At 44.4% G+C, this 57671-nt stretch carries 66 protein-coding genes and 1 pseudogene (2 of these 67 running past the window's edge); 41 read left to right on the top strand and 26 right to left on the bottom strand.

Annotated features, from left to right (window positions below; translation table 25 throughout):
• Together WC777_04570 and WC777_04565 are read left to right on the top strand one after the other, a co-directional pair.
• Positions 1–75 carry the 3' end of a bifunctional oligoribonuclease/PAP phosphatase NrnA gene (locus WC777_04570; GenBank protein ID MFA6024458.1) on the top strand. Its footprint begins 891 nt before the window's first position, so the window shows 75 of its 966 coding nt (coding positions 892–966); the start codon falls outside the window, past its left edge; the stop codon is at positions 73–75.
• Positions 76–80: 5 nt separating this feature from the next.
• A complete protein-coding gene (locus tag WC777_04565) occupies positions 81–629 on the top strand; it encodes an alpha/beta fold hydrolase (protein ID MFA6024457.1) in 549 nt (182 codons plus the stop codon).
• Here WC777_04565 and WC777_04560 read toward each other — a convergent pair.
• The gene (locus WC777_04560) at positions 618–1007 is read right to left on the bottom strand and encodes a hypothetical protein (GenBank protein MFA6024456.1); all 390 of its coding nucleotides are present in this window, start codon (positions 1005–1007) and stop codon (positions 618–620) included. The genes WC777_04565 and WC777_04560 overlap by 12 nt on opposite strands.
• Before the next feature lie 110 nt (positions 1008–1117).
• On the opposite strand from WC777_04560, the gene WC777_04555 reads away from it, so the two are divergent.
• Positions 1118–2197 carry a hypothetical protein gene (locus WC777_04555; protein ID MFA6024455.1) on the top strand — a complete coding sequence of 360 codons (1080 nt, stop codon included), beginning with the start codon at positions 1118–1120 and terminating at the stop codon, positions 2195–2197.
• Here WC777_04555 and WC777_04550 read toward each other — a convergent pair.
• Both WC777_04550 and WC777_04545 read right to left on the bottom strand, forming a co-directional pair.
• Entirely contained in the window at positions 2194–2556 is a 363-nt protein-coding gene (locus WC777_04550; GenBank protein MFA6024454.1) for a hypothetical protein, read from the bottom strand. The two genes, WC777_04555 and WC777_04550, sit on opposite strands and share 4 nt — an antisense overlap.
• A gap of 473 nt (positions 2557–3029) precedes the next feature.
• Positions 3030–3614, bottom strand: coding sequence for a Fe-Mn family superoxide dismutase (locus tag WC777_04545; protein ID MFA6024453.1), 585 nt, complete (start codon positions 3612–3614; stop codon positions 3030–3032).
• Positions 3615–3690: 76 nt separating this feature from the next.
• On the opposite strand from WC777_04545, the gene bcp reads away from it, so the two are divergent.
• The 3 genes from bcp to WC777_04530 are packed head-to-tail and all read left to right on the top strand — an operon-like array spanning position 3691 to position 6119.
• Positions 3691–4155 (top strand): thioredoxin-dependent thiol peroxidase, encoded by a 465-nt coding sequence (bcp, locus tag WC777_04540; protein MFA6024452.1) that lies wholly within the window; start codon positions 3691–3693, stop codon positions 4153–4155.
• A gap of 44 nt (positions 4156–4199) precedes the next feature.
• A complete protein-coding gene (locus tag WC777_04535; GenBank protein MFA6024451.1) occupies positions 4200–4598 on the top strand; it encodes a DUF2203 family protein in 399 nt (132 codons plus the stop codon).
• Between the two features lie 57 nt (positions 4599–4655).
• The gene (locus WC777_04530; GenBank protein ID MFA6024450.1) at positions 4656–6119 is read left to right on the top strand and encodes a leucyl aminopeptidase family protein; all 1464 of its coding nucleotides are present in this window, start codon (positions 4656–4658) and stop codon (positions 6117–6119) included.
• A gap of 1 nt (position 6120) precedes the next feature.
• Here the strand turns inward: WC777_04530 and WC777_04525 are convergent, their stop codons facing one another.
• The 3 genes from WC777_04525 to WC777_04515 are packed head-to-tail and all read right to left on the bottom strand — an operon-like array spanning position 6121 to position 8639.
• The gene (locus tag WC777_04525; protein ID MFA6024449.1) at positions 6121–7284 is read right to left on the bottom strand and encodes an AI-2E family transporter; all 1164 of its coding nucleotides are present in this window, start codon (positions 7282–7284) and stop codon (positions 6121–6123) included.
• Between the two features lie 31 nt (positions 7285–7315).
• Positions 7316–8161: a sugar nucleotide-binding protein gene (locus WC777_04520; protein ID MFA6024448.1), complete on the bottom strand. Its 846-nt coding sequence runs from the start codon at positions 8159–8161 to the stop codon at positions 7316–7318.
• A gap of 58 nt (positions 8162–8219) precedes the next feature.
• Positions 8220–8639 carry a hypothetical protein gene (locus WC777_04515; GenBank protein ID MFA6024447.1) on the bottom strand — a complete coding sequence of 140 codons (420 nt, stop codon included), beginning with the start codon at positions 8637–8639 and terminating at the stop codon, positions 8220–8222.
• A gap of 128 nt (positions 8640–8767) precedes the next feature.
• On the opposite strand from WC777_04515, the gene WC777_04510 reads away from it, so the two are divergent.
• The gene (locus WC777_04510; GenBank protein MFA6024446.1) at positions 8768–10501 is read left to right on the top strand and encodes a hypothetical protein; all 1734 of its coding nucleotides are present in this window, start codon (positions 8768–8770) and stop codon (positions 10499–10501) included.
• Between the two features lie 13 nt (positions 10502–10514).
• On the opposite strand, the gene WC777_04505 is transcribed toward WC777_04510, so the two are convergent.
• From WC777_04505 to WC777_04490, 4 genes are read right to left on the bottom strand one after another with little or no spacing between them, the layout of a single operon-like run.
• Positions 10515–11954: an S-layer homology domain-containing protein gene (locus tag WC777_04505; protein MFA6024445.1), complete on the bottom strand. Its 1440-nt coding sequence runs from the start codon at positions 11952–11954 to the stop codon at positions 10515–10517.
• Positions 11955–11971: 17 nt separating this feature from the next.
• A complete protein-coding gene (locus WC777_04500) occupies positions 11972–12844 on the bottom strand; it encodes a zinc ABC transporter substrate-binding protein (protein ID MFA6024444.1) in 873 nt (290 codons plus the stop codon).
• Positions 12845–12851: 7 nt separating this feature from the next.
• Entirely contained in the window at positions 12852–14441 is a 1590-nt protein-coding gene (locus tag WC777_04495) for a SulP family inorganic anion transporter (GenBank protein MFA6024443.1), read from the bottom strand.
• Positions 14442–14492: 51 nt separating this feature from the next.
• Positions 14493–14969 carry a GerMN domain-containing protein gene (locus WC777_04490; protein ID MFA6024442.1) on the bottom strand — a complete coding sequence of 159 codons (477 nt, stop codon included), beginning with the start codon at positions 14967–14969 and terminating at the stop codon, positions 14493–14495.
• A gap of 280 nt (positions 14970–15249) precedes the next feature.
• On the opposite strand from WC777_04490, the gene WC777_04485 reads away from it, so the two are divergent.
• Genes WC777_04485 through WC777_04460 form a run of 6 tightly spaced genes read left to right on the top strand, consistent with a single transcriptional unit; the run spans position 15250 to position 21170 of the window.
• A complete protein-coding gene (locus WC777_04485) occupies positions 15250–17187 on the top strand; it encodes an HlyD family efflux transporter periplasmic adaptor subunit (GenBank protein ID MFA6024441.1) in 1938 nt (645 codons plus the stop codon).
• A 9-nt stretch (positions 17188–17196) separates the two neighbouring features.
• A complete protein-coding gene (locus WC777_04480) occupies positions 17197–17904 on the top strand; it encodes an ABC transporter ATP-binding protein (protein MFA6024440.1) in 708 nt (235 codons plus the stop codon).
• Complete coding sequence (locus tag WC777_04475) at positions 17886–19103, top strand: ABC transporter permease (protein ID MFA6024439.1); 1218 nt, start codon at positions 17886–17888, stop codon at positions 19101–19103. The genes WC777_04480 and WC777_04475 overlap by 19 nt, the downstream gene beginning before the upstream one ends.
• A gap of 31 nt (positions 19104–19134) precedes the next feature.
• Positions 19135–19374 (top strand): hypothetical protein, encoded by a 240-nt coding sequence (locus WC777_04470; protein MFA6024438.1) that lies wholly within the window; start codon positions 19135–19137, stop codon positions 19372–19374.
• An 18-nt stretch (positions 19375–19392) separates the two neighbouring features.
• Positions 19393–20316, top strand: a complete 924-nt coding sequence (locus WC777_04465; protein MFA6024437.1) for a response regulator transcription factor — start codon at positions 19393–19395, stop codon at positions 20314–20316.
• A gap of 8 nt (positions 20317–20324) precedes the next feature.
• Positions 20325–21170, top strand: coding sequence for an ATP-binding protein (locus tag WC777_04460; protein ID MFA6024436.1), 846 nt, complete (start codon positions 20325–20327; stop codon positions 21168–21170).
• Here the strand turns inward: WC777_04460 and WC777_04455 are convergent.
• Positions 21165–21599 carry a cupin domain-containing protein gene (locus WC777_04455; GenBank protein ID MFA6024435.1) on the bottom strand — a complete coding sequence of 145 codons (435 nt, stop codon included), beginning with the start codon at positions 21597–21599 and terminating at the stop codon, positions 21165–21167. The genes WC777_04460 and WC777_04455 overlap by 6 nt on opposite strands.
• Before the next feature lie 182 nt (positions 21600–21781).
• Between WC777_04455 and WC777_04450 the strand changes: the two genes are divergently transcribed.
• Positions 21782–21934: a lmo0937 family membrane protein gene (locus WC777_04450; protein MFA6024434.1), complete on the top strand. Its 153-nt coding sequence runs from the start codon at positions 21782–21784 to the stop codon at positions 21932–21934.
• 7 nt (positions 21935–21941) lie between these two features.
• On the opposite strand, the gene WC777_04445 is transcribed toward WC777_04450, so the two are convergent.
• From WC777_04445 to WC777_04415, 7 genes are all read right to left on the bottom strand, one after another.
• On the bottom strand, positions 21942–22373 hold the full coding sequence (locus WC777_04445) for a hypothetical protein (protein MFA6024433.1): 432 nt from the start codon (positions 22371–22373) through the stop codon (positions 21942–21944).
• Between the two features lie 71 nt (positions 22374–22444).
• On the bottom strand, positions 22445–22750 hold the full coding sequence (locus WC777_04440) for a hypothetical protein (GenBank protein MFA6024432.1): 306 nt from the start codon (positions 22748–22750) through the stop codon (positions 22445–22447).
• 436 nt (positions 22751–23186) lie between these two features.
• Positions 23187–23819 (bottom strand): YggS family pyridoxal phosphate-dependent enzyme, encoded by a 633-nt coding sequence (locus tag WC777_04435; protein ID MFA6024431.1) that lies wholly within the window; start codon positions 23817–23819, stop codon positions 23187–23189.
• A 29-nt stretch (positions 23820–23848) separates the two neighbouring features.
• Positions 23849–24418 carry a dihydrofolate reductase family protein gene (locus WC777_04430; GenBank protein ID MFA6024430.1) on the bottom strand — a complete coding sequence of 190 codons (570 nt, stop codon included), beginning with the start codon at positions 24416–24418 and terminating at the stop codon, positions 23849–23851.
• Positions 24419–24468: 50 nt separating this feature from the next.
• Positions 24469–25536 carry a sigma-70 family RNA polymerase sigma factor gene (locus WC777_04425; GenBank protein MFA6024429.1) on the bottom strand — a complete coding sequence of 356 codons (1068 nt, stop codon included), beginning with the start codon at positions 25534–25536 and terminating at the stop codon, positions 24469–24471.
• 297 nt (positions 25537–25833) lie between these two features.
• Positions 25834–26631: an S-layer homology domain-containing protein gene (locus WC777_04420; protein MFA6024428.1), complete on the bottom strand. Its 798-nt coding sequence runs from the start codon at positions 26629–26631 to the stop codon at positions 25834–25836.
• 250 nt (positions 26632–26881) lie between these two features.
• Complete coding sequence (locus WC777_04415) at positions 26882–27493, bottom strand: protease inhibitor I42 family protein (GenBank protein MFA6024427.1); 612 nt, start codon at positions 27491–27493, stop codon at positions 26882–26884.
• Positions 27494–28058: 565 nt separating this feature from the next.
• On the opposite strand from WC777_04415, the gene WC777_04410 reads away from it, so the two are divergent.
• On the top strand, positions 28059–29681 hold the full coding sequence (locus tag WC777_04410; protein ID MFA6024426.1) for an S-layer homology domain-containing protein: 1623 nt from the start codon (positions 28059–28061) through the stop codon (positions 29679–29681).
• A gap of 231 nt (positions 29682–29912) precedes the next feature.
• Here WC777_04410 and WC777_04405 read toward each other — a convergent pair whose 3' ends face one another.
• From WC777_04405 to WC777_04395, 3 genes are all read right to left on the bottom strand, one after another.
• Complete coding sequence (locus WC777_04405) at positions 29913–30380, bottom strand: hypothetical protein (GenBank protein MFA6024425.1); 468 nt, start codon at positions 30378–30380, stop codon at positions 29913–29915.
• A 72-nt stretch (positions 30381–30452) separates the two neighbouring features.
• Entirely contained in the window at positions 30453–30893 is a 441-nt protein-coding gene (locus WC777_04400; GenBank protein MFA6024424.1) for a hypothetical protein, read from the bottom strand.
• An 83-nt stretch (positions 30894–30976) separates the two neighbouring features.
• Positions 30977–31774: a hypothetical protein gene (locus WC777_04395; protein ID MFA6024423.1), complete on the bottom strand. Its 798-nt coding sequence runs from the start codon at positions 31772–31774 to the stop codon at positions 30977–30979.
• A gap of 165 nt (positions 31775–31939) precedes the next feature.
• Here WC777_04395 and WC777_04390 point away from each other — a divergent pair, with 165 nt between their 5' ends.
• Entirely contained in the window at positions 31940–32734 is a 795-nt protein-coding gene (locus WC777_04390) for a hypothetical protein (protein MFA6024422.1), read from the top strand.
• Here the strand turns inward: WC777_04390 and WC777_04385 are convergent.
• From WC777_04385 to WC777_04375, 3 genes are all read right to left on the bottom strand, one after another.
• Positions 32696–34384 (bottom strand): FAD-dependent oxidoreductase, encoded by a 1689-nt coding sequence (locus WC777_04385; GenBank protein MFA6024421.1) that lies wholly within the window; start codon positions 34382–34384, stop codon positions 32696–32698. The genes WC777_04390 and WC777_04385 overlap by 39 nt on opposite strands.
• 471 nt (positions 34385–34855) lie before the next feature.
• On the bottom strand, positions 34856–34987 hold the full coding sequence (locus WC777_04380) for a hypothetical protein (protein MFA6024420.1): 132 nt from the start codon (positions 34985–34987) through the stop codon (positions 34856–34858).
• A 135-nt stretch (positions 34988–35122) separates the two neighbouring features.
• Positions 35123–36202: a hypothetical protein gene (locus WC777_04375; protein MFA6024419.1), complete on the bottom strand. Its 1080-nt coding sequence runs from the start codon at positions 36200–36202 to the stop codon at positions 35123–35125.
• 257 nt (positions 36203–36459) lie between these two features.
• On the opposite strand from WC777_04375, the gene WC777_04370 reads away from it, so the two are divergent.
• The 21 genes from WC777_04370 to WC777_04270 all read left to right on the top strand — a co-directional run bounded on the left by WC777_04370 (position 36460) and on the right by WC777_04270 (position 52772).
• Positions 36460–36774: a metalloregulator ArsR/SmtB family transcription factor gene (locus WC777_04370; protein ID MFA6024418.1), complete on the top strand. Its 315-nt coding sequence runs from the start codon at positions 36460–36462 to the stop codon at positions 36772–36774.
• Between the two features lie 5 nt (positions 36775–36779).
• Entirely contained in the window at positions 36780–37574 is a 795-nt protein-coding gene (locus WC777_04365) for a cation transporter (protein ID MFA6024417.1), read from the top strand.
• 10 nt (positions 37575–37584) lie between these two features.
• Positions 37585–38178 carry a class I SAM-dependent methyltransferase gene (locus WC777_04360; GenBank protein MFA6024416.1) on the top strand — a complete coding sequence of 198 codons (594 nt, stop codon included), beginning with the start codon at positions 37585–37587 and terminating at the stop codon, positions 38176–38178.
• Positions 38179–38320: 142 nt separating this feature from the next.
• A complete protein-coding gene (locus tag WC777_04355; GenBank protein ID MFA6024415.1) occupies positions 38321–38761 on the top strand; it encodes a cation transporter in 441 nt (146 codons plus the stop codon).
• Positions 38762–39139: 378 nt separating this feature from the next.
• Complete coding sequence (locus WC777_04350; GenBank protein ID MFA6024414.1) at positions 39140–39898, top strand: DsbA family protein; 759 nt, start codon at positions 39140–39142, stop codon at positions 39896–39898.
• Positions 39859–40281, top strand: coding sequence for a hypothetical protein (locus tag WC777_04345; protein ID MFA6024413.1), 423 nt, complete (start codon positions 39859–39861; stop codon positions 40279–40281). The genes WC777_04350 and WC777_04345 overlap by 40 nt, the downstream gene beginning before the upstream one ends.
• A complete protein-coding gene (locus tag WC777_04340; GenBank protein MFA6024412.1) occupies positions 40274–40663 on the top strand; it encodes a DUF302 domain-containing protein in 390 nt (129 codons plus the stop codon). Before WC777_04345 ends, WC777_04340 begins: the two co-directional genes overlap by 8 nt.
• Before the next feature lie 10 nt (positions 40664–40673).
• Positions 40674–41144, top strand: coding sequence for a hypothetical protein (locus tag WC777_04335; protein MFA6024411.1), 471 nt, complete (start codon positions 40674–40676; stop codon positions 41142–41144).
• A gap of 505 nt (positions 41145–41649) precedes the next feature.
• A complete protein-coding gene (locus tag WC777_04330) occupies positions 41650–41922 on the top strand; it encodes a metal-sensing transcriptional repressor (protein MFA6024410.1) in 273 nt (90 codons plus the stop codon).
• Between the two features lie 9 nt (positions 41923–41931).
• Positions 41932–44085: a heavy metal translocating P-type ATPase gene (locus WC777_04325; protein MFA6024409.1), complete on the top strand. Its 2154-nt coding sequence runs from the start codon at positions 41932–41934 to the stop codon at positions 44083–44085.
• 333 nt (positions 44086–44418) lie between these two features.
• A complete protein-coding gene (locus tag WC777_04320) occupies positions 44419–46296 on the top strand; it encodes a hypothetical protein (protein ID MFA6024408.1) in 1878 nt (625 codons plus the stop codon).
• 14 nt (positions 46297–46310) lie between these two features.
• On the top strand, positions 46311–47867 hold the full coding sequence (locus tag WC777_04315) for a multicopper oxidase family protein (protein MFA6024407.1): 1557 nt from the start codon (positions 46311–46313) through the stop codon (positions 47865–47867).
• 19 nt (positions 47868–47886) lie between these two features.
• Positions 47887–48150 carry a hypothetical protein gene (locus WC777_04310; protein MFA6024406.1) on the top strand — a complete coding sequence of 88 codons (264 nt, stop codon included), beginning with the start codon at positions 47887–47889 and terminating at the stop codon, positions 48148–48150.
• An 11-nt stretch (positions 48151–48161) separates the two neighbouring features.
• Positions 48162–48935, top strand: a complete 774-nt coding sequence (locus tag WC777_04305; protein MFA6024405.1) for a DUF5692 family protein — start codon at positions 48162–48164, stop codon at positions 48933–48935.
• A gap of 78 nt (positions 48936–49013) precedes the next feature.
• Positions 49014–49196 carry a YHS domain-containing protein gene (locus tag WC777_04300; GenBank protein MFA6024404.1) on the top strand — a complete coding sequence of 61 codons (183 nt, stop codon included), beginning with the start codon at positions 49014–49016 and terminating at the stop codon, positions 49194–49196.
• Between the two features lie 18 nt (positions 49197–49214).
• Positions 49215–49436, top strand: a complete 222-nt coding sequence (locus WC777_04295) for a hypothetical protein (protein ID MFA6024403.1) — start codon at positions 49215–49217, stop codon at positions 49434–49436.
• 19 nt (positions 49437–49455) lie between these two features.
• The gene (locus WC777_04290) at positions 49456–49635 is read left to right on the top strand and encodes a DUF2933 domain-containing protein (GenBank protein ID MFA6024402.1); all 180 of its coding nucleotides are present in this window, start codon (positions 49456–49458) and stop codon (positions 49633–49635) included.
• 208 nt (positions 49636–49843) lie between these two features.
• Positions 49844–50113, top strand: coding sequence for a hypothetical protein (locus tag WC777_04285; GenBank protein ID MFA6024401.1), 270 nt, complete (start codon positions 49844–49846; stop codon positions 50111–50113).
• The gene (locus WC777_04280; GenBank protein ID MFA6024400.1) at positions 50092–50523 is read left to right on the top strand and encodes a hypothetical protein; all 432 of its coding nucleotides are present in this window, start codon (positions 50092–50094) and stop codon (positions 50521–50523) included. The genes WC777_04285 and WC777_04280 overlap by 22 nt, the downstream gene beginning before the upstream one ends.
• A 240-nt stretch (positions 50524–50763) precedes the next feature.
• The gene (locus WC777_04275) at positions 50764–51288 is read left to right on the top strand and encodes a hypothetical protein (GenBank protein MFA6024399.1); all 525 of its coding nucleotides are present in this window, start codon (positions 50764–50766) and stop codon (positions 51286–51288) included.
• 47 nt (positions 51289–51335) lie between these two features.
• Positions 51336–52772 carry a Na+/H+ antiporter NhaC family protein gene (locus tag WC777_04270; GenBank protein ID MFA6024398.1) on the top strand — a complete coding sequence of 479 codons (1437 nt, stop codon included), beginning with the start codon at positions 51336–51338 and terminating at the stop codon, positions 52770–52772.
• Between the two features lie 28 nt (positions 52773–52800).
• Here the strand turns inward: WC777_04270 and WC777_04265 are convergent, their stop codons facing one another.
• Both WC777_04265 and WC777_04260 read right to left on the bottom strand, forming a co-directional pair.
• Positions 52801–53388, bottom strand: a complete 588-nt coding sequence (locus WC777_04265) for a hypothetical protein (GenBank protein ID MFA6024397.1) — start codon at positions 53386–53388, stop codon at positions 52801–52803.
• A 12-nt stretch (positions 53389–53400) separates the two neighbouring features.
• On the bottom strand, positions 53401–53535 hold the full coding sequence (locus WC777_04260) for a hypothetical protein (GenBank protein MFA6024396.1): 135 nt from the start codon (positions 53533–53535) through the stop codon (positions 53401–53403).
• Between the two features lie 47 nt (positions 53536–53582).
• Between WC777_04260 and WC777_04255 the strand changes: the two genes are divergently transcribed.
• The 4 genes and pseudogenes from WC777_04255 to WC777_04240 all read left to right on the top strand — a co-directional run.
• Positions 53583–54650: an endonuclease NucS domain-containing protein gene (locus WC777_04255; GenBank protein MFA6024395.1), complete on the top strand. Its 1068-nt coding sequence runs from the start codon at positions 53583–53585 to the stop codon at positions 54648–54650.
• A gap of 51 nt (positions 54651–54701) precedes the next feature.
• Positions 54702–56138 (top strand): annotated as a pseudogene (locus tag WC777_04250) (DNA modification methylase).
• A gap of 28 nt (positions 56139–56166) precedes the next feature.
• Positions 56167–56988 carry a site-specific DNA-methyltransferase gene (locus tag WC777_04245; GenBank protein ID MFA6024394.1) on the top strand — a complete coding sequence of 274 codons (822 nt, stop codon included), beginning with the start codon at positions 56167–56169 and terminating at the stop codon, positions 56986–56988.
• Positions 56989–57351: 363 nt separating this feature from the next.
• Positions 57352–57671: the beginning of a hypothetical protein gene (locus WC777_04240; protein ID MFA6024393.1), read on the top strand. Its footprint extends 1162 nt past the window's final position; the window shows 320 of its 1482 coding nt (coding positions 1–320); it begins with the start codon at positions 57352–57354; its stop codon lies off the right edge, out of view.

Genomic DNA, 57671 nt, shown 5'->3' with positions numbered 1-57671 from the left:
GGCGGCCACAAAAAAGCCTCCGGCTTCACCATCCCCGGTCGTTTGGTAGAAAAAAGAACTTGGAGTATAACTTAAGATATATGTCCACCATCTTCATCATTCACGGCGTGGGAGGCAGTCCCAAGGAAAACTGGTTCCCTTGGCTGCAAAGTGAACTCGAAAAACGGGGGCATAAAGTGATTGTGCCTCAATTCCCAACCCCGGAAGGACAAACACTTGAGAACTGGCTCACAAAACTGAAAGAATACGAAGCAGATCTCACTTCAGAGACAATAGTGGTGGGCCATAGCTTAGGCGGCTCCTTTATTTTAAATGTACTCGAGCGCTATCCGGTAAAAGCAGCTTATCTAGTGGCTTGTGTGTTTGGAGTCTTAGGAAATGCCTTCGATGAAGGGATGAAAAGTTTTGCTCAGCGCAACTTCGATTGGCAAACCATCCGCGCAAACTGCCCCCGTTTCGAAATCTTCCACAGCAACAACGACCCTTATATCCCACTCGCAAAAGCGCAGGAACTCAGCCTCCTCCTGAGCACCCCCATCACTCTTATAAAAGGCGCCGGACATTTCAACGCCGCCAGCGGTTACACAAAATTTGAAGCTTTACTGAAAGCGATGGACCTAAAAAAGTAAATTATCCTCCTCCAAACGAGTTCGAAGGTTGTCAGAAAAACTTTGAATAGCAACATCACTTCCATCTGCTTCATAAAATTCATGAATACAGATATTCCGTGCCAACATGAGTAAAAGTTGGACCACAACAATCCCCGCCGCCTCTCTTGTGCGAGAAAGAACGGCTTTAGCCTGAGGAAGTTCTCTTCCCACTCGAGCCAACCCTATTGCCTCCTCTATCTCATCCAGTGTAGGCCCCCACAAAGTACTCATTTGACGAACAGTACCGGGTGTCTCCGCCAAAGCCGTTCGAACCGCTTGAACAAGCGCCTCTAGCTCATTAAGCCTTTCTTCACGAGAAATTTCTAAGAAGTCCGAAGACTCTAATCCTAACGCCATAATAAGTAAGAATGAAGGGATATAACCCACTGCACTATAACAAAAGTATTTGCAATTGACAAGTAAACAAAAAATGATATAGTTCGCTCGCAACACGCATCGTCTACATTATGTCCACATATCCAAAAACCTTAGGTGCCAGTGCATTAGATAGAGATCTTGAGACCGAGCTGAGAGAAGAAGCCTTACGCCAACAGAGCTTGCGCGTACTGGAAAGTGGCCTCTGGAAGGATCCTGCTTTAAATGAGGCTGGGACTCATTTTCACACCTTCTTAAGAGCATATCTGGGTCTTCAGGCACCCATTCCGGGTGTAGAAGGCCCCATTTTCCCCGAACTGGGGATGGTTTTGAGAGCACAAGGAGAGGTGAGATCATCCATCGTAGATGCAATGGAACCTTCTGACCTAAAATGGAAATTGGCTTGGGAACATGAAGGAAAGACAGACTTCACAATCTCCAAAGTAACATTTCCACCTACTGCAGGAACCCCACTAAGTATAGAGGCAACAACAGGGGGGCAAACCACCAACCTAAGAACTTCGCTTGTTGATAGCGCCAGAAACGATAGAATCCCATTCTGGTCAAATTTGCAAATGGGTCTAGTCCCAACGGCTGCTCATTTCCCAGTACATGCCGAACTCATGCAAAGACTTTTAGGAAACGAAAAAGATGGCATCTACAGCGAAGGCACCTTCGCAAGTTGGAAACGCATGCTGCACAACCTGAAAAGATGGACTGGCGAACCGGAACTTCTGCATTCTGATATCGAAAGAGTGGCGGATGCAGTAAATGCCATTAAGCGTGATCTTGGGCTTGAGATGGATGCAACTTATAGGGCTATAACCCAAGCATGTTTTAGGAGACAAGACTCCTTCGATAGAACTCGTTTTGGCCTCCCCAACGATACGGATAATCATGACCGTGAATTAGAGAGAGCCAGGGGTCGTCAAACTGCAATAGAGGTGCTTTCTCGTTTTGGTATTGAGCTAACGCACACTGAATCAGAAGAGGCTGCGTGGGAGAAGTTGAGACAAGCTTATGACAAATTATGGCCTGGACAAGGTACAGCTAGAGAAAGACCACTTCCAGAGGATCTACTCCTGAGCCTTGCCCGACAATGCAAGGAAGCAGGCCTCTCTGCCAATTCTACTTTTGCCGAGTTGGAGGCAGTAAAAAAGGGAAAGCGTTAAACTCACAAAGTAAACATCGGCTGGAAGCCAAATTGATCCTCCGAATTGGGTTGAACAAATAAAAAAACGGAAGCCGGGCAAAGAGGGGCGAAGTCCCAAGCTGTAAGGTGGTAGTCCAAGATCTGTACGGCCTTTAAAACTCTATTGGAGAACTCCACGGCCTGCCGAACATCTCCTTGCATAAATTGAATCTTACCATTTGCAATGGCATCACGAATGGTATCAATGACCTCGAGTGCTTCGCTTCTGCTGGGTGAGCTGAAAACAAGAGACCGATTGCTACAAAAACTACCCACTGCATCCCCCCATGCATCGGGATCAGTAGAGTCTGGGAAATAAATATGAGGCTGCATAATCATGAGAAAAAGGATGAACGATGTAAATATAAATAACGCGTCTTCCAACGCTGAATGGTGTTGGGACTCGTTTTGCAAAGTTTAGCCACGCGACGAATGGGCAAACCCTCTCGTAATTTTTGAACTGCAAAATCCACGGATTCTTGAGGAAACTGCAATCGATAATGCAAAGACCCTGTACGAAATCCCCAAGTTTTCCCACAAACCGTACAGCGAAAGCGTTGGCATTTTTTACTATGAATGACAACGGTGCCCAAACATTCTTTAGGGCATTTCTGGTTTTTTATAGAAAAGGTAGGCATAAAAAAAGGCTTCCGGAGAAGCCTGAGGGTTATGAGTTTTTCACAAAATCCTAGAGGCTTCTGGAGGGAAGTTCTAGAATGAGAGTTCGAGCTGAAACAACAGAGTGATTCATGCCCCCATTATACAAGCCTCCCCCAGGCACGCAAACATTTGTACCTATAAAGAGTGCTGACTTACACCTCTCCAAACCTCTCCCCCACCTTGTCCCAATCGATGAGTTTCACAAAGGAATTGAGGTAGCTGGCTTTGTCGATGCCGTAATCGATCATGAACGCGTGTTCCCAGCAGTCCAGGGCCATGAGCGGCACTTGGTGAACAGGATAGTTCATGTGGTGTTCGTACATGATGTAGTGGTGAAGTTTCTTATCCACTTTGCTGAAGGTGAGGAGCACCCAACCCGGAGTGGAACCGGCCGCGGCGCGCATATCCTTTTCCCAATCAGCCAGAGAACCAAAAGATCCCTCAAGCGCAACCTTTAAAGCAGCAGATGCTTCAGTCGGAGCACCTTTCATATTTTCGAAATACATCTCGTGGAGATAAGTCCCGTTAAAAGCCACCGCTTCGCGCCGCTTGAGCTCGCTGTATTCTCCAAAGGAGTAGTTGGCCAAACTCTTATCCACGGTCATCAACTTTTCTTCGATCTCATTGATCTTTTTGACATACCCTTCATAGAGTTTGAAATGAGCAGCGAGCTGCGCATCGGAAAGGCCGGGGAGATTGCCAAGTAAGGCTGAAAAATCTTTTGCACTGTGTGCCATTTTTGAGGTGTTAAGAGAAATACGGTTCCATATTAACACAGAAGCTGATAAGATTTAAACACTTCACCAAAAATCCATGGCTCTCACTGTTGGCGACTCCGTGCCAGGCGACCGCCTCCCCTCTTCTTCAGGGAAAGAGGTGGCTCTTACCGACTACAAAGGTAAAAAAATCGTGCTTTATTTTTACCCAAAAGACGACACCCCCGGCTGTACCGCCGAAGCCTGTGATTTTCGGGATAACTTAAAAAATTATGAAGACTTGAATGCCGTGATTATTGGCGTGAGCAAAGATCCCCTCAAATCTCATGATAAATTTATTGAAAAATACAAATTGCCCTTTGAATTGCTCTCCGATGAAGAAGGTAAACTCCTTGAGGCCTTTGGCGTATGGAAAGAGAAAAGCATGTACGGAAAAACATTTTTGGGCGTGGAGCGCAGCTCCTTTTTGATCGACGAAGAAGGCAAGATTGTAAAAGAATGGCGCAAGGTCAGCGTAAGCAATCATGTGGCAGAAATTTTGGAAGAATTGAAATCCATGTAACTTTTCTTGAAACCAACCGTTCTATTCATCAGTAACACCATTGCATGGGAAAAACCTTTACACTGGAGGAAGCCAATCGATCTCTGGTTTTTGTGGCTCAAGTTCTGAGAGAAGTGCAAAAAAACTGGGATGAGCTTATGACTTCTCAGGGAGCTGAAGACAAACTTTCGGAAGCCGTGATTCAAGGTAAGATCAATCGCCTAAAAGCGTGCAACGAAGAACTCGATCAAGTGGGTTGCATCATGAGAGATCCCATCGAGGGCCTTTTGGATTTCCCGAGTTTCTACAAAGATCGTCCCGTATTTCTATCGTGGAAACTGGGGGAAGAACAAGTGGAGTTTTGGCATGAGCTCAACGAAAATCCACGGCACCGCCGCAGCGCAAACGAAGAGTTCGTGGCCTGGAATTCCAGCATTCCTCTTCCGGATCTCAATTTGGCCTAAACAAGTTCATAAATCCATTGTAAGCTGGGGTTAAGTTTTATTAACCCTCTCTTCGCCATGAAACTCGCTCTCGCCGCCACTCCGCCCGCCGCCGATCTGCTCGTCCTGATTTTAGGAAAGAGCGAATCCCCTTCCAAAGCCATGAAGTCCATCCTTGGACCCGACATGAGCAAACAGGTGGAAGCCCGCATCAAGGCGAAAGACTTTGAGGGAGAAGAGGGGCAATCGTTGTCCCTGTTTTGGGATGAAGGAAAGTGGAAACGAGTGGTTTTGCTGGGCCGAGGAGAACAAGAAAAATGGGTTCCTCAAAGTATGGAATTTTTGGGTGCAAAGTGCATGGACCTTTGCAAGGCCGCAAAAGCCAAAACCGCCAGCATTTTTGTGCAAGAAAAAGATCTTCAGGATTTTGCCAACGGAGCTGCATTGGGCGTCTATGAATTCAAAAAGTACAAGACTGAGGATAAAAAAGCCGTGGAACTCAAAGAGGTTCACTTGGTGAGTTCGGTCAATGCCAACACAAAAAAAATTATAAAAAGAGCCGAAATTTTTATGCGAGTGAGTGAAGAAACACGCGACCTCATCAACACCTGCGCGGGCAATCAAAATCCGCAAGACATTGCCGACGAGGCCGTTCGAGTGGCCAAGAAGTACAAGATGTCGGTCACCGTTTTTGACGATAAAAAACTACAAAAAATGGGCTGCGGCGCTCTGTACGCCGTGGGACAAGGCGCAAAAGTGGGTTCCCGTTTGGTCATTTTGGAACACCGCTACAAGAGCAAAGCCAAGCAACCCAACTTGGCCCTGATCGGGAAAGGAATCACTTTTGATACGGGGGGGCTCAACTTAAAACCATCCGGACATATTGAAGACATGAAGCTCGACATGTGTGGAGCCGTTACTGTGCTTGGAACGCTGCAAGCCATCGCAGATGCTCAAATTCCCGGCTATTTCGTGGGAGTCATGGCGTGTGCGGAAAATGCTTTATCGGATCGCTCGGTACACCCGGGAGATGTCGTGACCGCTTACAACGGGAAAACCATCGAAATCAACAATACCGATGCCGAAGGCCGCATGGTGCTTTCGGACGCACTCTCCTACACCATTAAACACTTCAAGCCTCAATGCATGGTGGACTTGGCTACGCTCACCGGTGCCGTCACCGTAGCTCTGGGCTACCACATCACCGGAGTCATGGGGAACAACCAGGCTTTCATTGATGAATACATGGACTGCAGCCAAAAAATGGGCGAACGCTCTTGGCCCCTCCCCCTGGACGAAGATTTTGTAAAAGCATGCAAAGGGAAATTCTCCGATCTCATCAACGCCACAGATGGAGTACGAGCCGGAAGCATTATGGGTGGCGCCTTTTTAAAACACTTCACGGACGACAAAATTCCATGGATTCATTTGGATATCGCCGGAAGCGGCTGGGTGGAAAGACCCACCCCCACAAGCAAATATGGAGCCACCGCTGTGGGGATACGAACTCTAGTTGAACTGGCGGAAAGACATTCCGGCTAAGCTACCGCAAGAATCAAGCCCTCAAAACATCTCGATATTCGAGCTGATAGATGTGAATAATGGTGACCGTAAGACTGAGGATGAGCGGCCCAAAAATGATCCCCTTAAGCCCGAACACAAAGATGCCTCCCAAAACCGCCAAGAAGGTGGGTAAAGGATGCATTTTGGTGCGATTTCCGATGAAAATGGGGCGCACAATATTATCCACCAAGGAAACCAATCCCACTCCCCACGCCAGAATAAAGATTCCCCAAACCATCTCCCCCTGCAAAAGTAAACCGATTCCCAAGGGGAACCAGACAATGGAAGCCCCTATATAAGGGATCAAAGAGGTAAACGCCATCACCGATCCCCAAAAAATAACATTATCAATCCCGGCAATGGCAAAACCAATGGCCGCCACTGCTCCCTGCATAAAGGCCGTCGCAAAATTCCCCATCACAATAGCGTAGGTGGTGTCCTTGAGCTTGTTCTCAATTTCATTTTCATACTTCGTGGGAAGCGGACTCATGTTCTTTAAAAAATGCGCAATCACCTCTCCATCCCGAAACAAGAAAAAAGTCGTGAGCAAAAGAATGAAGAAAGACACAATCAAGTTCGCTACACTTTTAGCAATGGTTGCGCCTTGGGCAACAATGAAGTTGGTGACATTGGAACCAAAGTCCTGAATAACTCCAAGCACATCCAATTGACCTTCAAAAAGATCTCCAAAACCATAACGCACCGAAAGTTTTTGCCATAAATCTCCAAGCAAGGGGACATCGGAAAAGGCACCGGTCCATTGAACCGCAGAAAAATCCATTTGCATCAGCTTGGTGTCCAAAAGATTGTACGCATCCACCGCTTGTTGAACTAGAAAAAATCCAAATAAAGAAAGTGGAGTCAAAACAATGAACACCACCAAAACGGTGGTCACAAAAGCAGAGAGTCCGGCGTGCTTTTTAAATTTCTTTAAAAACCATTTGTACATCGGGTAAAAAATCACAGCAATCAAGCTGGCGTAAATGAGGACATTGAAAAATGGAGAAATGATCCAGAAAAAGAGCGCAAGCACCGCTACAATGGCCAAAATAAAAAAGTACCGTGCAAAATCATGCAAAACCAAAGTCTTGATGGCTTCGTGCGGAAGAACAGCTTTAACGCGAGTGGGCTTGGCTTTTGGCATGGAAGAATTCAGTGAATTCAATAAACTCACTTTATCATGATGCGCCCCCCTTCTCCAAGTTTTTTTTGTACTCCACCAAAGACTCTCGAACCGCCTGTTCCACCGGCCTCAAATGAATCCCGGCATCCTCCAACTTTTGTGCCGATAAGCCACAGTTGGATCTCCGCGCTTTGGTGATTTTCTCCATTTCCTCAAGAGAAAATAATTCATAACGATAATTCGGATCCACCAACTCAATATACATATCCAAAATAGTTTTGTGGTCGATGGTTCCCGGATTCGTCACATTGTAAACTCCGGTTGCCTTTTGGTGAATCAAAGCATCTGCCGCCTTCATAAAATCCTCAAGGACACTAATGGAGTTGGGCACGGAAATCACTTTTGGGTATCGTGTGATTTTGGTGACGAAATTTCGCTCACCGGGAATGCTGTCAAAGGGCATGCGAAGTCGGAGTTGCAAAACCGGAAAATCCTTGAGCATCTGTTCACTCCACGCTTTGGTACGGGAATAGTAACTTCCATCAAAATTCGGGTCATCTTCTTCGGAATAGCCCTGCCCTCCCTTATAGCCTTCATACACGCACCCACTCCCAATATGAACCATGTACAGCCCCAATTCCTCACAAGCACGGGCCAACAGAACCGGAACCACAACATTGGAAAACAGCGTCTCCATTTTATGATCCTCACACCAATCCACATTGGGTTTACCCGTCTTCCCCGCACAATTCACCACCACTTGTGGCCTCGCTCTCTCGAGCTCGGCCCTGAGTGAAGACATGTCCTCCACCCTCAAATTCGAGATCTCCGCTTCTTCTCCAAAGTGATCTTTAAATTTGTTGGCAATGTACCCCTTTCCAAAAATAAGCATTTTCATACATCGGCACTATAGTGCCAGAATGCATCCATGAAAAGTCCAATCTGAAAAACCCATCCTACAAAGGGTGAACCGCTTGATCTCCCAGACCTTGAAAGTATTTTTCATAATCTTCGTAAGTATCAAAATACATTTCAGGGCACTCTTCGCACACGGGAGCGGGAGCCGCATTGCTCCGAAGTCCACGATGAGTCCGCACCACAAACGAATCCGCCGTCTTGTGCACCAAATCTCCATCCACATAATCAAGAATCTCTTGTACGAGATAATCTTCACTTTTAAGCTCCCCTTTATCGGAAATATAAGCATCTCGTTTGCTAATAAGCCACTTGTGCGTGGCCCAAGTCCCATCGGGGAATTGGCCCAAAACCAAAAAACTGTGCCCTTCCCGTCCAATGTCACGCACCGAAAAAAGCACAAAATCCTCCCGAGGCCTCAGCTCCAAATGGAAGAAGTGACCATTTTCAGCTTTAAGCATAAGGATGGGGTTAGAAACGGCCCTACTATACGCCTTTTTTAAGTTTTTGGAAAGCCCCCTTCCAGCAGACAATTGGTCTGGCTTTTTAGGCGAAAAAAACGCATTATGATCCCACCTAAAAAGCTCATATGAAAACTATACCCTTCTCTTGGATAAAACCCGGCCTGATTCTCCTTATTTTAAGCTTCACTCTCCTTTCCGCCTGTGCTTCAAAAGACGCAACAACCGAGAAAGAGACAACGCCGGACGACAGCGAGCTGAGAGAAGCCGCCGAAAATTTTGTACTGCCCGAGGGCCCAAGCCTACAAAATGCTCCAAGCATGACGAAAGCCCCCATTTACTTCTTCCTTTTTACACACACCGAAGACCACATCAATCATGCATACTCCGAAGATCGCTATTTCCGTGTTGGAGAAATGATTGAAAGCCTGGCAAGAGAAAATCCGGAAACTCCGATCAACTGGACCATTGAATTCCAGGGGGCGGATGCCGCCACTGTGGCCAGCCGAAACGCGCAAACCGGAGTTATGGATTACCTCCTCGACCTAAACGAGCAAGGCTTGGTGAACTTTGGATACCACGCCCACCACGACCCCACTTACTTGAACCGTCCACAAAAAAATCTCTCTGCCGACCCTTCTTGGGATGAAGTTTACGATGCCCTACATGAGTGGATCACTTGTACCAAAGATCCGCTAAAAGGAGGTTGCACCAGTCCAAGCGGAGGAGGACTTCAAGCTATTCTGAATAATTTTGGTGAAGTGGAAATCGTGACGGGACTTGGCATTGGAGAAGGCATGCAGATTGAACGCTCAGCCGGAAGCCAGGCGGTGCTGGCGGAAATCCCGGATCGTTTACTGGCCTTTGGCGCACCCGATCACGGAGGAACGCTGGGCAAGAAAGGAGCGGAAAATAATTTTGCCACCCTGAGGGATGAACTCATGAGCTTACTCTCCCCCACCAACGAAACCAGCAGTGGAACTTTTTGGATGGACAACTCGATTCGAATCAACGATGGAGCCGTGGCCGACGGGATGGACTCTCTGAATTTGATGGAAGGAGCTAGTTCCGCCGTGCAAGCCATCCAAGGCTTGGACCGTTCCAAACCTCATGTCATCAATGCGGGAATCGCCTCCAAATACATTTACACCAAACAAGGCACCAGTCCCACCATTTGGGCCTATAAAAATCAACAAAACCCGGAGCTTCCCAGCCAATGGCTCAACAGTGCCACGACCATAGAGCAAAATTATAGAAGCACCGAAGAAGCCCTCACCACCATGACTGAAGAATTTATGCCTGAAAACCCGGGGAGTCAGTGGGTGAGCCCGGATGAAGTGGTGGATTTATTCACCTCGGCCGACTACTGGGAAGTGGATGAAGAAGAGATGAAGAACATTGCCTTATGGATTTTGAACGAGTGGGGCCAAGAACCTCCTCCTTACGCCTACGACGGAGAAGATTTCTACTCCCTCACCGATTCCTTTGCCTTGCTCTTGAATGAGCTGCAAGGGGGAGATCAAGAAGAAACCCTGGTTTCCAAGTACTATGGCCCTTGGAGTCTCCTTACGGCTCAAAGTGCAGCCGTAACCGTGGACAGTGCCGATTTGGAAGAATGGATGGAAGAATGGGATTTTGAGAACAAACAAATGTCCGAATCTTTCACCGTGGGTAAAGAAAAGTTGAGTCCGGCACAAATGCTCTATGCCTTGGCAATGCTCTTTGTGAATCCTTATGCCGAGTCCATTGAAGTGCCTGCCACAAACAACGCTCCAGAAACCTACGGTCTCCTAGAAGAAATGGGCTGCACCGATTGTTTGGACAGCGCTTGGTCCCTCAAACCCGCACGATTCCAGGACTAAGGCGATTCCAGGACTAAAGCGCTTGCGCCATCTCTCCAAGTGCTCGAATGGCGGCTTCCAACTCCGGTTGATCAAAGTACTCGCTCCCAATAGAACCGTCACTCCAGAGTTCTTCGGCATCGTACTCCCACATTAAAAACATGAGTACATCGGGGACCTCCAAAAGCACCTGACCATATTCAAGAATTTCCTCGGCAGACATGGCATAACGCCCCTCTTTCCAACCCGCCTGCCCGCTGGATCCATCCCCGCCATCCGCAATATTGAGTCCATTGATGATGCCCAGGCCCAAGGACTCCGCCATCGCAGCCTCTTCCTCCGCATAGTCCTCCACAGGACCATTACTGCTTTTGTATTGATTCACAATCGCATCCAAATAATCATAATCCCCTTCCGCAGGAACCGGAATTTCCGTGGCCCGTACGCGCACAAAGGTCATCAACCCGGGCAGCAGAGCCTCACTGTACTGCGCCATTTCATCCAAATCCGCCGCATCCGGATCACGCCCTTCAAAATTGGCGATGTCATCCAGGAGCATATGACCCACCAAAACACCACTGTCGATGTAGCTTTGCACACCGGAATCCTCCCACGCGCTGAGCTCGGTCTTCCATTTTTCCAAATCAAAATCTCCATTTGTAGTGTACGCGCTATGGTCGCCCGTCATGCGCAGCGTGACCGTCATCCCCCCGTCTTCAATCATGGGAAGAAAGCTTTGCGTGGTCCAGGTAGGATTGGAGGAAGACACTTGAAGCAGCGTAGTCTTAAAACGAGTTTGAATATCCTCCAAACCTTCCGGTGAATGATACCCATTGAGACCCCAAAATCCGAATGGGATGGAAGCACCGGGAGTCTCCTCCACCGTCTCTTCCACCGTCTCCTCCACCGTCTCCTGTGGCAGCTCCTCAGGCAACAAAGCCCTATAAACATTTTCGGCAACTTCTCCACGCGTTCGCTCTTCCGCCGGATTGAAGTTTTCACTCGTCTCCTCCAAAAGATCCAACTCCAAAGCCAAGGAAAGATACGGCACATACCACTCCTCACCGTCCTCCTCGGACAAGTCGTCCTCCAAGCCCGCCGCATGAATCAAAATTTTGGCGGCCTCCGCTTTGTTCACGGGTGTCTCCGGTCTAAACAAGCCATCCGGATACCCCTCCACCCAGCCTTCCTCAGTTGCAAAACAAACAAAGGGTGCGTACCAATCACTCCGAACATCCGGATAACAATTCTGAGCCTCATCCTCAAGCTCACCTTCAAAACTCAAAACCAAGACCTTGAGCAGTTCTGCTCGATTGATGGAGGCCTCCGGCCTAAAACTCAAATCACTGTAGCCCTCCAAAACCCCAAGCTCCGCCAGAAACTCAATGGCCTCATGGTTGGGGTGCGACTGAGGAACATCACTAAACCCGGTCGCCTGAACAAGAAGAAGCACAGCTGCAAGAACTTTCATCATATTCTCAATTTTATTTACTAATCACACTCCAACGCCAAACGAAGATTCTGGAGGTTTTGCTCCATAACACTGAAATAATCCTCCCCTTGCGCCACTTCTTCCGAAGTGAGGCCTTCCAAGGGGTTGAGCACAAGTGTGGCCACTCCAGCCTCTTCCGCAAGGGCTTCTGCTGTTTCAGGAGAAGCCAAGGTTTCTAGAAAAACGAATCCGAGGTCTTTCTCCAAAATCAAATCGCGTAAAGCTGCCATTTCATTCAAAGAGGGTTCGTCATGAGGAGACAAGCCGGAAATGGATTCCACGATAAAATGATAGCGCTCTCCCAAACGGGCAAAAGCATTGTGGGAGACCAAAATGGTGTTCTTTTTACAAGAAGAAAGTCCGCTCGTAAACGCGTCATGAAGTGCAAGCAGCTTGGTCTCAAGAATGGTGGCATTGCTCAAAATCTGCTCTTCATGCTCCGGAGAAACCTCCACCAATTGCATGGCCAAATTCGAGACCATTGCGCTCATGAGGATGGGATCCAACCAAGTATGAGGATCCAAGTTCGCGTCCGCAATTCCAGCCGTGGCCGAAAAAAGAACAACTCCATTCTCGTTAAGATCCGATTCCAATCCCTCCATCCACGGCTCAAACCCACTGCCCTGATACACCAATAAATCCGCGTCATAAAGGATCCGCAGAGTTTGCGGAGTGGGCTCGTAATCATGCGGTTCCACCCCCACCGGCACCACCGTATTCACGGTCACCCCCTCACCCACAAGTGCTTGGGTAAAATAAGCAAGCGGATAAAAACTGGCGCTCACTTTAAGGCTGTCCGCGTCCTCCTGCCCATCTTGAACAGGGGAAGAACAGGCCACCAGAAGAACAAATAGGAAAATTATTTTTTTCATAAGCAAATTATACCCCAAGATGCTTCAAGGCGAATACCGTTTTATCAAAAACCAAGCCCTCTTTTTTCAAACGGCTATAAGTTTTGGAAACTTCTTCAAGCAAATGTTCAACCGTGGGATGCAAACTGGTGAGAAGCACTTTTTGCCCACGGCTTTCCAGCAGCTCTATGATTTCATCCAAGGCTTCCACTCCATCTAAATCCATAAAATAAACCTCTCTCAATCTTAATATGATGCTTTTTTTGGATGAAAGCCCCGTTTCAAACCGTGCAATATGCGCCCGCCCATTGAGATAACAGAGCTTCCCTTTAAAGGAATACAGTGAAATCTCGGAATCTTCTTTAATCTCCTTGAGTTTTCCGTCGGAGACTTCAGCAAGTTCAAAAGCTCCACGGGAAAGCCTCTCCACAAACAAAATCAAAACCAGCGCCGTGCCGAGCAAAATACCAACAATGGGATCTTCATAAACGGTAACGCCCGCCACCAAAAGCGAAACAAAAAAACTACTGCGTTCATGCTTAAAGAAGCGTCCAAAATGTTCCATTTCCACCATATTGATGGCCGTGTACACAAGAATAGAGGCAATCACCGCCATAGGAATATAAGAGAAATAGGCAAACAAAAAGAAGGAGATGAGCCCAACCGCGATGCTGCTGATGGTGGCAGAGATCTTATGATCGGCCCCCGTCTTGATGTTCAAAGAAGTCCGTGCCAAAGCCGCAGTAGCGGGGATGCCCCCCATCGCACCGGAGGCCAAGTTTGCCAAACCGAGCGCCAACATTTCCTTTCGCTCTTTATGTTTGGTACGAGTCATTCCGTCCGCAATTTTGGCGGAAAGCATGGTCTCCAAAATAGCAATCAGGGCGATGGTGACAGACGCCGTGAGTAAAGGTGCGGAAAAGTGAATTTGAGGAATTTGAAAAAGTGAAAAAGACAAAGTGCCAAAGTGCGTCCCCAAAGTATCCAAAGCAAAAGGTATTTTTTCCGTTTGCCCCAGATACCCCAAAAGAATACCCAGCGGAGAAAGAAGAATAGCCCCAGGAATGCGCGGCAAGAATCTCCTAAGAAGAAAAAGTGTGAGCAGGAAGGCCAAGAAAACAAGAAAGGATAATATGGAAGTTTGAGAAAGATGAGCAAACGACTCCACAAGGTTTTCAAAGAAACGGTCATGAGCAGGAAGATCTTTAAGTCCCAAAGCAAAGTTGACTTGATTTCCGGCAATAATAAAGGCCACCCCCAGAGTAAATCCATGAATTACACTGGAGGGAACGAAGATGAGATACCGTTCCAATTTCAAAAAATAGGCACCCAAAATCAAGACCCCGCTCACAAGAGCCAAAGAACTCACTTGATCCACTCCATGACTCAAAACAAAGGCCGCAATAAGTCCGGAAAGAGCACCGGTGGGTCCCACAATATTGTAATGGCTTCCGGCAAAAAAGGAGGCGATCAATCCCGCCCAAATGGCGGTGATAATTCCCGCCATCGGCCCAACTCCGGAGGCCACCGCGAGGGAAATGGAAAGCGGAATAGACACCAAAGAAACCGTTAGTCCCGATTTCCAGTTGTTTTTAAGGTTAGAAAGCATGGAATTCATAAAAAGTAAGAATAAAAAACAAAGGCACTCTACTCTTCACTTTTAAAAAATCTAGGGCTGAAACAACCACTCCGGCGAGAACTTCACCTCTTTGACGGCCGAAAACTGTTTCGCAGTGGCCTCAATTTGCTTCCATAAGATACCAACACGGCAAGAGCCGCCACTGGTTTTATTCTTGGGATCTTCAAAAGTGAGGGTCAAGACCCCTTCCTCCAAATCAAGCTGAGTTAAGCTTAAGCCTTCCAACGGAAACTCAGTAGTGATGCCGGTGTTTTTTTCTTCTGGGGTCAATTCACCCTTAAGTAAAAGTTCAAGGGCATCCCTTAGCGGGGACTCACTGGGTTCGAGCATCCGTTCCACAGGAACAAGTCCGGCCTCACTGCACTGTATATTTCCGGCGCTGTCCAAATCTTTGTCGGCATTATAATAAAAAAGCTGCACCGTTTGTGCCTCATTCTCAGACCGAATCCAAAATACACCACCAATCCCAATACCTAAAACAACCAGTAGAATAAGCGCGAGAATCATAAATGTCTGTTTCACAGTGAAACTCTACCCCTTTTTGTCGTGAGACACAACTCCGCCTTGACGCAGAAAAGAAACCCGTTAAAAGAGATGCCTCTCATGACCTCCTTTCAATTTACTCTTTGGAACAGCCGTCAGCCCCAAAGTTCAAGTGAGCGCCCACTAGTCCGTTGGCTGGCCTCGCTTGAAAGCTTAACAAGTTTTTAACATCTTTTTCATAAGTCCTACGCATTTTTGGTTTAAAAAAGAGTAAACCATGCCGTTATCTCTTTTACCTCATGCAATGAAAGCAAAAATTCTCACACTATTAAAGGCTTGGAGTGGTCGTATCCTTTTAGCAGTCGTTCTCCTTTCGGTAGGAGCCTATTTTCTGTTGAGAGGCGGAGAAACCACCGAGGACTACCTCCTGCTGGGAACTGTTGAACAAGGCGACATCACCCTTTCCATTTCAGAATCGGGCCAAGTGAGCGATGCGGAAGAGATTGAGCTCACCCCTGAGGCCTCAGCCAAAGTGACCGGCACCTTCGTGGATGAAGGAACTTTCGTTACGGCGGGTCAGCTGCTTTTGAGTCTGGACTCCGCAGAGGCCTCCTTTGAGGTAGAGGATGCACAGATCAGTCTGGCTCAAGCTCAGCAGGATCTTGAGGAACTGGGCGCGCCGGGGGATGAAATCGACATAAAAAGAGGAGAGAATGATGTGACTGAAGCGGAAAACTCCATCACTCAGCTCACAGCCACTTACGAAACCAATACCGCTGATCTTCTTGAACAAATTGAAGACTATCAAAAAGACATCACCGATATTCAAGAAACCGACTTACCTTCCGCTTTCAATTCTGCCTACAACGAAGTGACTAATGTTTTTGTTGATCTTCCTGAAGCCTATGGAGAGATCAAAGACATCCTTCAAGGAAGCATCCAAGGTCAGAAAGGTCTCTCGTACTATTCAGATCAAATAGGATCGGAGGGCGAACAGCAACAAGCAAAAGTTGAGAGCGCATTTTCTGAAGCACAATCGTACTACAACGATGCCTTAGCTCTCTATGAATCCAGCGACCGAGAAGACAGTGAATCTTTAAAAGAGCTTATCGATAGCACCTACGAAGCCCTCTCCTCCCTTTCCGATACGCTCAAGGAGTTGGATGTGTTTTTATCCATGGTGTACGAGGAAGAGCCTACCGATGCTTATATGCTCGCTCACCGAGAAACCGTTGCTGAAAACATCGCCACCATCAACCCCTACCTTTCCTCCATTTATACTGAAGTGGAAGGCATTGATGACCTCTATGAGTCCATTGAAGACACCAACGATCTCATCGCGGAGGCCCAGCAGGATATCCTTGATTTGGAAGAGGACTATACTCTTGATTTGGTGGGCTTGAACCTCACTTTGGAAGAAAAACAATTGGATCTTGAAGATTTACAAAATTCAGACACGGATGAACTCGACTACAGGGCCCAAGAACTCGTGGTGAGACAAAGAGAAAACACTTTAGCGAAGGCTCAAGAAGCCTACGGCGATTACTTTCTCTACGCAGCGGTGGATGGATACATTGCTACATGGGATGTGAGCGAGGGAGACTCTGTTTCATCCTCAACGGTTGTGGGCACCTTGATCGATAACAATAAACAAGTGGTGGTTTCACTCAACGAGTTGGACATTTTGGATATTGAACTGGGCCAAACCGCAAAAGTCTCGTTTGATGCCATCCCAGATTTTGAAGCCGAAGGAGTCGTGGTAAAAAAAGATATTTCAGGAACGGTCACTTCTGGGGTGGTGACTTATGAGGTCACCCTTTCTGTCCAATCGGACGATGAGCGCATTCTCACAGGCATGTCGGCGGCCGTAGATATTGTTTTGCTCTCTAAACCGGGGGTCACCTTGGTTTCCAAAGTTGCCATTAAAGAAGACCGAGACGGAAAATATGTGGAGCTCGTTAAGAATGCAGACTCACTCGAAATGCAGCCGTTCTACACCCCAGACGCCGTCGAAACAGAAAAGGTCTACCTTGAAGTGGGCGATGAAGATGAGGTGAACGCCGAAGTGCTTTCCGGAGTGGAAGTGGGAGACCGAATTGTCCTCAGCACCATCAGCTTGAGCAGTGAAGAAGAGAATGCTTCCACTGGCTTTGCACTTCCCGGTGGCGGTGGAGGCGCCGGCAGTGGCGAATTCACGCCACCCAGTGGAGCTAATTTTGAAGGGGGTCCACCTAGTTTCTAAGCACAAATCATGGATAAGAAGAAAATTGTCATTAAATGTTCTAAGCTAAAAAAAACCTATGAGACGGGTCTGCTTTCCGTTGAAGTCTTGAAAGGAATAGATATTGAAGTTCATGAAGGAGAATTCGTAGCCATCATGGGGCCTTCGGGTTCAGGAAAGTCCACCCTCATGAATATTATTGGATGCTTGGACAAACCCACCTCGGGCAAATATGAGCTCAGCGGAGAAGATGTTTCCGAAATGGATTCAAAACAGTTGGCCGGAGTGCGTGGAGATAAAATTGGATTCATCTTTCAATCCTTCAATCTTTTATCTGTGAGCGTAACCGAGAATGTTGGCTTGCCTTTGATTTATTCCCAAAAAGTCCCCATTTCCCAAAGACAAGAGTTGGTGGAAAAGGCCTTACGGTCCGCTGCACTGGAGGAAGAGCGGTGGCACCACAAGCCCAATGAACTCTCGGGAGGACAGAAACAACGAGTCGCCATTGCACGAGCGCTGGTGAATGAGCCCGACATTGTCCTGGCAGACGAACCCACGGGAGCCCTGGATTCTAAAACCGGAGCATTTATCCTGGAAACCTTCCGTCGCATCAACAAAGAGGAAGGACGCACCATTGTGATGATCACTCACGAACTCGATGTGGCTGAGCACGCCGACCGCATCATCCATTTAAAAGACGGCTTAATCAGCGATAAAGCATGAAATTTTACGACTTAAAACATCAGACTTGGGCAAGCATCTCCCAAAATAAAGGGCGGTCCAGTTTAACCATACTCGGCATTGTCATCGGAATTGCTTCCGTGATCATCATGCTGAGTATTGGACAAGGCGCTCAATCGTCCGTAGAAGATTCCATTGCATCCATTGGAACGGATATTTTAACGGTTTCACCCGGTGAAAGCAGCGACAGTTCCGGTTTGAGTCAGGGCCAAGGCTCGGGAGATACGCTCACTCTGGATGATGTAGAATTTTTGCGTGAGAAGCTACCTTTTTTGGAGGGCGTGGCTCCGGTGAGTACCGAGCGAGTACAAGCGGTGATTTCTGGGGGAACCAACACGAGCGTCAGTATTTATGGGGTCGACACTTCATACTTAAATGTGAAGGAACTGGAAATGTTGCAGGGAGAGTTTTTCTCAGAGGAGTCGGTGGACACAAAAGAAAAGACCGTCGTTCTGGGCTACACCGTTTTTGAAGATTTATATGGGACGGTGACCACGAATGTCGTTGGCCAAACCGTTTCAATCAACGAAATTGATTTTGTGATTGCGGGTGTGGTGGACGAGCTTGGATCGAGGCAGGACGATAATTTAATCTACGCGCCCATATCCACCGTGCAGCATTACATGGCGGGCTCCGACTCGGTCTCTTCTATTACAATCAAAGTAGGAGACGACGATCTTGTAACGGTGACTCAAGAAGCCGCAACCCTCATGATGCGGGCCTCGCATGGCATCACCAATCCGGACGAGGATGATTTTTCTGTGGATGAAACGGGGTCCTTTCTTGAAGCGGCCTCGGAAATCACACAAATTTTCACGATTCTATTGGCTTCGGTTGCAGGAATTTCACTCCTTGTGGGAGGCATTGGAATCATGAACATGATGCTCACCACCGTAAAGGAACGCACGAAAGAAATTGGGATTCGTAAATCCATGGGCGCGACCGAATTTGAAATCAATATCCAATTCCTAGCCGAATCCTTTGTGCTAACCCTGATTGGAGGAATTTTAGGAGTCCTCATCGGAGTAACCGCATCAACCATCGTAAGTGAGCTCGGCATCATAACAACTAAAATCAGCATCAGCTCCATTCTTCTTTCCGTAGGAGTGTCCAGTGTGATTGGAATCGTTTTTGGATACTATCCCGCGAAACAAGCGGCGCAGCTTGACCCCATCGAGGCCCTTCGTTACGAATAAATTCATAATTTTATTTTTTAACCCCATCATTATGAATTACAAAATTTCAACCGGCATCTTTGCCACCACGACCCTGGTTTTTGCCATCGCTTTTGGCGTTTCGTTGACCATGCTTCAAAAACAACCCAACATGGGCCCCGGTGGCTTTCCGGGGGGTGAATTTGAGATGCCACCATTGGGTGAAGGTGGATTCCCCGGTCAGCAACTCTGCGAATGTCCGGAGGAGAATGCCGAGAATGATGAGAATGACGAGACTCAAGAAGCCCTGTAGTATTCTTATCGAATAAATATGCATCAAGCCACTCTACTCATCGTTGAGGACGATGAAAACATTGCCGCTCTCATTAAACTCTATGCTGAAAAAGCAGGGTTTCGGGCAATCGTAGCCTTAGAGGGCCAAACGGGCTTGGAGTATGCGGAGCAAATGGATCTAGACTGCATCATTCTGGACCTCATGCTGCCAAATATTTCGGGCGTGGACATACTCAAGCAAGTGCGTAAAACCAAAGACACGCCCGTCATTATTTTAACGGCAAAGGAAGAAGAAGTGGAAATGCTCCTCGGCCTTGAGCTGGGTGCGGATGATTACATCACAAAACCTTTTAAACCCAGCGTTTTGATGGCACGGGTGAAGGCCGTGCTCCGTCGTAGCCAAGCCAGTCCAAGCAAGGAGAAGCTCGAGGTCATTCAAGCAGGTGCCTTAACGATTGATTGCACAAAGCACCGCGCCTCACTTGAGGACAGAGAGCTTGAATTTTCACCTATTGAAATGCGTTTAATTGCTCTGCTGGCCTCCCATCCCGGGCAGGTTTTTAACCGAGATCAGCTCATGGAAAAAATATATGAAGGAAAAGGGAAATTTGTCTTTGATCGAACCGTGGATGTTCACATTGGGAACATCCGTAAAAAACTTGGCGATGACCCCAAGCAGCCTCGTTTCATCCAATCTGTCTTTGGGGTGGGATATAAATTTAAAGAACAATGAAATTTAAAATTCAAGCCAAGCTGCTCTTGGGTTCCATATTGATCCTTCTTATCACCGTCATTTTGGTGGCGGTCACAGGAAGAATCTGGTTCCAGCATGAATTCCAGCAATTTTTACTGGAAAATGAAATCTCGTTGGATGCACTCAGCCCCCCTCCAGGGGACCGGCCAGCCTTGGGCGGCTTTGAGCGAATCTTCCTTTTGTTCACAATTGTGGGTGCGGTTCTAGCCACCATCATGAGCTTCATTTTTGCTCGGTATCTGGTGAACCCACTGGAGCGGGTGATTCAGGCGACTCAATCCATCGCTAAAGGAAACTATAAATCGCGCGTCACAAGCAGTAGAAAAGATGAAGTCGGAGACCTTTGTCTTGCCGTGAACGAGATGGCAGGCGAACTGGAAAAAATGGAGCAAATCCGGCGAGATTTGGTTTCCAATGTGGCGCATGAACTCGCTACCCCACTCACCAACATCGGAGGTTATTTAAGAGCCATCAATGACGGCACCATTGAATACGGAGATGAAATGAAAGAAACCCTGCTGCTTTTGGAATCCGAAACCGACCGCCTTTCTAATTTAGTTGGAGATGTCCGAGCGCTGTATTTGGTGGACAGTCCTAAAAAGAATTTAGAATTGGAGGACACGGATTTAAACAAACTCATCAGGGAGGTCGTTAAAAATATGAGGCCCGAATTTGAATCCAAAGCGTTGAACCTCAAAATGAACCTTGAGGAGGATTTACCAAGCATGAAAGTCGATCGAGAAAAGTTCATTCAAGTGGTGATGAATCTGCTTGCGAATGCCATTGCCTACACTGCAAACGGCGGGCATATTGCAGTATCCACGGGAAGGAAGAACAACGAAGATTGCCTCTCAGTAAAAGACGATGGAATAGGAATTTCTGAAGAAGATCTCCCTTATATTTTTGAACGATTCTACCGAGTGGATAAATCTCGTTCCAGAAAAACAGGCGGAACCGGTGTTGGCCTCACCATCGTAAAAGACCTTGTTGAGGCCCATGGTGGCCGAATAGAAGTAAAGAGTGAACCGGGAAAAGGTTCAGAGTTTTTTATTTATTTATAAAACAAGGGCTGTCCGCTCAAGACTTTGCCCTCATTCCGTTGTCACCCCATCAAACTCTTCACGGTCGCTTTTTGCCTCCGCTTTCGTTGAGTGAATGGTGCCCTCTTTGTGATGCGCCGGAGAGTAGATGGTATACATCTTAAGCGTATCGTGAGACGAAGTATTAATAATGTTATGCTTGGCTCCTGCGGGGATGATGACGACCGAACCGCTGCCAACACTATATTCGTTTCCATCAATCAATACTTTTCCCGTACCACTTTCGAATCGAAAGAATTGGTCATTTCCAGCATGGACCTCTTCACCAATTTCTTCAGAGGCTTGCAAACACATCAATACAAGTTGGGAATGCTTACCGGTATAAAGGACCTGCCGAAATTTTTCATTGCCAAGGGTAAGGCCCTCAATGTCGCCGTGATAACCTTTCATAGTTTTGGGGTTAAGCACCAATAGGTTATTCCTACCAAAGAAGGAACACAATGTTACGCCTAAGGCGCACTGGGTGTGAATCAACCTAGTTATGGCAAGGGATATTAATAGACAAGCGTTGCCTTTAGGCACACACTGAACGATGCCCTACTGCAGGGTTACCTATTTTTACCCCCTTTTTTATGGGCATCCTCGATATTATCCTCATTGTGGTGGTCGTCGCTTGGCTGGCAGGGTTCTCCCTCAACATAGCCGGCTCACTGATCCACCTCCTCTTGGTGCTGGCGCTCATCATCTTAGTCGCACGACTACTGGGTGTAGGCCGCCGCACTTAAGACCTCACTATTCAATCACGATGTTTACCGAATCCTTGGCTTTAAGCTTGGGGCTTTCTTCGTATTGATCACAACCCTCTCCAGTGGTGCAAATAAGATCATCATACAATCGTGCGGTCAGTGTATATTTCCCTGGCTCTATTTCTGCCACAATATCCCCCCGTAAGACCCCTTCCACCGCCCACGCACACTGATTTTTCGTGAAATCTTCCCTATCCAGACATACAATTTCTCCACCAGCTTCCCCTTCCAGAGTTAAAACCAAAAAATCATTAGCATCCCAATTTTTCGCATCCCAACTAATAACCTGGTTAGAGCCTATTCCCCATACCTCGTTTCCAGTTGGCGAACTAATAAGAACGGATGCCTTATCCGGAGTAGAGCTACAAGCCACCAGAAAAAATAAAAGGAGGGTAACGGAGGGATTGAATTTTTTCATAAGAGGTTTATTCCGTTTAAAGTATTGGCTGCTGTCTCAGCTTACCTATTCTTGCCGTGAGACGCTAAGACCTATTTTTTTATAATATAGGTTAGGGGGTTTTTATTCGAAAACTTACTTCCACTCACCTCCACTGAGCCGTTCTTCATGGCCTTCCCAATTTCAGTCGCTAGATTCATGCGGACAATAAACTGATACAAAAAGATGGCTAACAGTAATAAAAATACAAGAATCGTAGCAATATATGTGAGTTCTGACCCAGGCTTCACAAAAGCCATGGCAAAGATAGCAGTAATATTCAAGTACCAGAGATAATAATTCTTGAAAGAAATTTTCACCTTATCTTTTGTTTCAACTCTATTATAGAGAAAGCTCATAATCGATTTTTATTGGCTGGAGATGTGGGTCTAGCACCCCTGGGGTTACTTATTTCCAAAAGACTCATTACTCACACACTCTATCCCGTCCCAACATTGATTGGATCCACAGTCACATGCGTAGGAAAATGATGCAATGCAAGCTACTTCTCCTGAAAGGAGACCACACGAATCGCCACAGCCATTTAAGAGAGAGTAATCTCCCCCCGCATCCTTACACACCAACTTTTCTTCTCTAAAGAACCCGTCCCACCCATCCCGAGGCAATATCTCTAAAAGAACAACCAGCCCAATAATAAGTACAGCAAACACAAGCAATGACCCAAAAATAAACAGGATCTTCCGAATTGTTTGTCTGTTGGATCCTCTTTTTTTCATTGTAAAAAATATACCAAAAAAAACTCTTAAAAAACAAGGCCTCTGAGTTGGCTAGGTTTTAACCCTCAAATACCCTCCTCCCAATTCTAACCATGGTTGATCCTTCGGAGAGAGCGATGGGGTAATCCGCACTCATGCCCATGGAACAGCCTTCGAGCTCATACTCATTGGCCAGCTGGCGACAAAGCCGAAAGGCCTTTCTCGTTTCTTCTGGATCTCCCTCTTTTCCCATACACATAAGACCGACCACCGATATAAATCTTAACTTACGAATCTCTTCTATATGCGCCCGAAGAACTTCTGGCGAAAAACCTGATTTTTGAGCTTCACCAGTAGCGTTTACTTGTAGGTAGACCGGAATGATACGCCCAAGAGATTCTGCTTCTTTGTGAATTTTTTGAGCCAATTTCAAACTATCCACGGAATGAATGGCGTGAATATAAGGCAAAAGCGCTTTCACCTTGTTGGTCTGGAGCTTGCCAATAAAATGGTTTTCTGCGCCCGCCAAAGCAAGCGCTTCCATTAAATCCGGACTGTATTTTGCCAACACCTCTTGAACACGATTCTCACCCAAATATTGTGCCCCAGCCTGAACAACCCTATAAACCTCCTCCGCCGATCGCCCTTTCGTGACGACCATGAGCTTTGCCGGGGCCACTTCTTGCTTCAATGAATCGATTCGAGTGTTCATATTGATCAATGTTGGATGAGTGAATAGGTTTACCGCACCACCTTATAATGAAGCCCAACAACACCTCCTTCTACGGCCTCTGACGCCAGCAGCTCAAGTGGAAGCTTTTTCCCTATACTTCGGATAAATGTTTTACCCCTCCCGAGGAAAACTGGACTGATTGTGAACTGAAACTCATCGATGAGATCGCTTTCCATGAGCGAGTTTGCAAGCGTTATGCTTCCGAAGATAACAAGATTCTTCCCGGGTTCCTGTTTAAGCTTGGTAAGCTCTTCTACAACATTCTCGCGTATGACTCGTGTGTTGTTCCAATCCTGTTCTGGAAGTGTCGTAGATACGACAATCTTCTCCACACCTTCAAGCCACTCCGCATGTTCTCTGGTCTGCTTCGAGGCAGATTCGTCCCGAAGCATCATCGGCCAGTATCCTTTCATCATTTCGTAGGTCACACGGCCATACACAGGCACACCCACGGTAGCCACAACCTTTGCAGCGTACTGTTGAAGCGATTCATTGTACGGGATCCAATCAAGGCGGCCATCTTCAGTGGCACTGAACCCATCGAGCGACAGATGGAGAAAGAGTACGAGATTTCGCATGAGTAGGATTTTCCGACATGAGATGTAAATCTCAGTAAAAAGAGTAACTTTTATTCTGCGAATTGTTTACCTAATTTTTTACGAGCCCGCGACAAAATCAGTTTAATTGCATTTTCACTCTTATCAAAAGTATATGCAATCTCCCGTACAGATCGATCTTCTTGGTATTTCATCTTGAGTACTTGTTCTTCGATCTTAGAAAGTTCGTGAACAGCCTTCCACAAAAGTTCTAGTTCAATGTCTTTGTAAATCTCAGAGGCATCCGTAGTAGCTAAAAGGCTCAAATCATCTTTCAAGACGGGCCGGTATTTTCGATAGTGGTTAACGAGCAAGTTATGAGCGATCATCAACAAATAACTGAGGTAAGTGCAATCTTGATAACTAAAATAGTTCAAACTTTTGAACGCCCTCAAGAAAGTTTCTTGACTAAGCTCCTCAGCCTCTCCCCTAAAGTTCACCCGATGAACAAAATAAGCAAAGATTTTTTTGTAATACTTGCTGTAGAGTTTTTTGAAAGCAATTATATTTTCTTGGGCAGATTCAACTAAAAATTTATCTTCAATCTTTGAGTTTGTATTCTGCGACAAGAAAAGCCGATGCATGAAGTGAGCAAAATCTTCTTTGAGATCGGGCTGACGGTTCAATGGTTCTTTGAGAATCCAGCGTTTAAGCATGTGCATCAAGTCGTCGGGCGTCAATGGCGGAGCTTTACCCAAGGAAAGAAATTCTTGATCAAAAGAAGAAAGTTCACTTTTGGTGTGAACTTTGGGATCGATCTCAATAAAATATTCTACCTCGCCCTCAGGATTCAGGAGGGGAGCAATGTGTACCTCTTCATGTAAGACATCTCCCTGTTTATTCAGGTTTTGTACTTCACTAACAAAAGGGCGGTTTTGAACATAAATATAATTCCACATTTTCTCATAAAAAGACTCATCCATATGTCCTCCCCATAGTTCACCTGGCCGTTTTCCCAAGATTTCTTGTTCAGAAAAGCCTTTCGTTTCCTCAACTTGCCTATTAACATACAAAATGTGCCCATTCGTATCTGTAATGAGCAGTACTCCGGTACTCTGATTTAAATCTTGCAGTAGTTGTGGTTTTTCGTCTCTATTCATAACTATCCAAATAAAACAGTACAGTTTAGAATAGCACTGAACCCATGCAGACAAAAACAAAAATATTTGCTGGATCATCTTTCTACAGGAATAATTTTTTCTTTTTTCCTTCAACTTTGAGATCAAATCTGTAGCAGCGATATATAAGAAAGCTTCCAGCTGGAGGGATCAAGTAAGCCAGCATACAACCGAGCAGAAATGCGCCTGCAATCCAAGCGGCAACTACCAATCAAATATCGATCAAAAACTTACAGCAATCGCTAGACTCACAGGAGAAATGAATGATGCAAGTAGGGTCTAGTACCCTTGGTCTTGGTCTTGGTCTCGGTCTTGGTCTTGGTCTTGGTCTTGGTCTTGGTCTTGGTCTTGGTCTTGGTCTTGATCTTCAAGATGCTCTTGGACTTGATCACCAAAACCTTGATCGATTAAGTATTGCATGCGATCCTCTTCATCTAGATATTGAGGCTCACCTTGTTGATGCATTAAGTGGTGTCTGTATACTATCTCAATCGCTTGGCCACGATCCAAGTGCCAATCGGGATGTAATTCATCACCAAAAAACATATTTAGATTGTATTCATGTTGAAATTGAGCATAGCGTCCAAACCAATCATTGTCCGACACATCGTTGTACGCATTTACTTTTTCTTGATTTTGTACAGACACTTGATATTCAAAAGAGTTACTTACCATTTTTAAGGCTTCTGCACGGTTCACAATTCGTGCGGGGTGGAAATATCCATCATCATAGCCTTTAATCCAGCCATACGCTTTTGCATAACAAATATAAGGTGCAAACCATTCTTCTCCTACATCAGGAAAACAGTTTCTATACTGTGTGGCTGATGGCTCACCATAACTTGCACGGACCATCATTGCCACCATTTCTGCACGATTTATTTCTTGGGCTGGCTTAATAGAGCCATCTTCATAGCCACTGATCACTGCGTAACCTGATAGGTACTCTACTGCTAAGTATTCGGAAGTGCTTGGGTCAACATCATCAAAGACCGCAGCAAAACTCACCTGGGTGTTAAGGAGCAGTCCAGATATGATCAGTATAGAACAGGTGGTTTTTTTAAATGTGATAAACATGAGTGAGTGGGTTAAGCAACACCATTAGAAACACATCATCTGGCAAAAGGTGTCAGTCAAAAATTTGAACCTGCACGACAAGACCGAAAGGCCATTCTTATTTCTTCTGGATCTCTTTCTTCTCTCATGCACATAAGCCCGTACACTGGTGAAACTCCCACAGGCTTACGCCCGGGGTTTCAGTCTGTTCTCCAGTACACCTCCTTCAGAAAAGGCAACTGGTTTTTAAGATTCCTGGATGTGTTCGTTTTTATCGGCAAAGTTTTAAAAATCCTTCTTTCACTATAGCAAAATTTAGTGATCAAGAAATTCTTATTTTGTAGATCTGCTTCTCAATAGGCGCTTCATCTTCTTCGAAGGGGCGCAAATAGATGAAATAAATATAGGTGGTGCCAGACTCCAAAGCTTTGAACTGGAAAGTTTCTTCCCCACTACTGCCCAAAAGCTCGGAATCTGCTTCGAAATCACGGTCCGTCAAGTCTAGATAATCTTCATCAAAATTCACTTGCCATTCGTAACCGGTGCTAGGGTTAGCATCCAATGTAATGGTGAAAGTTTCATTTTTATCAACATCCATGGTTCCCACCACTGGAGACAACTGGAATTGATTTTCTAAGTGATAGTAAAAGCGGTACATCACCATAGCGAGTTCTGCCCGATTAACGGAACGATGGGGATCAAAATTTCCGTTTGTGTCACCAGTCATGAATTCCCATTGATGCATAAACTGTACGGCTTCTTCATACCAGGCACCTTGTGGGATATCCTCAAAATTTTGAGTTTGAGTTTGAGTTTGAGCTGCCTGAACTATATGCATGCCCAAAAGGGCAACCACCATCAGGCTAAAGATTAAAGTCTTCATAGAATAGGGGGTTAAAAAATAAATCAGTCCAAATGGGACTTCAATAATTTTCTTAAAGTTTGTATGTTGTCTTCTTTTTGCTCAACCATTTGAACATATTAAACAGTGTACATACTGATAAACACTTGAATGAAGAAAAGGTGTCACTTGATTCAATGACACCTTTGATGGGTTAAAGTGTTTTCTAGGTCAATACATTTTTTTATGATTTTTCTTAATCGTACAGAGGCAGGCCGACAGCTTCTTCAAAAGTTACAAGACTACAAGAAGTCCCCAAGAATCTTGGCCTTAGGTCTACCTCGTGGGGCATTGTTGCGGGAGTCTGCTTAAAAACTCATCGTATCAGAGACCGAATTGGCTGGCCATTCGAGGCTAGTACCCTTGGGACTGTTTCATCTTACCTACTCTTCCGTGAGACACAATTGTGGCATTTCAGACTAAATGAGATAGTTGAAACAGTATAAAAAGGCATCAAATTTGGCTATTTATAAGCAGCCCTTGCAAACACTGCAGTTTGACCATACATATAAAGTAGTGTAAAATAACATGATTTAACCATCAAGTCATGTATAAAAATCTATTTATTGCTTTGCTCGTACTCCTTGTGCCTACATCGCTAGCCTTAGCAGCCATTACTGACGATGGAGAAGCATCTGACACTGTTGCATTATCGGAAGAAGGTGAAAGCTCTGACAATCCAGATAGCGATGATGAATCGGCCGATATAGAGGAGGATGAAGAGGAGGATGAAGATGAAGATGAAGAGGAAGAGAAGGATGAAGAGAAGGATGAAGATGACGAAGATTCTGATATGGAAAATGCAGCTGATAAGATTGAAGACGCTGAGGAAGAAATTGCTGAAGCAGAAGAAACTATTGTTGAAAAAGAGGCGGAAGGAAAAGATGTTTCTGATGCACTGGTTAGACTTGAGGGTGCAAAAGTGCTTCTTGCTGATGCACAAACCGAATTTGACGCAGGAAACTATGAAGAAGCAGAAGATCTTGCTAAAGAAGCCAAACATGAAGCAATGTACGCCAAGGGAAAAGACATACACTCAGCCAGTGAGGAATCTGAACTTGGTGAAAACTTTGGAGAATGTATTGCTGAAGCAGTAGTCTCAGAAGATGATGATGCTGATGAGTTTGATGAATGTTTTGAAGACTTTGAAGAAGAAATCGCAGATTTTGTTGAAAACTTATTGTCCGAAGAAGACCAGGCCTCAAACACTGCGATCGATGACGCCCTTACGGCCCTTTCCACCACGGTTGAATCAGAATTGAGTAACCTTCTCATTGCTCTGGCGAACTTCAATGTAAGTGGAGTAAATGAGGATGAAGTGATCTCAGACATCGAAGGAATTATTGAATCAGATGACGATTCTGAAAAGAAGGCCTCAGATCTGGAAGACAAGATTGAAGAGATTAAAAATGAATCCACTGAAAAGAAATTCGAAGATGATGTGATTCCGTTTAGAGATACAGATGATGAAGAATGGTTCTTCAATTTTGTTGACCAAATGGATTCAGAAGCTTGTATTTCTGGATTCAAAGATGAAGCGGGAAATGAATTAGGCGAATTCCGTCCTTCAAATGAAGTACTGTTTGGAGAAAGTATGAAGTTTGTCTTGCAATGTGTCTTAGATAAAGACCCTGAGGAAATTGCAGAGGGTGATTTCTGGGCTCGTGGTTACGCACTCACACTCCAAAATGATTTCTCAGATTTACTTAGTGAAGACCTGTTAAGTCGGGTTGAAAATGCACTTGTAGATGATGCTGAATACACATCAGAAGTTACGCGAGGCGAACTCATTCAACTGATCGTTGATGTGCTTGGCTTGGATGTCTCTGACGCAAGTGAAGCACCTTTCAGTGATGTCACACTTGATCATTCAAATGTGAATGCGATCAACTATGCACTAAGCGTGGGAGTGATATCAGGTGACGAAGCAACGGGTAAGTTCCGCCCTGATGAAGTCCCTAACCGTGCTGAGGTTGCAAAGATCATTATCCTTGCTAAACAACTGTTCTGAGAAGTAGCACCACACACCAGTCGCTCAAATCTCCTAATGCCCGTGCTCCTCAGGACAACGGGTTCGAGTACCTTTTGGGATTACTTACTTCCAAAAGATTCATTACTCACGCACTCTATCCCGTCCCAACATTGATTAGATCCACAGTCACATGCGTAAGAAAAGGATGTGATGCAAGCCACTTCTCCTGAAAGGAGACCACACGAATCACCACAACCATTTAAGAGAGAGTAATTTCCCCCCGCGTCCTTACACACCAACTTCTCTTCTCTGGAGAACCCGTCCCACCTATCCCGAGGCAATATCTCCAAAAGAATAACCAGTCCAATAATAAGTACTGCAAGCGCAAGAAATGACCCAAAAATAAACAGGATCTTTCTAAATATTCGTCTATTGGATCCATTTTTTTTCATAAGCAGGTCCAGTACCCATGAGACTGCTTCATTTTAATCTAATGTCTACTTCATCTTCAGCCACTATTTTACCATTCACCACATTCTCACATCCCTCACCTGTCAGGCATGCAGGACCGTCATAGATCTGACCTTTAAGAGTGTAGTTCCCTGGCCGCTCTATGCGCTTTCCAATGTCACCATTATAAACTGTCCGATCCTCCCATATAAATTGTCCGTCTTCAAGAAAGTAGTTTCCAATAATAAAACCATCGGACAGCCATAAAACCAAAGTATAGTCATCACCCGCTCCACTGCTTTCCCACTGTATGGATTGAGGTGATGTTATATCCCATTCACTTCCTTCGGTCGGCTCAACAAAAGAAAAGCTAACCGGATCTGGCCAAGGTGAAGCGCAGGTGAGCAGTAAAATGGGCGCAGCGAGTAAAAGAAACAGACTCTTCATTACTATTGATTAATGGCTCTACATCTAGACTTTAAAACTTCCGTAATGGCTGGGGTGAAGAAGCAAGTACCCTTAAAAAGCACCTTCTCTATTTAAATGAGCCTCTAATTTCTGGTAGAAACTGGCAAGTTGAGTAGCTCCATTTGGTAGGCTAGCCAGTTCACTTGGTTGAGAAAGTGTATAAAAAAATTCTGGGACACAAATTAGTCCAGCTATTCGAACAAGGAGCTCAAGCATCAAAGATTCATAGTCTCGCACTCCTGACCCCTGAACACTAAATAGATCTTTATAGTGCTCCGAATCTGAATCTTGAAAAACCGCTTCTCCAAGTTCCTGTACACGAAGGACTTTAGATCTCAATTCGGAAAGGAACTCTAACGCGTTTGCCGAATCATTTCCATACCCAGCTAATTTTTGGGAAACTTTGTCAAAAGCACCCAGTAACAAAGTCATTTGTAACGACCATGAATCCGTAGATTCAATGTCCAGATCAGATTCTGAAGGGTCTTCCATTTTACGAATAGATAGTGAGTAAGTAGATTCTTAATTATTTAGTGGCCATCCACTTTGGCTGGCCACTCGAGTTTAGTACCCTTTTAAATTCCACCCAAAGCCATTATATATAAAAAGAGAAAAGATTGTAGAAGATATAAAAGCACCACAGCTACTATCCCTACATAAAACAAGCCTTTTCGCACTCTACTCAAGCCAGATCTTTTAGATCGTTTGTAGAGTAGGGTTACTAAAAAAATAAAGACAAAGAGGTAGAGAATCGTGATTGGGAACCTGACGATTAAATCACGGAAAATATCCAGGTCTATCATAGAAATAGGATTCAATAGAACAAAAGAAAGGCTCAAAAGAGGACCTACTTCGAAACCATTCCATAAAACATAAGCATCCAAGAGGAAAACAAAAATCGATAAGATCAGTGTAGGCTTCAATGAAAGTAGAAAGATCGATTTTAAGGAAAAGAAATCAGGATTATTACGATCAACGACTGCCTTCATCTTAAGCTTATAAACTGAAATTCCTAGAAACAAGGCGGCATAATAGGGGATGAGACTAATCGGAAGCATTATTAAGATGGAAAAAAGCGTGCCAGCATCGAACAAAGCAGACTGACTGATAAAGAAATACTTCACAAGAGCCACTACGATAGAAACGAAAAGAATAAAGCTACCGTCCCGAAGGATGACTTTCAAAGGTTCTCCTCGCCGTGCAAACACATATCCAAAAATTAGAAAGAAAACAAAGTGCGGAAACATTGTGAGCACCAGATAAGCATCGTTATAAATCATTATGCCCAGTAACCTAAGCGGGTATAGATGAAACTCCAAAGTGAAAAATACATCCAAAACCAACCACGGCAGCAAACGACGGAGATATGACATGACTGTTGGGTTAAGTTAGATTGGCTGGCCATTCAGGTCTAGTACCCTTTTTGGCTGGCTCATTGTAGTGTCTCTTGCCGTGAGATACAACCGTCCCAATCTTTGCACTATTTACATCCAAAAGAGGGGATGTAATAATCTACAACCATCTTCGACCGCATAATCATGGACCATCAAAAAACTTTACAAGACTTTCCACCCTTCGAAACTGAGATGAAAGTACGAGACAGACTAACTGAACTCGAAAAAATTGGACCGAAGGGGGATTTACATAAAGCTCGCACAAATAGTAATCAGGTTTTACTAGAACGGTCCAAAGCAGCTCTGCTAAACTGTTTGTTAGAAAGCTCAGGAAAAGCAGTATTGGTAGATAGACGCCACCGAGGAAAAAGATATTTGGTTTTCGCAATTGGTAATTGCTATGTAAAAGTATTGGTTTCGGAGGGTAGATTTTCTGTCATGCCACCAGACAGAGGAGATCTTGAAAAAATATTTACTAGGCATGCTGTTGAACATACCGCTGTTGAGCACTACTTTGAGGGTAGTGTGCCAGACACACTTTTTTTTGGATCAAGCACTCAATTTGAAGCAGATAACGAGTTTGCAATAGCAATGAGAACAAATCCTTTTATGATTCAAGAAGGCATTCCAGCTCCAAACACAATTATAGAAGCATCCAGAGGCCCCATTGCAGAAAGACCTCAATTTAGAAATTCTTTAGAAGAAATACTCCGTTCTTTTGAATCGATGGGCAGAGAGTTGAAATGTGTCCCAGATATCCCAGGCCTAGATCAGCAAAATCTATTAGTCGACCCGGAGGGAAAAATATGGGTAGTGGATACTAATACCTTACTAAAACCGGAATCTTATTATCGCTTTGGTTTTAATTTTCCTGAAGCAGTCGTCCATTTAATTCAACAGCTAGAAAAAGGATATGTACCAGGTAATCCGCAGGGATAGTCTCACTAGGAAAAGAATTATGATTACAGAAACAATAATGAGGAGGATATCGAGGACATGAGGGAGTCTCAAGCGGAAACAAATGTCATCGATTGCACTGATTGCACGAAGCCAGCTTGGCTTGTATTGCTCAATAACATGAACCTCAGGTTCGATGATTTTTGCGGCTCGTCGGCCACTCTCAACCGCAGCCTCGATACTCCAAATATCTGCGTCTGTTTTCGTGTGAGCACCTGCGAGAAGCAAATTTGGAACTGGTGTTCGTTGGCTGGGCAGGTAGGGCTGAGTATGATTGCTCATGACCCACTTGGGCTGGCGTGGTTTGATACCTGCTGAAGAAAATTGCCACTCATGCCAGACTTCAATTCTTAACAAAGAAAAATCTTTTAACTCTCTTCCTTGATTTGCTTGCTTCAACAGGAGATTCAATTCCGCACAGCGAGAAAGTTGGTCTTTTATTTCTTCAATGAACTGTTCTTTTGTACAATGGGAAAGTGCTAGACCATATTTTCTCCCAGGCACTGATGAGACGCAGGCGGTACCGGTCCATAATGAAACAACACCGTCGCCAAGCACCACATCTTCTGACCACACTTGTTCTTCTGGGAAAAGAGTCAGATTGAATTCCGAATCGGGCAGAAGAAGCGCACTTCTTTCTTTGGGCCAAGATACTCGTTCGGAAAATGCTAAATGGAAAGAGACCTGCGTATGTGGACCATCGCCTATAAGGGGTCTAAAAAAACGCAGTTCGTCCAGAGCTGCAAGCTCCGGTGTCTGATCAAAAATATCAGCAGCAGAAAAAGGATTTATCGCAACGACATAAATATCTGCATGCACCATCTCTCCAGATGACAAGCATGCTCCTGTGATACTTTTACCGTTATAGACCAGCTTACGAAGTGATGTTTGCCAAAGCATCTTCACCCCCTTTTCTTGAAGATATTTTACCCATTTATCAAACCAGAATTCGTTGCTTGGTCCACGAAGCAGAAGCCAACCATCACCTGCACCCTGTGACCATTCTTCTCCTTCATCATCAGATTTATGCTCGTGCCTTTCTCCGGACATGAGATTGCGACGAAAAAATTGTCCGACATGATGCAGCGATACGCGCGTCCAATCAGAACCAACCCAAGGGCCAAAGGTGGAGCGCCATGTTTTCCAGCCCCGATCGCTCATGATCGGTTTCCATGCATCAGAAGCATTGAGCCTTGAGTAATATTCCTTTGTACGATTATTTGCACTCCATGTTTTAAAAAGCAAGATTGCCCATCGCATTTTGTCCCACATTGTCATTCGAAATCGTTTCAAGGCTCTAAAGCAGTCGTTCACATCCTCATCTTCATTTGTCTGATCATGGGCGATGCCATAATTGATCGGTCTCGAAAGACTTTTATCATAAACGCTATTGTGGTCATCAAATGGAATCTGTCTCATGATGTCATAGGTATTGTGATACCAGGGACCAAAACCATGCCACGAATATTCAGACGGCATCCCTTGATCTTTGTCCATTCGTGCACTTCTAAAAAACCCTCCCGCATCCGGATTCGATTCATAAATCGTCACTTGATATCCCAATCGTGAAAATTCATGAGCGGCACTCAGCCCCGCGACGCCAGCACCGAAAATGACGACGGTCTTCTGCATAGCGCTATAATGGAGATATTTCTATCAATTAATCATGGCCTGGCGTTTGAGTCATGTCAACAATTCCTTTACGGATACCTACGCCCAAAACAAAACCTAGCCTTATGTTCCCCTTCTCCCTAGGAAAGTGGGTCATAGGCTTTCAAAGTGCCCGTAATGGCTGGCTAAGCGGGTCTAGTACCCTTGCATCTATTGGCCTATTTCTTTTTCAAGATCTCTTAATTTCTTTGCTGTTTCTTCTCTTACTTGAGCAGGATTACGAGTTAAAGTAAGGGTTTCACCAGCTTCATCTTTTTGCAAATCCATCCTGTAGATCGATTGCTGCTCCCCTCCTCGATCGTAGTAAAACCCAAGCGAGAATCTTTCTCCTACCGAAGCAGACTCGGTAGCTAAAAATCCTTTTTCAACTAACTTTGTTAAAACTACTTTATAGTCAACATCCTTAGCTTGTTCAAGTTCTGAAAAAAGTGATTACATAGCCTCTGCGCGCTTCTCTGGTTCATCTGCAAGTAAATCACCCAAGATTTCTCTATTTTCACCTAAAAATTTTTGTTCCTTACTAGGATCTAAATTGCCAGAAGGTGCTTCACGAGTTGATGACATAATATAAAATAAATCTCCTTATTATAACAGATTAGTGTACAAAAAGCTAGAATGGCTGGCCACTCGGGTCTAGTACCCTTTAGGCTGTCTCATTGTAGTGGCTCTTGCCGTGAGACACAACGATGGCGTTTCAGACTATTCTAGTAGAGGTTTTTCTCCAGATTTCAGTTGAAGAACTTCATCTTTGCATTGAGCTATAAAATACTCCTCACTGCCATTTCCAGGGTATTCAATTTTGTCGCAATAGTTTTCATCGAGTGTCACCCAGGCCAGGGCTTCATAACATGCAGGGGTCATTCTGCTCTTGTCCTGCGCATTGCTTGGCAATGAGTCACAATATTCCACACTGACATTATTCGTCGACCTCTCCACACATTCGTAGCGACCAGCAAATCCCTCCTCTTTTTCTCCAAAGAAATGGTCAAGGCAGTAATAAGCGTCACTATTCTCTTGCGCATAAGTCATTGCGCATGCTGAAAGAATAGTATTAACCTTGCCACTGTAATACGATCCATATTCTCCATCATCATACCCCATTTTATCGCGCATAGCGTTACAATCTTTGTACTCTTTAAGTAGCAAGTTCACGCTATTAGCGTAAGCATCGTAATCAGGATAAAGATCGTTAATAGCAGTAAAGCGACAATGCTCCATGATGGCGCCGTTAAGTTCCATATCCTCGCATGTGACATCATTTTTCTTTCCCCAAAAATACGCATATTGCCCAACAAAATAATCGAGCGATTCAAGCCCATACTGATTTGCATAGTGTGCGACATTTTCCATGCCTTCTGCATTCAAAGTCGGGAATTGCGCCAAGTCCGTGATTGGGAAGACAAGGTTTTCAGATAAAATGCTGAAAAAGTATTTTTTAAATGGTTCCTTCTGGCCATGCGTTCTACAGGTATTTGTGCGTGTTGCCACCAGGAAGGCAGTGGACCCTTCTTCATCTACCCAGGAAACAGAACAATCCGTACGACTCGCATCGACATTCTCCATCCCAATCACCTGATCACAAATCGACCCTGACTCAATTGATTCATTGGAAACCGACAATTGATCGTAAGATTTCGCTACTGCAGGTGAGGACTCACCCTTTTCCCCACAGATCGGAAGCGTTAAATTTGGATAGACAGTTACCCCTAGCCATATCGCTCCGAGTAGACCAAGAGAGACAGTAAGAAAAAGTGGCAACTTCCAATAAAGTGATTTCATATGATCGCAATCATAGCATGATATGAATCACTTCAAAAATTTTCGCTGAAAAACTTGACTACTTCCCATTTTTAATTGGCTGGCCACTCGGGTCTAGTACCCTTTGGGCTGTCTCATTGTAGTGTCTCTTGCCGTGAGACACAACTATGGCGTTTCAGGCTAAATGAGACATTTGAGACAGTATAAAAAGGGATATCAAACTTGACTGAAGACTTCGTATTACTTAATATAAACACATAAACATGTATTGATACCTTATGGATAAGAAACAACTTGAAATTGAATCCCGCTTCTTCAAAGGCTTCGCTGACCAGTCCCGCCTAGCCATCCTCACCGAACTCATGGAAGGAGCCAAGACCGTTTCACAAATCGTAGAAGCCACAGGGCTTTCCCAGCCGAACACTTCTACTCATTTAGCTTGTCTCTTGGAATGTGGTCTCGTTCAAAAAGAAAAGATCGGTCGTGAAGTGTCTTACGAGCTTGCTTCAAAGGAAATTCGCGACATGATTGAGTCCGCTCGCAAGATCGTAAGGGAACACGCGGACGAAATTTATAAGTGTACCCGTTACTAAACTCTATGCAGAAAAGCACATTCAAGGTTTCAAAGATGGACTGCCCCAGTGAGGAAAGAATGATACGAATGAAGCTCCAACCGCTGGAAGGTATTAAGCAGATCGAGGTAGATCTTTCAGCTAGGCTTGTACAGGTTTACCACGAGGGCGATATTGAACAAGTAACGAAAACCCTAGAAAGCCTACGGCTCGACTCCAAACTCCTGAAGTCACAAAAAAACTCTTCCCCAGCTCAATTGGAGATCGATCAGGATGAAGAAAAAACTCTAAAGTTAGTACTAGGCATCAACCTCGCCTTCTTCTTCGTTGAAGTCACAGCAGGATTCATTATTCACTCAATGGGCGTGGTAGCGGATGGTCTGGATATGTTTGCGGACGCAGTTGTATACGGACTTAGCCTTTATGCCATTGGAAGAGCCACTGTAGCCAAGAAGAGTATCGTGAAGCTGATTGCTTACCTTCAGCTCGCTCTTGCTAGTTTCGGACTCATAGAAGTCATTAGACGCTTCATTGGTTTTGAAGAAACTCCTCTCTTTGCGTACATGATTTTGATCTCTATTTTTGCCCTCGCTGCAAACGTCACCTCCCTTGTGGTACTCCAACGCTCCAAGAGTAAGGACGTGCACATCAAGGCAAGCGAGCTTTGCACCTCTAATGATGTGCTCGCAAACATAGGGGTCATTCTTGCAGCAGTATTGGTTTACTATACACAGTCGAGCTACCCCGATCTCATCATCGGTTCCCTCATCTTCTTTATGGTTGCGAGAGGGTCTTACAAGATCATGCAGCTCTCCAAATAACCCAAAAGCTATGCTCATGAACAAGATCGAGTTCTGGCTGATGAATAACCCTATAAGGGCGTTTATTCAAGGATTTGAAGCAAAAAAACTCAAAAGCATGTCTGATCTACCAAGTGATAAGGCTGTTTTAGAGATAGGATGCGGACAAGGGGTCGGCACAAAGCTGATTCAAAAACATTTCAAACCTAAGAGCATCAACGCCATCGACCTTGACCCTCAAATGATTAGACGAGCAAAACGTCGCGTGAAGGCTCCTCATATTGCCTTTGAGGTAGGTGATGCTAGTCATTTGAGATTCACCGATGCGTCCTTCGATGCCATTGTCGATTTTGGGATCATCCACCACATTCCAAATTGGAAAGATGCATTGAAGGAATTGCATAGACTTTTGAAGCCAGGCGGACAACTCATCCTAGAAGACCTCTCCATAGACACTTTCGAGACTAGAATCGGTAAAATTCTAAGGCTTTTCTTAGCTCATCCCTATAAAGAAATGTACAAGCGGAAGGAGTTTTACGAAGAACTCAAAAACCTTGGCTTTAAGGTAAAAAAACAGTATACAAACCCTTGGTGGTTTGGAATGGTCTTGAGGAAGGTTCGCTAGTCATATATCCTCGAAGGGCTTGTTTCCATTGCGGCAGGAGCTTTAACGGAAAGTCTAGCCCTGGTCGGCTTCGGCTTTGACAGCTTCATTGAATCAATATCGGGAACTGTGATAATTTGGAGATTCAGTGCAAAAATTAAGAGTGAAGAACACGAAGAAGAAATCGAAAGAAAGGCGTCCAAGTTTGTGGGTTTACAGTTTCTATGTCTTGGGAGCCTATATTCTATTTGAATCCATCAAAAAACTTTACCTTCATGAGGGGCCGGAGCCCAGTCTCCTCGGTATGATTATTGCCGCGCTTTCTTTAATCATCATGCCTTTCTTGGCCCACCTCAAATACAAGACTGGAAAATCCATGAGGAGTCGAAGCCTGGTGGCAGACTCCAAACAAACTTTTGTCTGCGTGCTCATGTCCCTTGCTCTCTTGTTTGGAACAGGACTCAATTTCCTATTTGGTCTTTGGTGGACAGATGCAGTCACAGGGCTTGTTTTCGTCTTTCTGTGTTTTAAAGAAGGACGTGAAAGCATTGAGGAGGGAAAACTTTGTTGCCATTGAAATTGCTTTAAAATGGAAAAGGCTTAGAATAATTGGGTGAAAAAATTGACGCAAAAAATCCTATTCCTATTTCTCATCACCCTGTTGGGGTCATTTTTGTGTATGAAGTCGATGGAAGGAATGCACCAACTGTCTACAAAAACTCCGGCTTCAATCGAACAAGCTTGCTGTGACACCATTCACAGTCCCTCCATCACAAAGATATTACCAAACGACCTGACTCCACAGCCTTTACTCCTCTGGGTAGCTGCCTACTTTGTCGCGACTACCATCCTAGTTTTCCAACTAGCCGGGAAGCAATTTTCCACCTATCCACCTCTAGTCCCTTCCTTCATTCGTTTCTCGAAAGGCGTGGTTCAAAGGGAGTGAAGTCTTTACTTCAATCCTTTAAACTTAACGCTTTTTATGATGAAAGAAACTAAGAAATCCTTTTCAAAAATACTTCCGATCCTAACCCTCCCGATTATATTGGGAATCGGCATTCTCTTGGGCCAGCAAATGGGAAATGCCAAGGAAACCACCACTACCCAAAGTGATTCAACAAGTCCCACACCAACGGTCAATCAAGTGCAGAATCCAACGGATGCGGACGACGATCCTTTTATGGGTTCAGAGGATGCTCCAATAACCATGATCGAATTCTCGGATTATCAATGCCCTTTCTGTAGAAGTTTTTTTAATGAAACTCTTCCTTTAATCAAAGAAAATTATATCGACAAAGGCTTGGTGAAACTCGTCTACAGGGATATGCCTTTGACTTCTCTAGGTCATACGGATGCGACTCCAGCGGCCAATGCAGCGGAATGTGCCAGAGATCAAGGAGGGGATGAAGTGTACTTCGCCTACCATGACCTTATTTTTGAAGGGGAAAATAAATTGGGCTATGGGACGGTAAAAATCCCGGAAGAGAGTTTGTACACCTATGCAGAGCAACTTGGCTTAGATGCTGATCAATTTAAAGAGTGCCAGGAAGGACAAAAATACTACGACGAAATCGCCGAAGACTCTGCGGCAGGCAGAGCCGCGGGGATGAACGGCACTCCAAGTTTTGTCATCAATGGGCAGCTCGTTATCGGCGCATATCCGTACGAAACCTTTGAGCAAATCTTTAATGAACTTCTAAAATGAACCTCAAATTTTCAAACAGAGAAATTTTGAAAATAATCGGAATCTCTATTACAGTATTCGTGATTTTTGGCGCCGTCACAGCTGTATATGAAAATCCATTTTTTCAACGAATGACACCCGTGTATTGGCTCGACTATGTATTTCTTATTCTTGAATCCATATTGATGGGTTTATTTTTTGGATTGAACGCACCTGTTTGTGCGACCAAGAAAGCAGGCGTTGGTGGAGTGCTCGGGTTTCTTGGGTTCGCTTGTCCAATCTGCAATAAACTCCTTTTACTACTTTTTGGTTCAGGTCTCTTACTCACTTACTTGGAACCCATCCGCCCATTTTTAGGACTCCTGGGAGTATTCCTTATGAGTGTTGCGGTTTATAAAAAGCTCTCATTAAAATCATTAACCTATCCTTCTTATGTCTAGCTATTCAATATCGACCTACAGCATGAAGTCCTTTGACGAAACCATTGAACTAGTGAAATTGGCCTTAAAAGAGGACGGTTTTGGCGTACTCACAGAAATTGATGTCCGAGCTAAAATGAAAGAAAAACTGGATAAAGAGATGCGCCCTTACTTGATTTTGGGAGCATGCCATCCACCCTCTGCTTTTAAAGCATTGGAACTGGAAGAGGAGATCGGCCTTTTCTTGCCATGTAACGTGATTGTTTACGAGGATGAAACGGGTGCGGTTCGCGTTGGCGCCATTCGTCCTTCAGTAGCCATGAGTAGGGTTGATAATCCGAACCTGAAATCTCTAGCAGAAACTATTGAAGCAACCCTCACCAGAGTAATCTCTAAAATCTAACCTAAACTTCATGTCAACATTTTTAAAAAATCGCTGGGTGCAGGACATCTTAGTGTATGGAACTATTGGGCTTATCATTGCACTCATGATTTTTGGCTTCGTGAATAGTCTGAAAGATGTTTCTAACCCGGTAACCGACACCGAAGTCCACTGGCACGCCCCAATTTCTTACGAAGCCTGTGGAAAGTCGCTAAACCTAAGCGACTCAGGCAATCACGACGTCATTCATGGTCACGACGACAACCTGGTTCACGTAGAAGGCCTTGTGCTCAGCGAATCCGATATTACTTTGGCGAACTTTTTCAAAAACGCAGGGCTTAGTATCACGAGTGAAAACCTGGAAGACTACAAAAATGGGGATATCTGTGAAAACACAGGTGAGCCCGGAAAAATTAGTTTTGTAGTCGACGGCCAGACATTCACCGACCCGAGTCAGATCATCATTAAAGATAAGCAAAATATTCTTGTAAAATTTGAATAAATGAAAGGACTACAAAAAATTCATAAAGAACCCCTCCAATGGCTTTATACCCTGGCACTGGCAATGACCATTTTTTATGGCTATTACCAAGTGATGAAAATCCTACCGGCAGTCGGAAAAGTCCCAGCCTGTGTTGTAGGAGGTTCACTCACGATTAAGAACGTCGTTTTCTCTGGGCTACTCAGCGTTTTAACGGCGCTGATTTTGGCAGGTTTAGTGAGACTTTACTTGCTTAGAAAGTCCATAGTAAAAAGTACAAAGACAGGTTCAATACTGGGCTTCGGTTTTTTAACCGGTTTTTTCACAATATTTTGTACGCTTTGTACGATTCCCCTCATATCCATTTTTGGTTTCAGTGTAGGGCTTGGATTTTTCACGACGTACAACTTATTTTTCAAAATACTTAGCCTGATTTTTATGCTCACAGCATTAGTTCTATTGAATAAGCAACTCGGTGATTGCAAGAGTTGCATAAAATACCCCCAAGGGGTATTCTCCAGTATATATGAGAAAAGACATAAAATCCAAAGCCATACGAAGACTAAAAATCATTGAGGGTCAAATTCGTGGTCTTCAAAAAATGGTTGAGGATGAGAGCTACTGCGTAAATATAATCACTCAATCCAGCGCGGTTAAAGAAGCACTCTCTGGCATTGAAGATTTGGTCTTAGAAAACCACCTCTCCACTCATGTTATCGAGCAAATGAAAAATGGAAAAGAAGACAAGGCTGTAGCGGAGATACTAAAAGTTTACAAACTTGCACAAAGAAAAAAATAACTCTCATTTATGTCACAAGACAATATCATCTACACGTGTCCAATGCATCCTGAAATCCAGCAAGATAAGCCTGGAATGTGCCCTCTGTGTGGGATGAATTTATTGCCTGCAAAGAGGAAAGAAAATCCAGTGCACGATCACGAGGTAAAAAAGCATGAACATCACGAAATGGAAAATGGACTTAATAAGCACGAAGGGCACAACGTAAATATCTTCGCTCGAAAATTCTACGTAAGTCTTCTGTTAACAGTGCCGGTGGTTCTTTACTCGGAGCTTCCCGAACGCCTTTTGGGATGGGCAGCCCCTACTTTTACTGGTTCTGAGTATATCGGGCTCATTTTAGGTTCCATCGTGTTCTTTTATGGAGGCTGGGTTTTTCTAGTCGGAGCCTTCAGAGAAGTCAGAGCAAGAATGCCCGGCATGATGACGCTCATCTCCATTGCGATCACGGCAGCTTATCTTTTTAGCGCCTACGCTACTTTTGCAGGCCTGGGACATACCCTTTTTTGGGAACTCACCACGCTGATTACGATTATGCTTCTCGGTCATTGGATCGAAATGAGAGCGGTTCAGGGGGCACAAGGAGCTTTGAAAGAGTTGTCAAAACTACTTCCAGATACAGCGGAGGTAGTTCATGGGGATGAAACCCATATGGTTCCATTGGAAGAACTGAAAGTGGGAGACATTATTGTCGTTCGTCCTGGCGGGAAAATCGCTGCAGATGGTCTGGTGGTGGAGGGGAAATCAGACGTGAATGAATCCATGGTTACAGGAGAATCAAAACCAATTAGTAAAACCGTTGGGAAAGAAGTGATTGCTGGAACCATTAATGAAGATGGAATGCTGAAAATAAAAGTTTCTAAAATCGGCGAAAACACTTTTCTTGCGGGAGTGAAGCGACTCATTGCCGAAGCTCAGGCATCCAAATCACGGCTCCAAATGCTCTCAGATCGAGCAGCATTCTATTTAACCCTCATCGCCATTAGCGTTGGTGGGATTACTTTTGTTGCATGGCTACTTGCTGGGGCAGGACTTGTTTTCGCAACCGAACGTTTAGTTGCTGTTCTCGTTATTGCCTGTCCTCATGCCCTCGGTTTGGCAGTTCCTTTAGTTGCCTCTATCTCTACAACAATGGCAGCGCGAAATGGTCTTTTGATTAAACAAAGACTTGCTTTAGAAGTAGCTCGTGAGGTGAATACGGTTCTTTTTGATAAGACAGGAACTCTCACAAAAGGAGAATACGGCGTAGATAAAATCTGGTCGCTGGAAGCCAAAGACGAAAGTGAAGTCTTAAGTCTGGCAGCTTCAGTAGACGCTCATTCCGAGCATTTCATTGCGCGAGCAATAGTGGAGAGTGCCAAACAAAAGAATCTTCCTATAAAAGAGGTAAAAGATTTCGGAAGAATCCCCGGTAAAGGAGTTAAGGCCTTTTTAGAAGGCAAAGAAGTCGCCATCGGTAGTATGAGTCTCCTTGAAGAAAAAGGGATAAGACTTCCAACTGAGATCCAAAAAGAAATTGAAGCTGAAAATAAAAAGGGTAAAACAATCATTTTCGTGCTCAGGGAAAAGAAAGCCTTGGGTGCTCTTGCCCTCGGAGACCTTATTCGCGAAGAATCACGTCAGGCCATTAAAGAGTTGAAAGAAAACGGACTTAAAGTGGCCATGATCACCGGTGACAACGATGAAGTAGCAAAGTGGGTCGCAACGGAACTTGGAATCGATGAATACTTTGGCAATGTGCTTCCGGATCAAAAAGCGGCGAAAGTAAAACTCTTGCAAGAAAGAGGATCAAAGGTTGCTATGGTCGGAGACGGCATCAACGATGCTCCCGCCCTCACGCAAGCAGATTTGGGAATCGCTATAGGAGCAGGAACCAATGTGGCCATCGAATCCGCAGGAATTATCTTGGTACGAAATGACCCAAGAGATATTATGAAAATCATTCGACTCTCACGGCTGACTTATAAAAAGATGATTCAAAATCTTTTCTGGGCTACCGGATACAATGCAGTTGCCCTTCCACTTGGGGCCGGGGTTTTAGCTTCTTACGGAATTCTAATGCAACCCGCTTTGGCAGCGATCTTTATGTCCCTCAGCACAGTCATTGTGGCTATTAACGCTGTTTTACTCAAACGATCTAAACTCGAAGCATGAAATCACTAAAGACAAAAATGCTGTGGATGCTGATTGTAGGCTTGAGCCTACTCCAGTTCTCTTTTGCTCTACTAATGAGTAGTCAAGGACATGAAAATACTTGTGCATTTAGTGAGCACTGCATCCTCGAGTCAGCAGTAAATCAAAGTGAAGCAGTCCTCCCACTACTACTCACCTTAGTTGTTCCAGTATTTTTTGTTTTCCTTTCTTATTCTGAAAACAAATCTTCCTTAAGTCCTGTACCGCTGCGTCCGGATAGAAACCTTCTCCGGCGTACCCTAAAAGGAGTCATACAGAGAGAGTGATAGGCGATTGAATCGATTTAGCCTATAACTCACTGATATGAAAAAAATACTTTCACTCCTACTTGGCACAGCACTCATTTTAAGTGCTTGCCAAAGTCAAAATACAGATACCGTGCAAGAAGAAAGTTCACCTGATAAAAAGGTCTATGTTGCCGTAGAAAATGATAATCAAGTAGCCGTAATCGACCCAGAAACAGGTGTGGTCGTAAAGAGAATAGATCTCCCTGGCATGCCTCACAATGTGCAAGTGTCTCCAAATGGTGAGGCCCTTTGGGTAACTGTAAATACGATGGAAGAGGGTGAGGACGACATGCATTCAAACGAAAGCTCTCTGGATACAGAAGACCAACTCGTAGTTGTTTCTACAAAAACGGATGAAATCAGTCAGCAAATAAATTTAGGAACTGATCTTCATCTTGCCCATGTCGTCTTAAGTCCGGACAGTGCGTGGGCTTATGCCAATGCTCAAGAAGGAAATAAAGTTTTTATAGTAAACTCTCAAACTTTTACCCTAGAAAAAACGGTTGATCTTCCTGAGGGTTCTGAGCCTCACGGTCTTCGTCTCGATCCAGAGGGAAATTTTGCTTATATTGCGCTGATGGGCACTAAGGGAATGGGGATTCTCAATCTCGAAACCGAAGCATTTGAAATCATTGATTTCGGAGACGCGGTGGTACAAACCGGCGTCACACCTGATGGTAAATATGCATTTGGGTCAATGTACTCCACCAAACAATTGGGTATCCATAATATTGAAACAAAAGAAACAAGCACGGTTCTTCTTCCAGACGCAAAAGGACCTGTTCAAGTCTATCCAACTCCAGATTCGCGATATGTTTATATCGCCGATCAAGGTTATTACTTCGACCAACCCACAAGCGATAAAGTCTATAAAGTCGATCTAGAATCTCAAGAAGTTGTTTCAACCATCATTGCAGGTGAAGGTCCACACGGGGTGGCAATCTCTAAAGACGGTTCAGAAGTTTATGTGACCAATATCGTGAGTGGAAACCTTTCCATCATTGACACCAAAACCGATCAAGTCACCAAAACCATCGAAATAGGTGAAGCGCCAAATGGCGTCAGCGTGTGGGAACGTGAAACCAGTGAATCTTCAGTTTCACTCACCCCCGTCAATTCCATTTCCCACCCTCATGGTTTGGCTGTAGATATAGAAAATCCCAATAAACTATACATTGCGACCCATGAAGGGCTGCTTCTACTTAAAGATGAAAAAGATTTGTACCGAATTGGAGAAACTACAAACGACCTCATGGGCTTTACGGCTGATGCAAAGAATTCCAAAACCTTTTACAGTAGCGGTCACCCTTCTTACGGAGGGAATATTGGCTTTCAAAAGACGATAGACAGTGGTGAGACTTGGGAAAAAATATCAGATGGAATAAATGGGCCGGTTGATTTTCATACCATGACTGTCAGCCCTGTTAATTCAAATATCATTTACGGACTATTTAGCGGCCAAATACAAAAAAGTACGGACGGGGGCACAACGTGGATGCTACTGGATAAACAGCCCGAAAAGATCATCGCGCTCGTAGCAGACGTGGCTGATGTAAAAACTGTGTACGCGAGTACACAGCAAGGAATTTGGATGAGTAGCGATGGAGGGGAAAACTGGGAGAGCTTATCAACTTCTCTCGAAGCAAGCATTATCATTTCTATGTCGCAAAATCCAAAAGATAGAAACCAAATGCTCAGTTTCTCAGATACCTTAGGTTTGGCTTCAAGCAATGATGGCGGGAAAACATGGGCTTCACTAGCGGGCGCACCCAATGCAGTTCTTTATTTTATTGCCTTTTCTGCAAGCAATCCTCAAATGGTTTATGCCATCGACGAGAACAACCAAGTTTACAAAAGTGAGAATAGCGGACTCACTTGGGAGAAAATCTATTAACCCTTTTTAATTCTATGAAAAAAACCTCACTGATCATCGCCTTCCTCACTCTCTCCTTTCTCACGGCCTGCCAGAATACGACCCAAGAAGGTGCTGTGGAAGAAACTTCCGAAGCACCTTTGGCCTCCAGCACTCAAATCGTAGAGCTGAATGATGGAGACACCTATGACCTTGAATCCTCTTTTGTTGAGAAAGAGCTCAATGGCTCACTCTATAAAATGTTGGCTTACAACGGTTCTATTCCCGGCCCCACACTCAAAGTGAAGCAAGGCTCAACCGTTACGATCAATTTCACTAACAACACAGAGATCGAAACCACCCTTCATTCGCACGGTGTGCGTTTGGATAACGCCTTTGATGGAGTTCCGGACGTAACCCAGGAGGCAATCCAGCCAGGAGAAACGTTCACATACTCGGTTCGCTTCGATGATTCAGGTGTATTTTGGTACCACCCTCACTTGAGAGAAGATTACGCTCAAGACATGGGGCTCTATGGAAACTACATCATCGTCGCCGATGAAGAAGATTGGTCCCCAGTGAATAGAGAAGAAACCTTGATGGTCGATGACATCCTTATGCAAGGAAACGAACTGGCTTCTTACTCCTTTGATGAAGTCACTCACACCCTCATGGGTCGCTTTGGAAACACCATGCTTGTGAATGGAAGCACGGATTACGGCCTGACGGCAAAGAAAGGTGAAGTCATACGCTTTTACATCACCAATGCTGCCAACACTCGAGTTTTCAATCTAAGCATTCCCGGCGCACAAATGAAATTGGTTGGAGCAGACAATGGACTCTATGAACACGACGAATGGGCAGACGAAGTTCTGCTTGGGCCATCCGAGCGCGCAATTGTTGAGGTGATGTTTGCAGAATCAGGTGACTTCTCCTTAGTCCACAAAACACCAGATAGAACTTATACCTTGGCAGATTTCCAAGTCTCCGACGAAGAGCTATCTGAATCTTACGCCACTGACTTCAATACTCTTAAAACACACCAGAGCACCATCGCCAGTATCGACCCTTACCGTTCTAGTTTCGAGAGCTATATAGATAAGTTTCTATCCATTGACCTAGATATGAAGGGCATGGGAGGTTCTCACTCCATGCACGGTGGAATGATGATGGATGATTCAGAGATGGGGATGATGAATGATGGAGAACCGATTGAATGGGAAGACACCATGAGCATGATGAATAGCACTTCAAACACAGACACATTGGAGTGGCAGCTCTTAGACGAAGACACGGAAAAAACGAACATGGACATCGACGACTGGAACTTCAAAGAGGGCGACTTGGTGAAAATTCAAGTAGCCAATCCCGACGACACCACCCATCCAATGCAGCATCCGATCCATATACACGGTCAACGCTTCCTGATCTTGTCCGTAGATGGAGTGAAGTCAGATAACTTGGTTTGGAAAGACACAGTCTTAATTCCATCAGGTTCCACGGTTGAACTCTTGGTTGAAATGTCTAATCCAGGCGAGTGGATGCTCCACTGTCATATTCCCGAACACCTTGAAAGCGGAATGATGATGCCTTTCAAAGTTTCTTCTCTTTAAGTTTTTTAACCCTTTTTATATGAAATTCTCTTTATCAAAATACGGTTGGCGCTGCGTCTTAGGAGCCGAGGTATTTTATTTAATCTGTCTCCTTTATGGCAGCAGCTTAACCGGAGCCGATGCCGATCTTCACCACTCTATTTTTGAAATGATTCCTGGCTTCACTTGGATCAATCTAGGTAGCACCGTCTTGGGAGCCATAGAGATCTTCTTTTTTGCATGGATTTTTGCGGCCTACATGGTCTGGATGCTTAACTCCAGCATGGAACATGGAAATCGATAACCTCTGAAAGTATGACATTCTTTTCACTCCTCTATCTCTTGCTTATATTTATAGGGCTACTTGTGACCCAAGAGATATTTCATCGTTATCCAAGATTCACGTTGGCATTTTTCGGAGTCGCTTCGATTATCCTTTTCCCTTGTTGGATATTATTAATAGGGGTCGCCGATTGGTTCCTTTGGGCCAAGGTGTTCTCTGTTGTGACCGGAATCATCCTACTTTCTCTATTAAGGACTACAAAGCTGGGACACACCAAACTATGCCAATGGTCTATTTATTTCTTTCTGGTTTTCAACATTCTTGAGGCAGTTGTTAGAGATATTGAAACAGCGAATCTTGCGAATTATTTGAATGCAACGGCTGGTATTTTGCTGATAGTGACTTTGGCCAAAATAAATACAATCCATATTGATACCAAGGGAAAGTATAAGGATTTATACTGGAGTGATATGACCTTGGCATGGATCATCGGCTACACTCTATGGAATTGGGTTTTTATTTATCTGAATCTTGGAGAAGGCGCAATCCCGCAGCTCGCCGTACTTGGATCCGCTTTGATCATTGGGTTTCTCAATAAAGAAAGGTGGCTTCAGGCTAGAGTTTTTACGCTTGGAACCTATTTTATTGTGTTCCACACCTACCCGCACCTGAGTCCATTTCCACCTCTATATGGATATGACAATCAGGCTGGACTTTTACTATCTCTGGTCACAGTTGGATTTATGGTAGTTTACACAGGTTTCTTCATAAGACGTTCTACTGTAACAAAAAAATCATATGTTTAATCAAAAATTTAAAACGAAAGTCGTGCACAGGCAAACTAATTACATAGAGGTAATACTTATTTAATAAACAATAAATATATGGAAAACTCATCATGTTGCGGTCATAAAAGTATGTCTCCAGTTAAGGACGTAGTTTGTGGCATGGAGCCCGAAATCACAGAAGAAACCCTCCAAGTCGCCCACAAAGGAACAATCTATTACTTTTGCAGTACGGCTTGCAAAGATCAATTCGTCAGTGATCCAGAAAAATATCTCAATTAATCCATTAATCCTAAAATTATGAAACTATCAAAATTACTTCACGTTATCAGTGTTTTAGTCGGATTCGCCGGAGTCGTTACATTTGTGTCCGCCATCCTTGGTGGGGCTGATAACCTTGTATTCGGAATTACAAAAGCAGACGCTTTAGCCTGCACGGCCATCCTTATTCTCATTGCAATCTGGGCACAAATTGCAACGATTCATCACATGATGCTTGAAAAGAAAGGTGAACTCATTTAATCAGTAATTCAATAAGCATATGGAATTCTCAAAAAGAACATGGGGAATAGTTCTCATCATTGGCATTGTCGGACTTATATTCCTTTTAAAGACGCATACTTCACATGTCTTGTCCGTCCTACCGTATCTTATTTTACTCGCCTGCCCATTGATGCACCTATTCGGACACGGAGGGCATGGTGGACACAAACATCAATAATAATCCCATGACTCAACTTAGCCTTAAAATCAAAGCCGTGCTGTGGGGAGTCTTAGGCACTTCTTTGCTCCTCACGTTTTTCTTCTCAATTGTGAGCTTAATTTCGGGGTGGTATTTCGCTCAAAACCAGTTCGCTCAGTTTTGGATATATATCGTTCCACTAGCGATTGGTTTTGGGCTCCAACTAGGACTTTACTCTTATTTGAGGATGAGCATTGCTCACCACTGCCCAACAGGCACAGGGAAAGCATTGGCTGTTTCGGGAACTAGCTCCACCCTTGCCATGATTTCGTGTTGCGCTCACTATCTGGCCAATATTATCCCGATTCTTGGAGTATCCGGTTTCTTAACCGTAATCCCTGATTACCAAGAAGAGTTGTTCCTAGTAGGACTTGCCTTCAATATTCTCGGATTGGCCTACATCACCAAGCAAATTATAAATTTTAAAAAACAAGCATGAAAAGATCAGCAACTCTAAGCTTAGGACTCATTGCTATTTCCATTGGTGTGGTCTTGCTTGTTTATTGGATAACGATCAAAAATAAAGAGTTACAAGATACTAACACCCTGACGAGTGATGAAGGAGGGGTCACAGTAACTGTTAATCCAATCACTTCATTGGAATCCGACAATTGGAGCTTTGAGATTGAGCTGAACACCCATTCTGGTGAACTACCGGAAGATCTAAAGGGTGACGCAGAGCTGCTCCTCGACAATAGGCAAACCCTTTCAGCTTTTTCTTGGGAAATGTCGAGCGAGCAATCTCATCATCAGGAAGGCATTTTAAGTTTTGAAAAAACGGGAAACAAGCCAGGAGCTATTGAGCTTATTTTGAAAGACATTGGCGGTGTTAAAGAGCGCAATTTTAAATGGGATTTAAACAATTAATTTCTCATGAATCTGATATTATGGATCATTTTAGGAATCTCACACCTTTTTACGGTTCTTTGGTACGTTCTTATTCAGAAAGATATTTTTGGATATACAAACACACAGATGAAAATACTAGGCTACGAAAACAAAAAACAAATTGAGACACCTGCTCTTAATTTTTTATTAAAATTCTACGCCGTTGCGCTTCTAGTACTAACCTTAGGATTTACTCTGTACTTGTTTTCCATCTAATTTATGAACAGCCATGAACAAGACCAAAACAAGGAACCTTTACTTATGCTCCTGCACGAACATTGGATGGTTTTCCTTTTGCCGCTTTCTCTTTACTTAGTTGGGCTTTCATTAGGAGCTTTCTTGTTCTGGCTGGGTACCAACCTACATGAGCTGGCTCATCCAGCAGCTATGGTGGTTACTTTTATAGCTTACGGCACCATTTTGATTGCGCATCATTTGCTCTTTCTCTATCTACTGTCCTTACAGCTTTCAGGTTTAGCAGTCACAAAAAGGAGAATCATCGACTTCCGCTTCTTCCCTTATGTGCGCCACGACATGAGCTATATCAATATCCAAGAGATCAATGAAATTGAAAAACACCAACGAGGACTGATTAAGAATCTTTTACACTACGGAGAAGTAGAAATGAATTTACCTACCAGTTATCAAACACTTGAGTTCAAATATGTACCCTATCCAGGACGTTTAATAGAACTGGTGAGTCGACTTCAAAAAAGTGAAAAACCAATTACCCCATCTGCGTAGGAAATCACATGATACTCGAAAGAAAAGATCCTTTAATTTAAATTTCTATGGAAACTCTAACTTGGCTTTCAGTTCTGCCCCCAGTGATCACCATTGCTTTTGCAATTTGGTCAAAAAAGATTTTACCGTCGCTCCTCTTGGGTTTATTGGTGGGTTCCTATTTATTGGACCCATCAATTATAGGCGGACTGGAAGTCGCCATAGAAAATATATTAAAGATATTGTCGGACACAAGTAACTTACAGGTCTTACTTTTTCTGTATTTGTTCAACGGCTTGATCACACTTATAAAAAATGCAGGCGGCATCAAGGCCTTTTCAAGTTGGCTCGGTAAATACATCAAAAGCGACCGTGGAGTCTTTTACACCTTGTGGGCATTGATACCCGTTACGTTCATTGATTGTGACTTCAGAATTGTTGGTGCGGGGTCCATCATGCGTTCACTCGCAGAAAAACATAAAATAGCGAAGGAACGGCTTGCATTCATGATCAATAATACAGCCAGTCCGGTTCTTGAAGTCATTCCAATAGCTACGACTTTCGTAGGGTTCAATATAGCCAATATCAGTCAGGGATTGGAATCTGCAGGAGTACTTGAAGAGCAATCGGCTTATAGCGTTTTACTTCGCGCTATTCCTTTTGAATTTTATAGTATTGTGGTTCTTCTCATCACTTTCAGCACCATATTTTTTCAATGGAGAAAACAGCCTTTAGGAAAACAGGGTGAGCATTATCACAAAGAGACTGCTGACGAAATGAGTATGTCTATGGGTGATGAAAAGCCACAAATAAAACCACGCATAATCAACCTAATAGTACCCATGTTAACGGTTGTTTCCCTTTGTTTCTTTTTCTTCTGGTACTTTGGCAGGGGTGAGAATGGAGTAAATGAAACTATTGCATCCATTATTTCCGCCACCGACCCTAATATGGCAATGTTGGTTGCACTATCTATTTCAATATTTATTACGGGCTTGCTTTATGCCTTCCAAAAGTACCCTTTAAAGAAAATGACCGAAGACATGATCTCGGGAGGAAACGAACTAATGAGAATATTGATTATTCTCGTGATCGCATGGGCTTTGGGTGACGTTTCGCAGGAATTAGGTTTGAGTGATTTCATCCAACAGCTTTTGGGAAATCAGCTGCCCATATGGAGCATCCCTGTATCACTTTTTCTCATATCTTCTCTTGTGACTTATTTTATTGGGGAGGGTTGGGCCACAGCTTCACTAATTATGCCTTTTGCAATTTTCATTGCTGTATCCAGTGGCGTCTCAATTCCAATTTGTGTAGCAGCAGTTATTACTGGCGGAACGTTTGGAGACACCACTTCACCAGTAGCTGGAATGACCAATATGGCATCTGGTGTTACCGGCGCCGATCACATGAAGTATCTAAAATATGCTAACCCATATAACTTCGCTTCAGCAGGCATCGCCGCAGTTTTATTTTTAATAGCAGGATTTTTGTATCATCAATAATTGGGACAATTCGATCAAGAATGAAGCTCTAATCAAACTGAATAGTTCTTTCCTCCAGACTAGTACTAAAGCGACCATCTTCATGTTTGACCAAGGTGGACTTCGGCTTTGAACCTAGAATGGGGTTCTCCTTGATGAGAAAAACAAAACAGTAAGCATCGTCACTTTGCGAAGTGATGACCCTGGCTTTCAACTTGCCTTGTCGGATGAGCTTCCGTGCAGTTTGATGTTTAATCTTGAAGTAGTGATCCAGTTCCCACATGGAGTACCACGAGTCTTTGTCCTGACAGATTTTCCCAGGCACTACCCGCTTCTCCACAGCACGCTGGCATACCAAGCACTTGATTCCATATTTATCGTACCAAGTCTCTTCGTCGCTCACATATTGACCGCAGATGAAACAAGTATATGGGCCACCATTGATATGGAAGCCTTTAGGTTCATCTTTCAGCCTCAATTTTCTCGCACGTTCTACCTGAGCCCCTTTGAGCAGAACTTCAAATAAACCTAAAAGCCTACTCCCAGATTCATAAGCTTCAGCATGTGAGATCTCTTTCCCATACTTCTTTTTATAAATTTCTTGAAATTCACGGACAGCTTCATCAGATAATTTCATAGAGGTAAAAAGTTAATGAAATAAATTTAGCCCTAAAACAGCACGAATAGCTTTCTCATAAGCCTCCTGACATTCTTCCTCATCTTCGCAAAAAGTAACCGTCACATTGAACCTGTCCTTGCCCTTATTTTTAGTGTGTTTGGTCATAGGCGTGAACAAACCGTGGTATATTTTACCACGACTAATCCAAAAGTATGATCGATAAAAACCAAGTCGACGAGTGGAAACAGCTCGTACTCACCAATCCCAAACGACTACAGGAAGAGGAAGACGTGATCAGTAAATACGGCCAGATCTTTCACCCATCCAACCTTGACCGCCTCACAAAGGAAGATTTCAAATCGTTTCTTGTAATCAAAAACAATCGGCATTGGGACGGAATCCATCGTCAGGGCAACATGATCACAGAAAATATGCCGAGACTCATCGGGGCGTTGAAGATCCTATTGGACGAAACACGGTCTCTTAAAGAGCGTTTGGACGACCTATTCCCGCCCAAAGGGCCTTCAATGATCAAAGGCTTAGGCAGGGCCATAGTAACGCCCATTCTGCTTGTAATTCATCCCGAAAGATACGGAGTATTCAATACGAAGAGTGAAGCAGGTTTGGAGGCAGCTGGGCTACTCCCAAATTTGAAAGGAAAAAGTTTTGCGGAACGATACATTGCTGTGAATGAAGTCTTGAGACAGTTCGCCAAAGAGCACGAGCTTACTCTCTGGCAAACAGATGAGATTGTAGGCTGGCTCTCACTTGGTAATAAACCCATTGGCAGTGAGGAAGATGAGGATTCGGAAGTAGTGGAAGCCATACTCCAGAAAGAAGGTGTAACAGACGTGGCTGAATTCGGACTCGAAAAGTTCTTGGAGGAATTCCTCGTGTACAACTGGGATAAAACCCCTCTGGGCGCAACACACTCAATTCTTGAAGAGGACGGTGATTTAATCGGACAGCAATACGACACCAAGATCGTAGGCCGCATTGATATTCTCGCCAAAAGCAAAGATGGGAATGAGTGGCTGGTTATTGAATTAAAACGAGGCAGATCCAGCGACGAAGTAGTTGGACAAGTGCTCAGGTACATCGGCTTTGTAACGGAACATTTAGCTAGTGAAGGTGAAACGGTAAAAGGCCTCATCATTTTAGGTTCCCATGACGACCGCATCCGCTATGCGCTCAAGACACTCCCCAACGTTTCATTGCAAACTTATGAGGTGAATTTCAAGTTGAATAACATGGAATGAGTACTTCACAATTTATGATAAACTCGTAAATACGAATAAGCGGGCTTAAAAAAATAAAAATTGGACTAAAGAATGGCTTGCTCAAGCGAAGTGACAAACTCCTGCAAACTTTGACAAACTCTGAAAAGGTGGTTTATTGATTGATTTCGGCATCAATTAACCCTAGAATCCAATCGCAATCGATCGCTACGTTCGCGCGAACGTACAAATAAAAACAAAGGAAGCTTCCAAAAAAACAAACTCCGAACAACTCCGACAAACTCTGACAAACTTTGTCGGGGATACTTAATCGTAACCCACTTCAACATGAACGATCTTACAATTCACCAAGTTAAAATATCAGAGCTAAAACTTTCCGACTATAATCCTCGACGCTGGGATGAGAAACAAATAGCAGATCTAAAAGCCAGTATTAGAAATTTCGGCCTGGTTGTCCCAATTTTAGTAAATTCTGCTAAGGGTAGAGAAAACGTGATACTAGGCGGTCACTTCCGAGTTCACGTAGCAAAGGAACTCGGCTACGAAACAGTACCCGTGTCCTATGTAAGAATCGATGATATTGATAAGGAACGGGAACTAAATCTCAGGCTAAACTCAAATCTCGGAAGCTGGGATTGGGATTTGCTGCGTGAGTTCGATCTAGACCTTCTCACAGACGTTGGCTTCTCTTCGGAGGAATTGCAGCATCTCTGGGATGACGTATCCGAAACAGAAGATGACGACTTCAATGTCGAGGAAGAGTTGAAGCAACTCAAGGAGCCATTCGTAAAGGAAGGAGACTTCTACCAGCTAGGCCAGCATGTGCTGGCCTGTGGGGATAGCACTGACCTAAATGTGGTGAAGAAGCTTGTCGGGGACAAGAAGATAAACTTCATCACACTGGACCCACCTTATAATCTGAAAATTGACTATAATAAAGGCATTGGAACCAAGGGTAAGTATGGAGGAACGGTCGTTGACGACAACAAATCAGACGAAGACTACCGAACTTTCCTGAGCAAAATCTTAAAAAATGCAGTGACAGTCTCACAGCCAGATTGCCATTACTTCACATTCTCAGATCAAAATTACATTGGATTGATTCAGAGTCTTTATGCAGAGCACGAAATCAAACAGCAACGGGTCTGTCTATGGCTGAAAAACTCCGCAATGGTAACACCTCAGATCGCTTTCAACCGTTGCTATGAACCCTGTTGCTACGGCACACGAGGTAAGCCCTTTCTTTCCAGCTATCACACATCTTTCGCTGAGATCATGAACAAGGAAGTCGGCACAGGCAATCGTGCGCACGATGACGTTCTTGATTTGCTAGACATTTGGTTAGAAAAACGGCTTCCTTCAGCCAAATATTTACATCCCACGGAGAAAAGTCCCACTATCTACGAACGCATGCTCAGACGTTGCACCAAACCAGGTGATTACGTACTGGAGCTTTTCGGAGGTAGTGGCTCAATAATGGCCGCATGCCAGCAAATGAACCGCCGTTGCCTTCTCATTGAACTTGATCCTTTATTCGCCTCATTAATCGTTACACGCTATGAAAAACTCACCAACCAAAAGGCCCTCAAGCTCAATTGAGCGAGGGGTCTTAATACAACTCGGAAACCACTTAGTTTACTGCGGAAGTGCCACAAACCACAAAGATGTGGAAACCCTCATGCAAGGGCAGAAAATAGACCTCATTGCGACCGACCCACCGTACGGAGTGGCCGTGGTGGAAAGCAAGGAAGATCTATCCAGCCGTCACATTCCCATTGCCAACGACCAACTCCAGTCGCACGAGCAGTATGTGGACTTCACACGACAGTGGTTAACGGCCTGCCAGTCGCACCTTGCTGACAAAAATGCCTTCTATATTTTCAACAGCGATCGCATGATCCACGCTCTCCTAGATGGGCTTAAAGCCGAGCAGTTTTTATTTAAGCAACTGCTGGTGTGGCTCAAGACCTCGGCAAACATAGGAAGGCTGGATTACCTACCTCAGTCAGAGCTCATCGCTTACGGATGGCATGGAACACACAAATTTTACAAGTCCAAGGATAAGAACATCCTCATTTATCCAAAGACCCAAAACAACAAGCTCCACCCAACTATGAAACCTGTGCCACTTATGCGTCACTTGATTCTAAATTCTTCCAAAGTGGGCGCAACGGTTTACGATCCATTTTCTGGTTCGGGAAGCACACTTATTGCTGCGGAACAGGCCAAACGGCGATGCTTCGCTATGGAACTTGAACCGAAGTACTGCCAAATCATCGTCGATCGATTCAAAAAAATGACAGGGATAGAACCCATATTCTTAACGCCATGACCATGACAACAGAAGATAAACAAGACGTTCGAAAAGAACAACTGATAAGCCAGTTGAAGAAAATGCCAATCGTCCGAGCAGCATGTGAGAAAATGAGCGTCAGCAGAGCCACCTACTACAGGTGGATCCAAGACGATCAAGAGTTCAGAGAAGCTGCCCAAACCGCCCTGCAAGGTGGCAAGGATGAGGTGAACGATGTCGCAGAAGCCCAGCTCATCAAAGCCATTCAGTCGGGCAATATGACGGGAATAATCTACTGGCTAAAAAATCATCACATCGATTACAACTCAACACTTGCACAAAAACAGCTTCTTCAAAGAAGAAGCGATGTACTCAACAAAAATGAGACAGAAATTCTTCAAAGAGCTCTCAAGTTGTTGAATACGAAAAATTCTTTTACCCCACCCTCCAATGAATGACTTTCTTTTTGAAGCATTAAAAACCACAAAAATCCGAAAAGAACTCACTCGTCACTCCATCAAAGCGTACATGTCCGTCTACTTCCATGAACACATGGAGTACGATTTTGCACCTTTCCACCAGACTTACTTCGACGCTTGCGAAGAAACCAAGTTCAAGTACGTGATTGTAAGTGCATTTCGTGAGTCGGCCAAAACCACGGTTTTCACAACCTGCTTCCCACTGTGGTCAATCATGGGCGTTCAAGGACTTAAGTTTGTTTTAATCGTTGCAAAAACTAAAGACCAAGCAGAGCGTTATTTAAAAAACAT

Source organism: Candidatus Gracilibacteria bacterium, assembly GCA_041661045.1.
In the GTDB taxonomy this organism is placed as follows: Bacteria; Patescibacteriota; Gracilibacteria; order UBA1369; family 2-02-FULL-48-14; genus 2-02-FULL-48-14.
The sequence above is the reverse complement of the archived record's forward strand: the minus strand, read 5'-3'. Positions and strand labels throughout refer to the sequence as shown.